The organism is Paenibacillus caseinilyticus (genome assembly GCF_027533645.1).
In the GTDB taxonomy this organism is placed as follows: Bacteria; Bacillota; Bacilli; order Paenibacillales; family NBRC-103111; genus Paenibacillus_G; species Paenibacillus_G caseinilyticus.
Genome location: NZ_JAQAGY010000002.1, coordinates 346029 through 403699, shown reverse-complemented (window position 1 = coordinate 403699; position 57671 = coordinate 346029). Strand labels below are relative to the sequence as shown.

Below are 57671 nucleotides of genomic sequence, written 5' to 3'. Positions count from 1 at the left end.
GCGTAGCCCAATCCAGCGTCTCGAGCTGGTGATGGAGCAGCCAGCCATAACAGAATGTAAGCGAAACCCAGCCGCAAAGTTGGAAGAGCACGAACCGTGCCAGCATTCCGGTACCGATCCAGAGCAGACTGCAGAGAAACACGTACCCTACGATAGGCACCGGCGCCCCCAGCCCATGGGCATTCAGCAAATAAACCCCTATGCAGAGCGCGAACAAAGACGCCATACCAAGAAGGATTTGCGAGGACATAGGCTCCTTTCCTCGCTTGTAGCCGCCAAATCCGTATAAGATGGCCAAAAACAGGAGGGAGATTCCAATTTGCATTGGTAATTCAAAAGCGTTAAAATTAAGAGCAGTTAAGGCAATGACGGCTATGGAGACTAATCCCAATGCCCATATTTTCCAATTGCTGTTCTTTATTCCGGAAGGAGACAGACCCAGCGGGCCGCGCCGCTCCGGCTTGGGTTCGTTCTGGTCGAGATACAGGTTGAGCAGGAAATCGCAGTAATGTTCAGGGAGCAGCCGGCTGCGCCGCCAATGCTCGATTTCACGGATCATGATTTTCTTTTTGTCATCCATTCGCTGTGACCCCCAAGGCCTTTGCCACGTAGTCTTATCCTCTTTATCGGCTCAGGCCCTCCAAAACATAAGGCCTCCCTCCGATAACGGAGGAAGGCCTTATGGTAAGAGATCAATCTATTCTAAGAAATCTTTAAGCCGCTTGCTGCGGCTCGGGTGGCGGAGCTTGCGAAGCGCTTTGGCTTCGATCTGGCGAATCCGCTCGCGCGTGACGCCAAACACTTTGCCCACTTCCTCCAAGGTACGTGTCCGTCCGTCGTCGAGTCCGAACCGCAAACGCAGTACGTTCTCTTCTCTTTCGGTCAGCGTATCGAGCACATCCTCCAGCTGTTCTTTGAGCAGCTCGTAAGCGGCGGCATCCGCCGGCGCCAATGCCTCCTGGTCCTCGATAAAATCCCCCAGATGGGAATCATCCTCTTCCCCGATCGGCGTTTCGAGCGAGACGGGCTCCTGTGCAATCTTCATAATCTCACGCACTTTATCCGTACTGAGATCCATTTCTTTAGCTATTTCTTCCGGCGTCGGTTCGCGTCCGAGTTCCTGCAGCAGTTGACGGGAAACCCGGATGAGCTTGTTGATGGTTTCCACCATATGTACCGGAATCCGGATCGTTCTAGCCTGGTCTGCAATGGCACGGGTAATCGCCTGGCGAATCCACCAGGTGGCATACGTACTGAATTTATAGCCTTTGGTATGATCGAATTTCTCGACCGCCTTGATCAGACCCATATTGCCTTCCTGAATCAGATCGAGGAACAGCATGCCACGACCCACATAGCGCTTCGCGATACTTACGACGAGCCGCAAGTTCGCTTCCGCCAGCCGGCGTTTCGCCTCTTCGTCTCCAAGCTCGATCCGCTTCGCAAGATCGACCTCATCCTCTGCCGACAAGAGCGGCACACGGCCGATTTCCTTCAAATACATCCGAACGGGATCGTTAATCTTGATCCCTGGAGGAAGCGACAAATCGTCGTCGAAGTGAAATTCGTCATGCTCGCCATCGCGGTCCCGATCCCTATCCCTATCAAGCGGACTCATCTCTTGATCTTCGTCCGTTTCGTTCCCTACATCGATGCCCATCTCTTGGAGCTGTTCGAAGAACTCGTCGATCTGGTCCGGGTCCTGGTCAAACGGGGCCAGTTTCTCCATGATTTCTTTGTAAGTAATGGCGGAGCGTTTCTTGCCCTGCTCAATCAGCTGATCCTTCACCTGGTCAAGCGTAAGCTCTGTCTCTAGTTCCGTCCGTTGATCGTTTGCCATAATCTTAGCTCCCTCCTCCCTAGAATTCACCCGTAAAACGTATGGCCGAATCAGGATGATTTCAACTGCTTTTCTAGGGAAATAATCTCACTGCCTAATTGCAGGGCCTTGGTGATATCCCCTGAACGTTCTGCTACTTTCACTTCTTCCTTCTTCCGCTCAAGAGCCTGCAGCAGCGGAAACCTTCGAATCTGCCGGATATAGTCGTCTATGACGGTATCATTGATTCCGCTGCGGTTGTCGTTCAGCGTCAGGGAACTGGCCAAGCTCTCCAGCTTGTCATCCTGCAGCATGCCGATGAAGGTGCTTACGTTCGGCTCGAACCCTTCGGCATAGTAGGCGTACAAGTAGGCGGCGATCGCCGAGTGAGCTTCCATATTGAACCCATCCCCCAGCTCGCGTTCGACATAAGCTGCAATCTCACGGTCCAGCATCATGGCGGCAAGCAGCTGCCTTTCCGCATTTTGATAAGCAGGAACCATAGACCGGGCTTGTTCACGGGGCCTTCCTTCATTCATACCATTATTCCACGGAACGTCTTTATTATCCCCGGAATCTCTCTTTTTTTCCGCTTTCATCCGGTGTTCATTCACCGTCTGCATAGCAGTATCATAGGAATAATGGAACTCAGAAATGAGATCTTTGACATAGTGCTCCCGTTCGATCGGTGAAGAAAGCTCCGCAATCAGTCCGAGACCGTGCATAATGTAATTGAGCTTACCCGCATCCTCCTGCAGCTTGAAATTGCGACGGGAATAAAGAAGTTTATATTTAAACGACGGTACGGCGGTGCCCAGCACCTCACGCACGAATCGTTCAGAACCGTTGTCCCGGATATACTCGTCGGGATCAAGTCCTCCCGGCAGCATGGCTACCCGGACTTGGCAGCCCGCCTTCTCGAGCAGCGGGATACACTTCAGCGCCGCCGTCTGTCCGGCATGGTCGCCGTCGAAGGCGATCGTTACCCGTTCGGCCAATCGGCGGATGGCTTCAGCGTGCTCCGGCGTCAAAGCCGTACCCATGGTGGCTACCCCATTATGTACTCCGGCATCCCACGCGCGGATGACATCCATGTAGCCTTCGAAGAGCACCAGCTCTTGCGTCTTGCGTATCTGGGGCCTTGCCCCGTGGAGATTGTAGAGCGTGCGGCTCTTATGGAACAAGAGACTCTCCGGCGAATTCAGATACTTCGCATTCGATTCGCCCATCGCTCTTCCGCCGAAGGCGATCACCTGCCCCTTCCAATCCTGGATCGGGAAGATCACCCGGTCGCGGAACTTGTCATAGTATCCGCCGCCGTCTCTTTCCGTAAGCAGTCCGCCCCGTTCCATGAGATCCAGCGGGAATCCCTTGCGGTCGAGCAGCTTCGTCAGCGTATCCCAGGAGTTCGGGATGAACCCGATGCCGAACGTCTCCATGAGCTTGTCGCTGATTCCGCGGCCGTGCAGATATTCCTTGGCCGGCCGGCCCTGCTCGGTGTTATGCAGGATATACTGGTAAAGCTTCGCCGCCAGTTCATGCGCCTCGATCAGCTTCTTGCGCTCCGGGTTCTCCCGGGGCTCGGATCCGGCGCCTGTATGAGCATCCAGGCCAAGCTGCAGATGCGCTTCTTCCGCAAGCTTGCGTACCGCCTGCCCGAATGACAGGCCCTCCACCTCGGAGACGAACCGAATGGCGTTGCCTCCGGCACCGCAGCCGAAGCAGTGATAGATCTGTTTCTCAGGCGTGACAGTGAAAGAGGGTGTCTTCTCGGAATGAAAAGGACACAGCCCTTTGAGGTAATGCCCCTGTTTGGTCAAATGCACGTGGCGGCCGACCACTTCGACAATGTCGTGAGCCTTCAGCACCGTATCAATGACTTCCTGGGGTAAGCGTCCGTTACTCATCCTATCCACCTTCAATCGAATTAACACGTATACGTATTCGCTACTGCGGACGATTCTCCTGCAAGTTTCGCAAAACTTTTGTCAAAGTTTGTAGAAAGTGCTGACGATCCTCGTCTGTGAACGGCCGGGGCCCCTTCGAATGCTTGCCGCCGCGCCTTTGTTTAGCCTGTTCGTGCCTGCGCTCCAACAAAAAATCGATCGAACGGTCACTGTACATTTGCCCGCGGTTCGATAAAGCGATCGCTTTCTTGCCCAGCGCCAGAGCCGCAAGCCCAAAGTCCTGCGTGACGAGCACATCGCCTGCAGCGATTCGGTTCGCAATATAGAGATCTGCCGATTGATCGCTTCGGTCTACCTGTACGACAGCGACGCCTTCGGATTCCTGCAGCCGGTGGTCGAAGGAAGCGACCATAATGACCGGCGTGCCAAAAGCGCGGGCTGCCTTTGCAATTTCATCTTTCACCGGACATGCATCCGCATCCACAATAATTTTATACGTCATATAACTCCTGCCGGAAATGTCCTGCTCCGGAATACCGTAATATTATATACGCTGAAAGGATAAAAAATCCTGCTCCACCCCATCAAAAGTATTACCGCGATCGGTACATATCGATGATAACGGATGCCGTTTCTTCCACGGCCTTGTTCGAAACATCGATTACGGTACATCCGATTCGCTTCATAATGCTGTCTGCATATTCAAGCTCCATATGAATGCGCTGGACATTGGCATAGGTGGCGCTATCCGGCAGGCCGAGCGTCTTCAGCCGCTCTGTCCGAATCATGTTGAGCTTGACCGGATCAATCCGCAGTCCTACAATCTTATGCTTCGATACATTGAATAAATGCTCCGGAGGCGCAATTTCCGGGACGAGCGGTACGTTCGCGACTTTGAATTTCTTGTGCGCCAGATACATCGAGAGGGGTGTCTTCGAGGTCCTCGACACGCCGACGAGCACGATGTCCGCCTGCAGAATCCCGGTAAAATCCCGGCCGTCGTCATATTTGACGGCAAATTCGACCGCTTCCACTTTCTTGAAGTAATCCTCGTCCAGCTTATGGATCATGCCCGGCTGGTGGCGGGACTCCTGCTTCAGCGAGTTCTCGAGCGTCTGGAGCACCGGTCCCAGCAGGTCGATATAGGGAATACGGTACCGCTCCGCCTGCTCGATCAAATAATCGCGAAGCTCAGGAATAACCAGCGTGAAGACGATGAAACCGCTGCGTTCCAGAACCGAGCGGACCACACGGTCGATATCCGAGATATCCCCGATGAACGGCACCCGGCGGATCTCTACCTGCTGCGGATCGAACTGCACGGCGGCCGCCCGGACCACAGCTTCCCCCGTGTCTCCCGCCGAATCGGACACTACGAACACGACCGGTTTATGCATTGTTTCCATGCGCCCCCTCCTCTTTCTGCCCCAAGCCGGATTCGGGCGGCTGTGCGCCTTCCTCCCGCTCTTCCTTCTATACTTACTACGAACAAGCGGCAAAAAATGTTTCATCCGCCCACATGCTCGGCCCCAGAAGGGCTGCCCGAAGCTTGCTACGCGAACGCCGCACGGCTTCGATGCTTTATTGTCGCCCCCGTAACAACAAAAAATCCCGCTCCAAGCCTGAAATCAGACCTGCGAACGAGAAAATCTCTTCTTGGGTGTGTATCATATTATAATACTACGCCACCCAAAACATGTCAATTTCACAATTTCAAGGACGGACGGATTTTTTTATACGCCGTATTTATCCATCTGATCTAGAAAATCGCGCGACTTGAGCCGGACACCCACATGCTGGTCGAAATAGGCGCGAAGAATTTCTTTCAGCCGTTCTTTGGTCTGAGGCTTGACATCGATCTGTCCGAGACGCCGCACATCCATCTGGACGAACAGCCGAAGCAGCTTGTATACGCCCGGCGTCAGCCGGAACGCTTGGGGATCCCGCAGAATGCAGCGCTCGCACATCATCCCCCCCAGGCCGATGCTGAAAGCGGCGGCCTCCGAAGCTTGTCCGCACACTACGCATCGTTCGAGCTCAGGTTGATAGCCGGCATGCATCAGGAGCTTCATCTCATAGAGATGCCCGATAATCTGCAGATCCTTGTCTTCTTGAATCGCCTGCATGCTCGCCTTGAGCTGGTCGAACAAAAAAGGCTCCCCTTCCTGATCCCCCATCATCCGGTCCGTCAGTTCCGCAAGATAGGAGGCGTGGGCGGCCTTGTCCAAATCTTCCCTGATTTTATGGAATGCTTCGATAATTTCTGCATGATTCAGCGTACCGAGGCCTCCGGACTTGAAGAACGAATAATCGCCGAAGGTAAAGAGCTGGACCGTCGAACCGTACCGGCTCTTTACCTTCTTCACGCCGCGGGCGACAACACCCATCTTCCCATATTCCCTGGTGAACAGCGTGATAATTTTGTTGCCTTCCCCATAATCCGTACTGCGGATTACAATGCCTTGCACCCTGTACTGCATGGACAGCCTCTCCCTGCGCGGACCCTGCTTCCTTGCCTACTGCATCCATTCGAGAGACTCATGGGCAAGCTCTTCTTCCATCTCCTGCTCTTCCCCGTCTTCACCGTTCGATTGCTTGTATAGCAGGTAAGCATCCACATCTCCGGTCATTGAAAAATACTTCCACGAAAAATCTTTCATGGTTCATCCTCCCCAGTGGTGACATGTCGATTACAATACCTGTTTATATGTTTAGGATGGATCGATTGATCCTGTAGTATGCCCGCACAAAAACTGGCATGTATGCTTTCCATTACACGTTTTCCACCGGGGTGAAACAAGGCTCCCGCCCAAAAGCTAGTCGTTGCGGAAACCGAGATCCTTCAACACGCGCTCCTGGTTGCGCCAATCCTTCTTCACCTTGACCCACAGCTCCAGGAAGGTCTTGGATCCGAGCAGCCGTTCGATATCCCCACGGGCCTGACGTCCGACTTCCTTCAGCAGCGCGCCCTTCTTGCCGATAATGATCCCCTTCTGGGAATCGCGCTCGACGAAGATCACCGCGCTAATATGGACGAGCCCGTTCTCTTCCACCTTCATATCCTCGATCGATACCGCTATGGAGTGAGGGATTTCCTCGCGCGTCATATGCAGGATTTTCTCGCGGATCAGCTCGGCGCAGACAAACTGCTCCGGATGATCCGTCACTTGATCCGCCGGATAATAATGCGGCCCCTGCGGAAGGTACTTGATAACCTGCTCCAGCAGCGTATTCACATTATTGCCGCTCTTCGCCGACACCGGTACAATCTCAGCGAACGAATGCAAATCCTTGTACGTGGTAATCACCTGCAGCAGCGATTCGGGCTGCACCTGGTCGATTTTATTAAGCACGAGGATAACCGGGGTCGTGACCTTCTTGAGCTGCTCGATAATGAAACGGTCCCCGCCGCCCAGCCCCTCTACCACATCGATCAGGAACAGGATAGCGTCGACTTCGCCCAGGGTGCCCTGTGCGGTCTTCATCATATAATCGCCGAGCTTCGACTGCGGCTTGTGGATCCCCGGGGTATCGAGGAAAACAATCTGGGCCGCGTCCGTCGTGTATACCCCATGAATTTTGTTGCGCGTCGTTTGCGGTTTATCCGACATGATCGCGATTTTTTGGCCGATGACCTGGTTCATCAGTGTCGATTTGCCGACATTCGGCCGTCCGATAATCGATACGAAACCGGATTTAAACCCTTTGGTGCTGTTAGTAGAAGACTTCAATCTGTTGTTCCTCCGTCCAAATCTTGTGATGTAAAAGCCCCCGGAAGCAGCGCGGCCACCGTGGTTACCGCCACGTCCCCCTTGAGGTTCGAGAGGTAGACGGGCATATCCGGCGCGCACAGCTCCACGAGCACCTGGCGGCACACGCCGCAAGGCGAAATCGGACCTGCGGTATCGCCCGTTACGGCGATGGCGGTGAACGATCGGGGAGCGGCGCCGTCGGCGATGGCCCGGTGCAGTGCGGTCCGCTCCGCGCAGTTCGTCGGACCGTAGGCCGCATTCTCGACATTGCAGCCCATATGCACTTGTCCGGTGCTATCGAGCAGCGCGGCGCCAACCTTGAAGCCGGAATAAGGCGTATATGCCCGTTGTCTTGCTTCCTGTGCCAAGCGGATCAATTGTTGCGGGTCCATGGGAAACACGCTCCTTCAAGGGGATTGCCATGCTACTAGCTTATAGCGGATAGAGATAAAAAGCCAGCACGGTCAAAAAGATGCCGAGCAGGGCGCCGAGAATCAAGGATGCGAGGCTTCTGCCCTGCTTCTCATACAGGACGAAGACGAGCACGGCCGCCAGGAAAAATCCGAGCAGCGCCGCCAGCGTATCGGCGGATCTGCAGGCGATGAGCGTCGCGACGGCAAAAGCCACCGTGGTCAGGAGACTCGGCTTGACCCAATTGCCTTTCTCCGAGAAGCGGGTCTGCACCACGATCACGGTAAGCACGATCAGGGACAAGAGCACCCATACGGTGCCCGCCGTCAGCGTGCCGCTCTCACTGAGCCTGGCCGTCCGCAAGAGGCGGTCGATCGGATCGTAGAATACGATCATGCCCGTAACTGCAGCAAAAGCTGCAGTCACCAATACGGAGGCTGCAGCTACGTCTTTGGCAATCTTGGCAAGGGGATGCAGGTCCGGCATGGCGAGATCGACCGCTTTTTCGACAGCGGTATTGATGAGTTCGGTCACGATCATCAGCGTAACCGCCAGCAGAATGAATAGCACATCGGTCTTGGAGAGACCGAACCACAGGGCGAAGGCAAGCACGAAGAGCGCGGCACCGAAGTGAAACTGCATGTTCCGCTGAGTAGCCAGCGCATACTTCACGCCTTCGTAAGCATACCGGAAGCTCCGCTGCCATTTCACCGGCGGTTTCACCGGGTGAGTCCCGCCTGCTGCAGAATCTGCTCCTGCTTGCCGAACATGACTTTCTCCTCTTCCTCATCGCCGTGGTCGTATCCGATCAAATGAAGGAAGCCGTGCACGAACAGGAAGCCGAGCTCCCGATCGACGGAATGGCCGTACTCCTCCGCCTGGGCTATGGCACGGGGAACGGAAATAATGATATCGCCGAGGGGCTCTTCGAAGTCTTCCCCGCCGTCCTCCGCTCCATCGGACGCTTCGGCATCCTCGGGCTCATCGGCCGAATCGAGCTTGTGCGCATCGCGCAGATCGGTCTCGTCGATGAACTCTTCTTCGTCGCCATAGATGATCTCGATCTCGTCATCGCCCATCTCCAGCATCGCAAAGGACAGGACGTCGGTCGGCTTGTCGAGGCCGCGGTACTGGCGGTTCAGCTCTTGAATGGCCGCATCGTCCACGAAGGTCAAGGCGACCTCGCCGTCCGTCACTCCCTCCTGCTTGCCTGCAAGCCGCAGAAGTTCTTCCAATTTCCCGATGAGCTCGGGTGTAATCTCATATGATTCTTGCTCGTTGTTCCAGGAGAGCTGCAGCGTCATGGGTTCACCTCGTCAGTGGATTCAGGGACGGCCGCTATGGCCGCGGGCCTATTGGCCGGCAGCTCGGCCGTCGGATATTCGATACGGGAGTGGAAAATGCCGAGCAAAGCTTCGTTCAGCGTCTTCGCCACAAGATCCAGCTCCTTGATCGTCAGGTCGCATTCGTTGAACTGGCCGTCGTCGAGACGGTTCTTGATGATCTTGCGCACCATGGAGTCGATCTGCTCGACTGTCGGATTGCGCAGGGATCTCACGGCAGCTTCCACGCAGTCCGCTATGCCGACGATGGCCGCTTCCTTGGTCTGGGCCTTCGGCCCGGGATAGCGGTACTCGAGCTCTTCCGGCGGCTTCTCGCCGCGTTCCTCGGCCTGTTTCTTCGCCTTATAGTAAAAGAACGTCAGCAGGGTCGTACCGTGATGCTGCTCGGCGATATCCCGGATCGGCTTCGGTATGCCGGCATCCCGGAGCATCTCCACCCCGTCCCGGGCATGCGCCACAATAATCGACTTGCTCAGCGCCGGGTCGATCCGGTCATGCGGATTCTCGATGTTCGTCTGGTTCTCAATGAAATAGCTCGGTCGCTTCGTCTTGCCGATGTCGTGATAATAGGCCCCCACCCTGCAGAGCAGCCCGTCGGCACCGATCGCCTCCGCCGCCGCTTCGGACAAGTTGCCTACCATGACGCTGTGATGATACGTTCCCGGCGTCTCGGTGAGCAGCTTGCGCAGCAGCGGATGGTTCGGATTCGACAGCTCTACAAGCTTCAGCGGAGACAAGATGCCGAACGCCACTTCGAAGAACGGCAGCAGGCCGATCACGAATACGGCAGTGATGAGCCCCCCACCGAGCGCGAACGACAAGGCGAACATGGCGCTGCGCCGCGTCTCCTGATCGTCCAGCAGCACGAGCGAACCGACCAGCGCCATCGCGAGCAGCGAGATCATCATCCCCGCCTTCAGGATGGAGGAGCGCTGAGAGGCACGCTGGATCGAGAAAATCGCGGCGAACGAATTCGTCATCGCGAGCAGCCCGTATTTGAGCTCGAACGGCTGTACATGGTCACTGTTGAATACGACACTGGCCGCCACACCGATCAGCACAGTGACCACAACGGCCAGCTGGGCATTGAGCAGGATCGTCGTCAGCATCGCCCCCAGCGCCACCGGCGCAAGGTAAGCGATATAAGGATACTCCAAACTTTGGATCAACGAAAAAATTTTCATAACCGCCACCGTCACGGCGATAATGAGTATGAGCATCAGGAGCTGTACGTTATTGTGGTTCACAGGCAGCGTGCTTTGGCGCACGAACATATAGAGCAGCAGGCAGCAGAGGATGGAAAACAAAAAGAGTCCAAGGTTCGGCCAGTAGCTCGTATCGTCTTTGAGCAGCTTCAGGGCGGAGAGACGCTGGTACAATTCGTCCGTGATCTTCTCGCCTTTGGCGACAAGCACATCGTTCTTATTGACATACACTTGCTTGACGTTATCTCTGGCATGGCCCTTCGCTTCTTCAGTGCCCTTCTGGTCATAGAACTTGTTCGGAGTCAACGCCGCCCGGACGAGCTCCTGGACGAGCTCCCTGGCGATATTCTTCGTAAGGTTGGAAGCATTGACGAGCTCCGCCACCTTCACGCGGGCCGCCTGTGCATCGAGAATCGGTTCGTCCATGAGCCGGGACACGATTCCCGTCGCCACGGTCCCCATCTCCGTCAGATCCTCCTGGGTCAGGCGCGGAATCTTGTAATAAGCCTCCTCCGGGATGCGGTACTCCTGCTCCCGGAAGTTCTTGCGCATCTCCACCAGCAGTTCATCGCTGTACTGTCCGTTGCCTGTGTACGTTTTCATCTGTCGTTCCAAATGGTCCCCGATCAGGGTAGGAATAACCGTCTTATAGATGCTTACCTTGTCGGCGGGAGCCACCTCAGGGTCGGCATTAATCTGCTGAAGCTTCTGAAAAATGGCTTCTACCGCCTGTTCGTTCTTCAGCGGAACAATCTGGTATACCGGCTGCTCCCGCTGAGCCGCTTCGTCCTTCGCTTTATTCGTAGCGGCCTCGTTCGGAATGGCATAGGGAGCCAGAATGTCCTTCTCGGCGATCGAGCCCGGCTTGATATCATAGGTCTGCGGAACAATCCGGTGAAGCAGCGCCCCATAGATCACGAGTGCGAGTGCCAAAAAAAGAAGAAAGCGCACTACGGCGCTGTATCTCCAACCGGCGAGCCGGTACTGGAATTTGCCTTGAATGGAAACACGGTTGTTCATGACGAAAGGTCAGCCCTTCCTCAGCCTTCTTTGTCCTCATTGTAGGCCATGATGATTCTCTGCACCAAGGAGTGACGCACCACGTCCTGCTCTGCGAACGTAATGAAGCCGATCTCTTCCACACGGCTCAGGATCCGCCGGGCTTCCACAAGACCTGACGACTTGCCGCGGGGCAAATCGATCTGCGTGACGTCTCCTGTGATTACCATCTTCGAACCGAAACCGAGCCTCGTGAGGAACATCTTCATTTGCTCGGGCGTGGTGTTCTGTGCCTCGTCGAGAATGATGAACGAGTCGTCAAGCGTTCTTCCGCGCATATAGGCGAGCGGCGCGATCTCGATGAGTCCGCGTTCGAGTGCCTTCAGCACCTGCTCGGGCCCGAGCACATCGTTAAGTGCATCATACAATGGGCGCAGATAAGGGTCAACTTTTTCCTGCAGGTCTCCGGGCAGGAAACCAAGGCTCTCTCCCGCTTCCACGGCAGGCCTCGTGAGGACAATCCGCTTCACTTTGCCTTCCTTGAGCGCGGCGACGGCGAGCACGACGGCAATGTAGGTTTTGCCCGTCCCCGCAGGCCCGATCCCGAAGACGATGTCTTTCTTCTTGATCTCGCTGACATACTGCTTCTGGCCGATCGTCTTCACGCGGATCGGTTTGCCCTTATGCGTGACGGCGATTTCGCCTTTGAAGAGATCGAGCAGCTGGTCGGCCTTCATCTCCTTGGCGAGCTCTACGGCGTACTGCACATCGCGTTCGGTGAGGTTGTACTGGCCCCGGATGAGCTCGAGCAGTACGGTGAACAGCTGTTCGAGCCGCTCGGCCTCATGCTGGGAAGCCGCAATGATGATCTCCTCTTCGCGGGTATAGATCGTCGCCGGAAGTTCCGCTTCGATCAGGCGCAGGAACTTGTCCTGCGGGCCGAACAGGGCTTGTCCTTCGGCGGGGTTCTTCAGTGCCACTTTGACGGTCGTCGCTTGGTCCATGTACAGTTGTAATCTCTCCTCCGGGTTTATGGCGCGGTGAAAAGAGATTCGTGTCCAGAGGCCCCGTTACGCTGCGAACGGGGAATGTTTGCCTGCGGCCGCTCTTGAATTCGAATTCTTCTTATCCGGCTATATACCAGGGTAAGAATTCGAATTCAAAGGCGGCCCGTAACCTCTCCGGCAAACATACCCTATCTCCGCCTAACGGCAAGGACACGAAAAACTTTACACCCCGAAACCTCTTCGCTGTATTGGTTATGGAACGATCGGCTGTTCGGCCACGATAGGCTGTTCAGCCGCGATAAGCTCTTCCACTTCAAGATGTACTTCCATATAAACTTTACCATTCTCCGCCTTTTCATGCAAAATTTTTTCGCCTACGATCCGCGCTTCCGGGCCAGCTTCCGCCAAAATTTGACCCTTGGCCTGCTCGAGCCCGATCGCCGATGCTTCCTTCGGATCCACCGGCTGCTCGATATAATTCACCTCCATCAGCTTCTCCTTCAGCCAGCCGACAGGAAGGGCAAAATTGCGCCAGGAGAGCGTCTTCCGCTCGGGGAGGGTCTCATACTGCTCGAAGGGCAGCTTGCCGTATCCGTACACCTGCAGCCCCCGGGTGCCGAGGACCAGGTAGGAGCGGGTCTTCGTTTCTCCTGTATATACTTTATAGCGCTGGGTGAGCGGCACTTCCACCGTCGGCTTGTACCACACGAGCCCCTTCACCTTGCCGGCCGCCACGACGGTCTGCTGGTTCGTCTCGTCCCCGAGAATCCCCGAGATGAGAATATCGCCCTTGCGCACATAAGTATTCACCTTAACGGCCGGACGGCCCTTCTCCGCAAAAATGTGGGTCACCATCGCATTCTTCGATGCGACGAGATGCCGAGGATTCATCAGCGGCTTCGCCTCGGGCACCGTAGCCTCCACGACCTTGATGATAACGTGGGTACCCTTGATTTCCACCCCGATCCACGCCGCCCCCGGCAGCTGCCCCTGCAGGCTCCGGGAGAGCTCTACGGGCTCCCTGAGCCGGTACTTCCACTGCATGGTCCGGATTCCTTGAGCCTTGGCCGCCGCCAGGATTTGTTCAGTTGAGATCTTCTCATTCCCCTCCACGCTCACTCTCCACACCATAGAGGACAGCAGGTACACCCCGATTACAAACCCCAGCAGCCCAATGGCAAAAAACTTCCTCCGCTCCAGCTTGTCCAGCAGAAAGGGAACTCCGTGACGCTCCCGCACACGCACCCGGCAGCCTGTCTCTTTGAGCAGCCGGCGAAGGCGAAAAAAATCAGGCAGCGTCAGGCAGAGCGTCGCCTGGCCCTCAGCCGTAATCCGGATGTCCCACATGGACATCCGCCGCTCCGTCATACGGTTCAGCAGCCCCTCGAGCTGCCTCCCCCTGACTTCAACCACCACAAAACCGCGTATGCGCTGAATCATCGAAGATTTCACGGCTTTCCGCCCCTTTCCGCCTACGGAATATATTTGACATCCTGAATGAGCCCTTCAACGAAAACTTCCTCCGACAGAATCGCGCGGATCACCAGATCCGACCCATATACTTCGAGCCTCCCCTTGGAGAGAGCCAGCTTCAAAAGATCACTCGAAAAATGCAGCACCCCGCGGTGATTCTCGATGTACAGCTGCATATTGCCGATCATCGTCATGCGGGGGAGGTCCATGACCACGTCTTGAGGCAGGTCGAGCAGTTTGGCAGTAAATTGATTGAGCCGGCGGGTCAGAGAGCGCATGGGTAACCTCCTCCTGAAGGTTTTCTGGAAGAAAACCACTGCGTAAGCATAAGCTCTAAGTTTTTCCCGAGGGGAAAACGACTTCGAAAGCATAAGCTCGTTCAAGCCTTCATTAGCAGCCACTTTGACTAAAGCAACCCCCGCCGCAGTCGGTTCCGTTCCAAGGAAACAGATTCCAGCTTCCGCAGCATTCCATAGGCACATACCGGGGGCTATTTACACCATATGCCCGCGGCTGGGAATTATGCCCTGACCGCTTCCCGTCAGGCCCGCGCACAGCAAAAAAAGCCCTGCTCCCGACCCGGTAAGGGGTCGACAACAGAGCTTATGCTGCAAAAATCGGCTAGCGCCGGTAGGGGCGCTTCGCCCGCGGCGGACCGAGAATCTCGGCCCACAACAGCCCGCGGGCGGCGTCCTGCGGCTTCAGCCGTAAGAGCCCGCCGCCCGCGTCCGCAGCGGCTCCCGAAGGGCGCGCAGGCGCCCTGGGGGCCTCCACGGCCGTGGCTGGCGGCTCCTGCCGACGGAGCGTCCGGGCTTCGCTTGGCGCAGGCTCTGGCCGGTGGTCCGGCATCGCCTGCCGGACCGGGCGGGCTGCTGCCGCCGGACGGCCTGACGGGCCAGAGCTGCCCTGCTGCGCCTCCGGCGGAGCAGAAGGCCTCGCAGGCCAGCCACCCTCGCCTCCGCCTCCGAACGGCGGCATGGACCGCTTAGGCGCAGCCGAGCCGCCCTCTCCGCCTCCGCGCGCTTTGCGCAGGAAGGCGGTCACAACAATATAGCCGATCACGACAATAAACCAGTTGCTGAGCAAAAATTCAACTACCCTCACCCGGGATCACACCCTTTCCCTAGCCCAGCGAAAACTCAGGCATCCTCGCCGTCTTTGCCCGGCTCGTTCATGCGGCCGAGGCTCGAACGCATTTGGGTATCCGCATCGATATTTTTAAGATTCATGTAATCCATGACGCCCATCTTGCCTTCGCGCAGCGCTTCAGCCATCGCCAGAGGCACTTCGGACTCCGCCTCGACGACCTTCGCCTTCATCTCGACGACACGGGCCTTCATCTCCTGTTCCTGCGCAACCGCCATGGCGCGGCGTTCTTCCGCCTTGGCCTGTGCGATCCGCTTGTCGGCTTCGGCCTGCTCGGTCTGCAGGTGGGCGCCGATGTTCTTACCTACGTCCACATCCGCAATATCGATCGACAGGATTTCAAAAGCCGTCCCGGCGTCGAGCCCTTTACCAAGAACTGTCCGCGAGATGAGGTCCGGGTTCTCGAGCACCTCTTTATGCGAAGCGGCCGACCCGACCGTCGTCACAATCCCTTCGCCAACCCGGGCGATAATCGTCTCTTCCCCCGCACCGCCGACCAGTCGTTCGATATTCGCACGGACCGTAACCCGTGCGATGACTTTGACCTCGATCCCGTCTTTGGCCACGGCCGATACGGTAGGCGTCTCGATCACTTTGGGGTTGACGCTCATCTGTACAGCCTGCAGCACGTCCCGGCCTGCCAGGTCAATGGCGGCAGCCCGCTCGAATTCCAGGTGGATATTCGCCCGATGGGCCGCAATCAGCGCGTTCACGACACGATCCACGTTCCCGCCCGCCAGAAAGTGGCTCTCGAGCTGGTTGATCGTAAGCCCCAGGCCCGCCTTCGTCGCCTTGATCATCGGATTAACGATCCGGCTCGGAAGAACGCGGCGCAGCCGCATCGCCACAAGGGTAATCATGCCGACTCGAACGCCTGACGCCTGCGCCGAGATCCACAGCATCACTGGTACGAAAGTAAAGAACACCGACAGCACGATGACCGCCAGCGCAGCCAGAAGCAGAAGTGTAATGAGAGATCCGTCCATATAGTTTCCTCCTAAAAATAAGGTTAAAGCCTGTTGTTCTGTGCTTCTCTGTGCTCTTTCACCACGACCCGGGCCCCTTCCACCTGTGTGACGATCAACAGGCTGCCCGCAGGCATGAACTCGCCCTGCGTCACCACATCCACCCGTTCCTCCCCGAACTGTGCCGTACCGGACGGTCTCAGCGAAGTTAGGGATCTGCCTGTCGCGCCCAGCAGATCTTCACGGCGGTTCGCAGACACATAACCCTGCTCCGTGGTCAGGCGCTCGCTCAGAATAAACCGGTTCCACACGCCCCTTCGGCGGAAGATCCAGATGACAACCCCCGCCACCACCAGCGCGACGATGGAGGCGGCCCCGAGATTCCATACGGCCTGCCTCGTGTTGTAGGCGGCCATGACCACACCACTGACCAGGGCGGCGGCACCAAGCAGACCAAGGATGCCGAACGAGGAGACGAAAATTTCGGCCACCAAGAGCAGAATCCCCGCGGCGAATAAGGCCATTTCCTCAAACCCGGCAAAGCCCGCTATATAATGTCCGAAGAAATAAAGACCGAAGCCGAGCAGACCGAGCAATCCCGGAACCCCGAAGCCCGGCACAAACAGTTCAATCAGGATGCCGGCAATGCCCACCATGAGCAGGAGCGACGCGATCCAGGGTTCGGTTACGAAGCGGGCTACGCGCTCCGCAAGACTCGGCTCCAGATTCACCAGCGGATGACCGCTCCCCCCCATCAAAGCAGCGACCGAATCCAAGTCGGCAGCTACCGCCTCCGCATACCCCACCTTGACGGCCTCGTCGGCAGTGAGAGTCAGAATCTGCCCTTTGGGTACGGATCGCCCGATCTGCGGCAGGTCGACGCCGGCATTCTTATCGACCATGGCCTCCGCAATCGCCGGACTTCGGCCCCGTAGTTCCGCCGCCCCCTTCATCAGGCCGGACCAAGCGGAAATGATCTTGATATTCTCGATTTCGTTGCCCGCCCCGTCCACTACGGCAGCAGCTCCCATAGAGCTTCCCGGCTCCATAGCGATCTTACCCGCATTCAGCGCAATGTAGCTTCCAGCCGACAACGCCTTGCCTCTGACATACGCAATCGTGGGAACCGGGCTGTTTTTCACGAGCTCGCCGATCGCCTGCGCCGAATCGACCCTTCCTCCGAACGTATCGAGGTCGAGTATGATCGTATGCGCATTCATTTCCTCCGCTTCCCGGAACGCACGCTCCAAAAAGGCCTGCAACCCCGATTCCACGCTTTGATGTACGGGAATCACAACGACCGGCGAAGCCTGCGGGGTAGAGGAAGCCGCAGAAGCGTCAGCCTCCGCCGCGCCGACCGGCAGCCCCAGCAGGAACGGGAGCAGCAGCAGCATTACCGCAAGCCTGCAGAAGCCCTGGGCGCCCAACGAGCGGCCTTGCTTTCGATTCACCATGGGTATCCTCCTTTGCACGCGAATACGGCCGTATCCGTCTGTACCGAATAGTACGCAGTCCGGCGGAAATCGATTCACGCCCCCAAGAAAAAAAGAAAAACACCCCGCTACCGGAGTGTTTTTCACTGTGTTAGGACAATAATGCTTGAACGAAACCGTTGACCACTTTCCCGTCAGCCCGTCCTTTTACCTTTGGCATCAAAGCGCCCATGACCTTACCCATATCCGCCTTTGAAGAAGCTCCCACTTCTTGGATGGTCTGCTGTACAATGGCTTTAACTTCCTCATCAGATAGCTGTTGCGGCATGTAGTCCATGAGAATGGCGACTTCTGCTTTCAGGCTTTCGGCCAAATCTTCACGGCCGGCTTTCTCAAATTCTTGGAGGGAATCTTTGCGCTGTTTGATCTCGCGATTCAGAACGTCAAGCACTTCTTGGTCATCTAAGGTTTTGCGCGTATCTATCTCGATATTCTTGATAGCTGCCCGAACCATACGGATTACGGAGAGTTTAAACTTGTCTTGACTCTTCATCGCAAGCTTCATGTCGTCATTTAATCTGTCGCTTAAGCTCATCGATTAAAAGCCTCCTAGAACTTTCTCTTGCGAGCAGCCTCTGACTTCTTCTTGCGCTTCACGCTTGGCTTCTCGTAATGCTTGCGTTTCTTAACCTCCGCCAACACGCCATCTTTAGCGATGGAACGCTTAAAGCGGCGAAGTGCAGCATCTATAGTTTCGTTCTTGCGAACTCGAGTTTCTGACACCAGTTTTCCCTCCCTCCGAACAGACCGTCCAAGACAACAAAAGACATTCATCAAACTTCATTATAGGGGAAACAGAATCTAGGTGTCAACCCAATATCGGAAACTTACGGAAGTTTCTGCCCATCAGGCCAGTAAGCCCCCTAAATTTTGACCGCCCAGCAGGTGATAATGCAGGTGGAACACCAGCTGGCCCGCGTCTTTCCCGCAGTTGTTGACAAGACGATACCCCGATTCCGCAACCCCCTGCTCTCTGGCGATCGCCTGGGCCGCGCGCTGCACTTCCCCAAGCAAAGGCCAATCCCCTTCCCCGACATCGTTCATTGATGAAATATGCTTCTTGGGGATGATGAGGATATGTACGGGTGCCGCAGGCTGGATGTCATGAAATGCGACTACCTGCTCGTTCTCGAACACCTTCTTGGATGGAATGGTGCCTTCGACGATTTTACAAAAAATGCAATCCACTACGGGGGCCTCCTCATCTTCAGTATGCCTTATCTTCTCAACTATACCTGAAATTCCGAAAAAAGAAAATGGATGCGGAAAACAAAAAACAGACCGGCAGTATAAAATGTAATGAACAGAATCCAATCCATTCAAAGGACATCGGAGTCCGGATTGAAAATTCGGGTGCAGGGCCCATGTATCCCCCCTCCTTTCGCCTCTTATTCAGGAAACTGCGATCCCAATCTAGACTAACGGTCTAAGAATAGAATATACTACAAGGAGCACCGCTGAAAGGCCGGCTGCCGGCCTTCGAAGGAGGATCCGCCTTGAACCGTTTTATGCGTGCGGCGACGCGGAAGAAGCGTGACTATCTCATGGAAGTGGCCCTGGAGCTCTTTATCGAGAAAGGGTATGAACAGGTTTCCGTGGATGATATCATCGCGGCAACCCGCACCTCGAAGGGCACATTTTATCACTATTTTAAAGGCAAAGATGAAATATTAAGAGAAATTCCGCGGAAGCAAACCGAGATCATCGAAGCCTGGTCTGCCCGCAAACCATCCGAAGTGCAATCGCTCGAAAGCCATGTCAACCGCCTGATGCTCGATCTCGCGGAGGCGGCAAGCGCCTCGCCCCGGCTGATTCGCAGCTGGCTGGCCTTGTCCCTGCAGAATGACGGGCTGAAGACCGCCATGGAGGAATGGAGGCGCCACCTGCACGGAAGCCTTCAGCGCTGGCTTCCGGACCAAGGAAGAGCGCATATGCTCGTTACCGTCTATTTCGGTATCTTGATCGAATGGTGTGCCGCCGAAGACGGACCGCCGCTGCAGAGCCGGATGCAGGAAGGGCTGGCATGGACTTGGCACGGCATCCGCAGCCGAACCGGGGGCGCCCCCTTGTGGACAGAACCAGAACGAAAGGGAGAACAACTTATGAAAGTGGCTATAATCGGTGGAGGGCTGGCGGGTTTGACGGCCGCCGCATACTTGTCTGAGCATCCCGGGGTGGAAGGCGTCCTGTTTGAGCGCAGCCCGCAGCTCGGAGGAAGGGCCTTCACATACGAAAAAGCAGGCTTCACCCTGAACTACGGCGCCCACGCCATCTACGGCATCGACCGCCATTCCATCAGCGAGATGGAGCGCGAGCTCGGCATGTCGTTCAGCTCCAAGCAGGTCGACAAACGGAAGGTTATGTACGCTAAGCACGGGGATCTTACTCCGGCCCCGCTGGACTTCGTTAATCTGATGCGGACCGACCTGCTGAATCCGATGCAGAAGGTTCGTTTTGTCGGCGAGATCACGGCCATTATCGCCAACATCCATACGCTGCGCAATTACGATACGCTTGGTGATTATCTCGCCCAGTCCGACGCCGACGAGGACGTCAAGGAACTGTGGGAGCATCTCGTGTGCTCCAACTTCTTCATTGCGCCGGAGGAGGCACGCAAGGTGCGCGGCGCCGTAATCAGCGAATATTACCACAATCTCTTCCTGTCGATGAGACCCGTGAATTATATTCTCGGCAGCTGGGCGGTCATTACGAACCAGCTCAAGCAGAAGATCTCCCTCGGTGGACGCTGGAATCTTGCCCTGCAGGAAGGCGTAGACGGAATCCGCTATGCGGACCGTAAATTCCACCTGTCGACCAAGAACCGCGAAGAGGCATTCGACCGAGTGATCTTCGCGATGCCCGTGCAGCAGGTCGTCAAGCTGCTCAACGGAACCCCGTGGGAACCGTTCCTCGCTCCCTACGAGGACAACACGGCGACGGAAGTCATGGTCTATGACATCGGCCTAAAGCATGTCGTTGCCCGCCCGTTCAGCTATATCAGCGACATGGACAACAAGCTCTTCATCAGCGACGTATCAGCTACGGACCATACGTTGGTGCCGCCGGGCGGCCAGCTGCTGCAGGGAATCGCATATCTCAGCGACAAGTTCGAAGGCGATGCCGAGCGCAAAGCTTACCTGGACGATAAGACCAAGCAGATGGAGGCGCTGTTCGACCAGTATTATCCCGGCTGGCGCGAGGCGACAGAAGTCAAACGCGTCTCCAAGAAAGCCATGGTAGCCTCTGTCAAGAACATTGCCGACAACCGGCTGCTTCCGGGCCGAGTGGAGAATGTGCCGTTCTACTTCTGCGGAGACGGCTGCGAAGGCAAAGGCGAGCTGGCCGAACGCGCCTTCTCCAGTGCGCGGAATGCGGCCAAAGCGATCTTGGGCGAGCTTCCGGCCACCGCGGAACACAGGTAAGCCCTTGGCTTGAGACGAGAATGCGCAGAAACTTGCAGCGCATTCTCTATAACCCAAAAACTCCACGATTGTCCCGCCCAAGCGGAACATACGTGGAGTTTTTTGGGTTATGCAGCCGCCTCTGCCGTCAAGCTTGCTTCCGGCTCGCTGCGCGTGAAGCGGTCTGCCGCTATATCCAGCCGCCGATAAGATCAGCCAGGCGGGAGGCTTGGCGCTTCAGCCAAACGTACCATCCCGACGGCTTCGACTCTGAGGCCGCAGGCTGATCTGCCGGAGCATATTCCTCATAAGCGAGCACCTGCTGCTCAGCGGCTTCCGTCTTCGCAGACAGCGCGCCCGCGGAAGTCCGGATATCGACCGTTCTCGTGCCGCCATCCCATTTCACTTCCGCTCCGAAGGCTTCCGAGACAAAGCGTGCCGGCACCATCGTATACCCGCCGACCAGCTGTGCCGGAACTTCCAGAGAGAACATCTCGCTGTTCCGCCGGGCTGTGCTGCTGCCGATGGCAATGGATACCTTCGTGCCGCCCTTCACGGCAGTCGCCGTCTTCGTGGCCGCGTCCCAGCTCACTTCGGCGCCCATGGACTCGAAGATCGCCCGAAGCGGCGTCAGCGTACTGCCGTCCCGAATGACCGGGGGCTGTTCGAACGCGAGCTCCTTCCCGTCCACCTTGACGGCTACGCCGGAAGTAATGCCGAACGATTTCTCCGCCCGTTTCACCCCGTCCCGGTTATAGACCGCGATCTTCAGGACCGATCCTTCCGGTACGCTTCCAGCCGCCAATTCGATGGCAAAAGGTGGAGCCGTCTGGGTATCCAGGAGCTGTCCGTTTAGAGCATATTCCACTTTACCGATATACACTTCCGGAATTTTGACGAACGGCACGATCCGGGTCCCCTGGGTGAACGGAACGTCAGCGGAAAGCGGCACGTAGCCCGTCCGGTCCGCAGGGACCGCCGCATTCTCTACCTTGCTCAAGAAGCGCTGGGGAGCGATCAAGCGGGTGTAGAGCTTCATCATCGCGTCGTTGTCCCGCAGCAGGTAATTGTTTTTGGATTCGGTCAGCTCCAGATTCACGTTAAAGTAAGTGATCGACTTCAGCCGCGGGTATTTGGCCGGGAGAATGTCGTACACCCGCTGCAGATTCAGCAGACCGTAATCCGTGAACGACTCCTGCGGAATGTTCGCATAGTGGGACACGGCCGTCTCGCTGATCATTAGCGGCTTCCGGGCCGCATACGTCTTGTACAAATAATCCAGCCGCTCAATCGGGGAGGTCGCCTGCATGTTGCCCTGCTTCGGATCGCCGTTCTCATAGGGTTCGTTATAAGTGCTGACACCAACCCAATCCACGTAGGCATCGCCGGGATAATAGGTATCCATGGAATACATCGGCACTTCGCCGGGGCTCCAGACCATCGCCACGTTCGGCGCTTCCTGCGCCATGATGTCGTGGACCATACGGAACTTCTCAATGTACTTCTTCGGATCCCCATGCCAGGCGACCCAGGGTCCGTTCATCTCGCTGGCATACCGCAGGAAGATCGGAATTCCCGCTTCCTTGGCGCCCTTCGCCCACGAGCGGACGACGCTCTCCGTCACGGTATCGAGTCCGCCGCCCGGTTCCCAGCCGATCTGCAGCGCAGCGCCGGCCTGCTTTGCCCTCTCCGCATACTGCTCCGGGAACGCGGCGGTCACCGGGGCATAAGCCAGATACAGCGCATGCTTCTTGTTATAAAACTGCTCGGATCGGTCAAAATAATTGAGCATTTGCGGATCTCGCTCGGTATACATTCCGATATATGAGCCGTAAGCCGGTTCGAATTTCTCCAGCTTGCCGCTTGCCGGGGCCGCCTGCCGCTTCAGCGCCTCCGGATCCGAGATCCGGATATAAGCTTCCACCGTCGTGCGGATCTGTTCGGCGCGCTGCAGATCTACGGCTCCCCAATCCTTGCCGGCCTTCAGCCAATACTGGTTCTCCAGCTCGTAGTACCGGATTGCCTGCTCATAGTCGCCTGCCTTGTCGAAGTACTCGTCGAGGCGTCCGGCGAAGAGCGCCGCATTCTGCCAATCGCCAAGCGCGGCATAATGGTCGGTTAAGAAGGTCCAATGCGGAACGGCCTTGGCCGGCTGGCCCTGTGCTACCGCCTGGTCGGCGGCCTGCCAGCGGTTCCAGATCGCATCCGCCTTGACCGGCGCCCCCGCGCTGAATACCGCTGTCCCCGCTACGGCCGACACCAGCATCAGCCTCAGCGCCGCAGGGCGGATCCTTTGCACCGTTCCCGACAAATCAAAAACCGGACGACCGCCGCGCCCTGCAGGCGCAGCCGGCCGGTCCGGCAGCGAATGCTTCTGTGACATACCTTGTCCCCTCCCGTAAGTGCTTGTTGTCTCTCTAGTATACAACAGCTATGCGGGAGGAGATAGGCTTATGCCATTTCCTTTACATGGTTCCCAGCTTGCGTCTGCCCCTTGTACCCGGGCGCAGCGGGACGGCAAGCCCTATAATTCCACGATATGAGCCCCGTCGAACAGAAAAATATATTTGGCCGTCACCGGCCGCTTCCAGATCTTCTCCACGGCCCGTGCATACAGCTCGAGCTGCATCTTGTACCTGCCGGCAGCCGCCTGCGGCGAGCCGCCCTTGAGCCGGTCGGTCTTATAATCGAGCAGCACCAGCCCGTCGCCTTCATCGATCAGGCAGTCGATAACCCCCTGCAGCATCACCGTCTCGTCCTCCGGAAGATCTTCTACCGAAGGATTGACGTCGGCAGCCCGCATGGCGCAGCTGAACGGCACCTCGCGGTGAATGCGCACGGCCTGCTGGAGCCGAGCACCCAGCACGCTCCCGAAGAACGAGAGAATCACGGCCGGATCCACCATATCCATCTGTGCCGGCGTCAACAGCTCCCGGGCTACCATCGCGGCCAACGTTTCCCTGATCTGTTCCTCCGTGGGAGCCGGCTTCAGCGGGATCTGCTGCATCACCGAATGGAAGACGGTGCCGCGCTCCGCCGCATTGCTCTGCTCCTGCTCCAGAAAGCGGGGCCTGCGTACAATAACCGGGCGGTAATATCCCGGGCCCGTACCGGACTCCGCAAGCTCGCCGGCCGCGATCGTCCCCTGCCTGCCGTCCGCCTCCCCCCATAGCGTGGGCGAAGGCTCCTCCGACAGCGTTTCGAGCAGCTTGTGGTGCTCGGAGAGCCGCTTGAGTTCCGTTACCGACGTCTTCGACAATACTTGGGACGCACCGGCGCCCGGATACGTCCAATCCAGCCGGCGCCATACCTCGGCTTCGTAACGCTCCGTACCTTCGACCGGTTCGTAGCGCTGCACCTGTTCCCATCGCTCCTCGCTGAAGTCCGCTTCCCCCGCCGCCGCTTGGGCCATGCCCGCGAACAAGTCTCCGCGGATCAGCCGCACATTCCATCTGGACGATTCGCCATCCAGGAACGGGCGGTGTTCAAAGTCGGTATCCGCCGCCGCACGAAGCATCTCCGCATCGGGATGCCGGATAACGGCCGGGCCGACCCAGTCGAGGTAGTTCCGCGCTTTGGCCAATGCGTCGTCGGGCAGCCGAGCGTCCTTGTGCCTCACGAACCGGGTCCACGACTTCGCCAGCTTCTCCGCCGAACGGACCGAGGCCACCAGGATCAGCTTCTCCCGGGCCCGGGTCAGGGCTACGTAGAGGACGCGCATCTCTTCGGCGAGCATCTCCATCCCGATCTTGCGCTTGATGGCAAGCCAAGGCAAGGTCGGATAGCTCACCCGGTGCTCCGTATCCGTCAGCTTCGGCCCGAAGCCCAGCTCCTTATGGAGGAGGAACGGGTCGGTAAGGTCGCGGCGGTTGAAGCCTTTGTTCAGACCGGCCACGAAGACGACAGGGAACTCCAGCCCTTTGCTCTTGTGGATCGTCATGATCCGCACGACGTCTTCCTGCTCGCCGAGCGCACGCGCCGCTCCTAGGTCTCCCCCGCTGCGCTGCATCCGCTCGATGAACCGCAGAAAACGGAACAGCCCGCGGAACGAGGTGTTCTCGTACTGTCTGGCGCGGTCATAGAGCGCTCGCAGGTTCGCCTGGCGCTGCCCGCCTCCGGGAAGGCCCCCGACAAAATCGAGAACCTTCGTCTCCCGGTAGATCCGCCAGATGAGATCCGCTACGGAGCCCTGCTGCGCAAAGGCTCTCCAGGTACGCAGCCGGCCCAGGAAGTGCAACAGCTTCGCCTGCAGTTCCTCCCTGCGGGCAAATCCGCCGTCCTGCTCGCAGGGAGGCTCTTCATTGAAATCCAAACGAGTAGGAAGGGGAGTCTCCGAATCCGAACGGGTCAGATCCGAGCGGGCCGAGTCCAAACGCTTCGAATCCGAAGCGGAAGCCGGATACGGTGCGTCCTCCCCGCTTTCCGATGCTGCAGCAGACAGGAGGCTGCCGGAAGCGCCGACGACAGATTCGCCTGCCGGCGGTATGCCAGTTGTCCCCGCTGCCTCTTCATCAGCAGCAGGCTTCGCCGCCCCCTCTGCATCCAGAGTCTCCTGCCTCGCATAAGCCCGCACCGCATCGTAGAAGGATCCGTGAGGACGGCAGATCCGGATATGGGCCAGTTCTTCGTCCTCAAGCCCTGCGATCGGCGAACGGAGCACCGACGCGAGTGGAATGTCCTGATACGGGTTGTCGATGATCTGCAGGAGGGAGAGGAGCATCTGCACTTCGACCGCCGTAAAGTAGCCTGTATTCAGTTCGGCATAAGCGGGAATACCGAGTCCCCTGAGCTCCTCGATAAGCACCGGCCCCCACTGCTGCGTGGCACGCAGCAGGATAACGATATCGCGGAAAGCGACGTCGCGGGTGCCTTGGCTGCCCTTATCATACACCTGCAGTTTCTTACCGCCGTCCATAGCCATCATGTGACGGATCCGCTGCGCGATGTACCGGGCTTCGAGCTGGACCGCTTCCAGCTCTGCCGCCTCAGCCGCGAGATCATCGGCGGCGGCGCCTTCTTCTTTGCCCGGTCGTTCCGCTTCGTCTCCCCCGGCATCACCAGCACTCTCGCCCGCGGACCGGTCGATGAGCACCAGATCCGCTGAGAAATCTTCGCTGCCCGGCGCGGGATCCGGATATCCTGCCCCATAGGCCAGCTCCGCCCGCTCGTCGTAATCGATCTCTCCGACCCCTTCGCTCATCAGCTGGCGGAAAATGTAATTCGTTCCGTCCACCACCTGACGGCGGCTGCGGAAGTTGCGGGCGAGGTCAATCCGCTGTCCGGGCTGCGTGCCGTCCAGCAGGTAGCTCTTGTACTTCTCCTGGAACAAGCCGGGCTCCGCCAGACGGAAGCGGTAGATGCTCTGCTTCACGTCTCCGACCATGAACCGGTTGCCCGGGGTCTCGCGTGCAATCAGTTCGACGATCGCCTCCTGCACCCGGTTCGTGTCCTGGTACTCGTCGAGGAGCACTTCCACGAACTGCTCCCTGTATTCCAGAGCGGCAGCCGAAGGCGTCAATCCGCCGGGACCAGCTCCTTCGCCGCACAGGATGCGCAGACAATAGTGCTCGAGATCGGCAAAATCGACAAGCCCTTTGGCCAGCTTCGCCTTGCGGAACCGCCCGCCGAACTCCAGCACCACGTCCACCAGCAGCTTCATCAGCGGAGCCACGGTCCGCAGCTCGGCGGCGTACTGTTCCGGCGTACGGGAGAACAACTCTTCCTTCAGATCGGCGATTCGGTCCTTCGCTTCCCCGCGAAGCTCCTTCACGCGCTCCTGGAGTTCCTTGTCGTAGCCGTCGCCTTTGCAGGCCTTGAGCTTGCCAAAAGACGCCATCTGAAACGCCTCATACAGCTCTGCCCAAGACGAGGCCTCCGCCTTCCCGCGAAGACCCCGGACTACGGCCAGGTCGTCCTGCAGATTGGCAAGATACGGATCCGGTCCCGACGGCAGCATCGCCGTCTCTTCGGCCTCCTCCAGCAGCGCCTGCGCCCCCTGCAGCTCCACGCGCAGGTAAGCCTTCAGACTGGACACCCATGGGTTCTCTTCCGTAAGCTCTGCGCTTGTGAACATTGCAGCGCAGTCCTGCAGCCAATCCTCAGGCCATGGATGACTCCGCGAATCGTCGTAGAGCCGCTGGATGAGCTTGAACAATGCATCGTCGCTCTTGTCTCCGCTGAAGGAATCCGCCAGGAGCCAGAACGGATCGTCCTCCGGCGAAGCTCCGTATTTCTCCTCGAGCAGGTCTTCGAGCAGATCTTGACGCATCAGCGCCGTCTCCGTCTCGTTCGCGATCCGGAAGCCCGGATCAAGCCCCACACGCTGATAGTGCCGCTGTATGACTTCCATACAGAAGGAATGCAGCGTCGTGATCGACGCCCTCGGAATCAGCGCGAGCTGCTTGCGCAGATGCTCCGATTCGGGGTTCGCGTTCAGCGCCTTCTCCAGCGCCTCGGCAATCCGGTGCCGCATCTCGGCGGCCGCCGCCTTCGTGAACGTCGCCACGAGCAGCCGGTCGACGTCGACCGGGTCCGACTCATCAGCGATCCGGCGGATAATCCGCTCGACGAGCACCGCTGTCTTGCCGGATCCCGCTGCTGCCGCGACCAGCATCGAATGCCCGCGGACCGCGATCGCGTTCCACTGGTCGTCGGTCCATGTGCTGCCTTCCGGCTTAGGTATATAGTGAATACTCACGCTTCAGCGCCTCCATCCCCCGTACTGCCGTCTCCGATCTCCGGCAGCCCTTCTTCCGCATCCTCAGCAGCTTCTTCCAGTGGGAAGGAGAGCTGCCGGCCCTTCGCTTCCTGCGGGTCATACCCGCCTGCCGCCGGTTTGCTCCGGCCGGCTGCCGCTCCCCGGAACGAGCCCTTGCGCCTGGCTTCGTCCGCACGCCGGTTCTTCTTCGCCATGAGCTCCCAGGCCATCTCCTTGCCCATCGGGGACAGGATCCGGTATTCGTTGTCTTCGAGCTGAGGGTCGAACTGGCACACCGGCCGGAAGGAGCAGCCGCTGCAAGCCACATGGTTGCCCATCCGGTACGGATGAACGCCGATCTCGCCGTCCGTCATCGAAGTACCGATCTCCCGGATGGTGTTGCGTACGTGCTCCCGCACCGTGTCCCACTCGGCATCCGAGGCGACGGACGAGTTCTTATAGAACGACCCGTCTGCCTTGAGCGCCGCCGGCAGCAGTTCCGAATGCCCGCTTGAGCCGGCCAGGTGGTTATCCATCAGCGTGATGACTTCCGGATCCGCTTTGAGGAGGCCCCGCATTTTGAACCGCTTCTTGAGCTCCTTGTCGATCTGCTCCACCGTCAGGCCGTTCTTCACATTCAGCAGCGGGTTATGCACATGGAAGTAGAGCACGCCTGCCGGCTCCGCTTCCTTCCCGAGCCAGATTGGAGCATGGGTCAGGATGACATCCAGGTATGTCAGCATCTGCAGGGACAGCCCATAGTACACTTCCGCCATGTTCAGTGTCTTCGCGCTCGATTTGTAGTCGATGACCCGCAGCAGCGTCCCTTTGTCGGTATCCGCCCGGTCGATCCGGTCGATCCGTCCGCGCAGTTCCATCTGCACGCCGTTCGGCAGCGTATACTCGAGCGGCGGAATCTGCTGCCCGCTGCCGAAGCCGACCTCGAGGCCGATCGGCCGGAACTGGCCCCGCTTGGCATGTTCGCCGAGCATCAGGGCGGCCCGTCCGACCACCTGCTTCAGCTTACGCGCAATATACAAGTACCGCTCCGAGCTCAGAAGGATCTCCCCCTGGAGTCTCGGGGCCAGCGCATCGATCACCGCTGCCGCCCGCCGGGCGGATTCCTGCGCCGTCAGCTCATGCCAATCCATCTGCTCCCGCTCTGCCTGCTCTACAAACTGGCTGAGGGCGGCGTGGAAGAGCTGCCCCACATCCGGCGCCTCCAGGCGGAAGATCCGCCTCTCCTTGAGTCTCAGCCCGTGGGAGGAGAACTGGGAGAACGGGCAGGCCACGAAGCGTTCCATACGCGACACGCTCGTCTGGATAAGGTCCCCGTACAGCAGCCGGCTCGTCTCCGGCGACAGGGGCTGCGCGCCTCCCGTATACCGGAGCGCACCCACCATCCGCGACAGCTCCTTGGCCTTGTCGTGCTCAGGCAGCCGCGTGAACCAGTTGTACACCGACCACCATATGACGTTCATCGGAGCCCCGCGCAGCCACTGCCTAAGCTGCACCGACAGGAGTGAGAACGCTTGGCCCGGCCGTGACACATATTCCAGGTGCTCGCCCGGATGGCCTTCCGCTTCCGGGTCGTGGAGCAGCAGCCGCTCTTTGACATAGGGGAACAGCCGTTTGAGCTGGCGGATGACATCGGAAGGCAGCAGGGTTTTGCCTTCTTCGTCCGCGAGAGGATAGGAAATCCACAGCCCCTCGCTCGGCGTACAGAAGGCATAGTACATGAGGAACGATTCGTCGAGCAGCCTTCTGCGGCCGCTGTCGGCGGTTTCGAGCCCGCTTTGGGCCAAGAGCTCCCGCTCCGCTTCCGTCAGCAGTCCTTTGTCCGGCAGCTTGGCGGGCATGACACCCTCCGAAGCCCCGATCACGAACGTATGTTTGATCTTCCCGGAACGTGTGCGATCCATGCTGCCGACCAGCACCTGATCGAGCGTGGGCGGCACGAGGCCGAGCCGGATGCTCTCCAGGCCCGTCTCGAGCAGATCCGTGAACAGCTCCAACGTGACCGTCTCGTGTCCCATAAGCTCTACAAGCTGATCGAGCACGTCCATAACCCGCTCCCACACTTGTCCGTGCAGGCGCGCGGTTTCCGGTTCCCCGTCCTTCAGCGCCTTCTGGCTCCAATACTCGAGACGCTCCGGTACACCCAGCCTCACGAGAAAACCGTATAAGGTCTCCACGCGCTCCCGGACCGTTTCCCTCCTGCCCTTCTGTTTCTTGTATAATTCGCCCAGCGGAGCCGCCACCAGTCTGCGGCAGGCATTGATCCGATTCAGGAACGCTTCGTCCGCCGCCCGCGCTTCGCCTTCGTCTTCGAGAGTGGTCCGGTACGAGTAAGTCCAGTCCTTGTCCTCGGTCCACCGGCTGCCTTGAATACCGAAGGCAAGCACATAATTCTCCAGGTGATCCATCGCATGGCGGTCGATCCTGATCCCGGTCTCCGGATCCGTATCCGCGCCCGGCAGCGGCAGGAAGAAGCCTGTCTTGATGCTCCGGAACACCGCATCATACTTCCAGTGGTTGCCGCAGGCTTCCAGCGAGGAGCGGATAAGCTCGACCAATGGGTGATGCAGGATGGATCTTTTGCTGTCGAAGAAATGCGGGATGCCGTAATCCTCGAACGTCGCCTTGATGAGGTCGCAATACGACTCTACGTCGCGAAGAGAAACTGAGATGTCCCTCCATCTCAACCCCTTATCCCGGACGAGAGCGATAATATCCCGTGCGGCTCCTTCCACTTCGGCTCTCCGGCCGGCTGCCTGGGTGATGCGGACCGGCGAGCCGGCGCGCTCCAGCGGAACGACGGGGCAAGGCTGCTTGACGCGGTCTCCCCAGTGCGACTCCAGGTAAGCCAATATGGGCTGCTGCGCAAAACGAATGGGAGGAGCTGCCGGCAGCACAACAGGGTCCAGTACAGGAACCTGAGCCTCCCTCAGCCCCTCCTGCAGCTTCTGCATAGTGCGTGCCGGCAGGTGGAAGAGCTCCAGCTCGTTCAGCGGCTCGCCGGGCATGTACGGACGGTGGAGACAGAGCGTGATCTTCACCGAGCCGGCCCGCTCCCCCAGCTTCACCAGAACCGCAAGCTCCTGCGGCGTGAAGCCGTGAAAACCGTCGACCCATACTTCTGCGCCGTTCACATAAGCGGACTCAGGCAGCTGCCGGGCAAGCAGCGTCAAGTAATCTTCGCCATCCAGATAGAGCTTGGACAGTTCCGTCTCGAATTCGTGATAGACCACCTGCAGGTCGTGCAGCTTGTCCTCCAGCGACCCGCCGCCAAGCCCGCCACCGAACCGCTGTGTATAGTAGTTCTGAAGATCCTCCGGAGCCACGCAGTACCGCTTGAACTCACTGAGAATCTCGCTGAGGTTATCGATGAATCCCATCTGGTCCGCCGAAGCGTGAAACCTCCGCAGACGGTCCTTCCCTCTATGTAATATACGGTGCAGCAGCAGCTTCTTCCCGATCTCGTCGATCGGCAGGCGTGCCGTGCCCCCCACTTCCTGCATGACCCGCCAAGCCAAACGGCGGAAGCTCAGCACCTGCGCCCTCATCGTGCCGCCGAGCCCCGGTCCGTTCACCAGCGCATACTCCGTTTGAAACGTCGCTTGCTCCGGCACGAGCCAAATCACCGGAGGTCCGTCCGGCTTTTCCTCCAGCCTCTGCCTGATTTCTTCCAAGCAATACGTCGTCTTGCCGCTTCCGGCTCTCCCGATCACGAACCGATATGCCATTCCTGCACCTCGCTGCCGCTTTTTGCCCGCAGGCTAAGCTGTATTGGAATGCCCGTCCTGCCAAAAGGAGGGCTTGTTGGTATGAATATGGGCTGGCTCCGTCACGGTCTTGCGCCGTACGGTTGCCGCCCTGCTTATCATCGCTCGGCTCGGCTCGGTTCTGTATGCCAGGCTGCCGCTCCGAACGTTTATCCTTCTATTCTATCAAATCTACACCCTATCGGCATAAGGGGAGTATTGGAACCACTATGATTATATCACAAAAAAAATAATAGAGAACACTTGTTCTGTTCCGTGATTTGTTGTAAAATGCTGTTATAAGATCCTATTTGAAGGAGTGCTGAACATGTTAGCCGAACATCCCGCATTGGAAACGTTACTGACGGGTCTTACTGCCGACGGCTCTTTCTCTCCGCTGCTCTCTTATTTGGATACTACGGCCTCCCAGTTATCCGGCGTCGAACTGCGGGCCTTCAAACATAAATCGCTCCAGGCGGTCGAAACCGCACTGTGGCACCAACCGGACAAGCTTCTGAAGCTGGCCCTCCGTCTGACGGAAGAAGATAGCGAGGCCGGCCAGGAGATGGCCGTATTCCTGCTCCAGGGACAGTACGGCTGTCACCCCGAAGCCGTCTCCGCACTGCTGAAGCACCTGGCCGGCAGCCCGTATGCTCCCGTGCGCAAGTGGGCGGCCGAAGCCTGCGGCACGTTGCTCGTGAAGCACTTCGACAGCTTCTCACTCCATCTCGTCGACTGGGTTACCGACCGTGTTCCCACGGTACGCCTCTGCGCGCTGCATGCGATTCGTGCGGCCGCGAAGACCCGCCACCACAGCTGGGCCGGTACCCTCTTCGACCTTCTCGAACCTCTGCTGCGCGACACCCACCCCGACGTCAAGAAGACAATCAGCGCCCACACCCTGGGCCCCCTCCTGCTTCCCGCTTATCCGGAAGAAATTACCCACCGTCTCGCCAAATGGATCGGCAGCGCCGATTCCAATGTACGCGTGCATGCCGTATGCCTCTTCGCTTCCAGCGAAGTCTCCGCCCACTGGGACCGGTTGTCCCGTTCGTGGAAACGGCTTCTCAAGGACCCTACGCCGGCCGTACAGAAAGCCGTCCTCGCCACCTTGAAGCATGTGGAGAAACGGACGCCGGAGCGGATGCCGTCCCTGCGGATCGGCAGCGGCCTGCGGAGCACGGGTCAAAGCTGGAAGCAGGCGCTGTAGCCGTTTCTTCCGTTTCTTCCTGTTCTTGCCGGTCTGGCGTACAGGCAGGTTTGGAGTAGGCAGGTTATAGAGCATGGGCTGTATGGAAGCTGGTCAAGGCCGGCTTCCATAAGCGGAGAGCATAGCTGAGGTATAGATGGCTGCGCAACGGTCTCTAATCCTACTTGCCGCCTGCTTGTCCGTAGGAGGGGCACATGGAATCCAAAGGAGCCCCCGTCCCCCCTCCTCTCACAAGACAGTTACCAACGGTACGCCCCCCTCACTGTCTTCCTGCCGCCCTCCGGTCTGGAGTTCTCAAGCAGGTTCCACAGAGCTATGGCTCCCTCCACAATCGAAAGAAGCTTACAGCCTGCTTGAACCAAGCGCTGTAAGCTTCTTTTCATTAAGCTGCTTTTCTAAGCTTCTACTCAGAGCTTCTACTCAGAGCTTCTGCTCTAATCCCCTACTCTAGTGGAGCCATTAATCCGTGAACCATACGGTCTTTTCTTCGACGGGACGGCGCTTGCCATCCGGCGGCTGCTTCTCGGGGAAGCCGATGTACAAGAGACCGACGAGCTCTTCCCGTTCCGTCAAGGCGAAGGCTTCCTTCATCCGCGGATGATACATTGGCTCGCCGGAACGCCAGATGCCCCCCAATCCCAAGGCATGGGTCATCAGCAGCATGTTCTGCACGGCCGAATGGGTGGCTGCGAACTCTTCGATGCGGCTGACGCCCTTCGCCTCCGAGGGCGACACGGCGACCGCAATGATCACGGGAGCCCGGTAGGCCTTGGTCCCGTTCTTGCGGCGCAGTTCGTCCAGCGCCGCCGGTTCATCCGCTTTGGCCCCCTCGGCCGCAATGTCCGCATACGCATCCGCCAGGCGCTGCCGGCCGCTGCCTCTCATGACGAAGAACCGCCACGGCTCCGTACCGTGGTGGCTTGGCGCCCAATTGCCCGCTTCCAGGACCGCTTCGATCAACTCCTGCGCCACTTCTTCGCCGGTCACCCGGCCGACAGTCCGCCGTCCGCGTATCGCTTCCTCTATGCTCATGCCTGTATTCATGGTCCGCACCTCCATTGTGGTCTGCATGGTCTGCAGCAACCCTCCACGTCATTATATCGCCTGTGGCATCGAAAAGAAAAGATATGGCGGAATCCGCAACGCCGCCTAACTCCCCCCGGCCCACACCACACAACATTCCACAGCAAAAACCCGCCTTTCCCCGGAAGGAAGCGGCGGGTCTCTAAGAATCCCAGCGTCTCTTACCGGCGGCTGCGGACTTCAAAAATAGCGAACTTCAAATAGTTGCCTTCGTCCACGCCGAGAATACGCGGGTGGTCCTTGGCGGCGCTGCGGAATTCCACCAGACGAAGCGTCTTGCCGGCATCCTGCGCGGCAGCCTGGACGGTCTCCAGGAACAATTCCGGCTTCATGTGATAGGAGCAGCTCGCGGTCACGAGATATCCGCCTTCATTGACCAGCTTCATCCCATGCAGGTTGATATCCTTATACCCCCTGCACGCACCTTCCACGCTGCTGCGGGACTTCGCGAACGCCGGCGGGTCCAGGATGACCACATCCCACGTCCGTCCCTTGGCTTCGAGGCGCACGGATGTATCAACCTTCTTCTGCGCGGCCTGCCCGCGTTCGGCACGCTGATCCAGGCCCTTCGCCTGCTGGCGAAGGTAATCGAAGGCATCGGCTACGACGAATTCGACCCGGTCCCCGAAGCCGTTCAGCTCCACATTGCCCCGGGCGGTCTCGACCGCATGCTCCGAGATGTCGAGGCATGTGACCTTCTTCGCCCCGTACTGGCAGGCGTGCAGCGTGAAGCTTCCGGTATGCGAGAAGCACTCCAGCACGGTGGCTCCGTCCCAATATGGGAACGTTACTTCGCTGCCGCTCTTGTTGAGCGGGACGAGCTTCGAGGTCCCGTCGTCGAGCACGAGCGGCTTCACTTCGATGCCGCTGCGGCGGCCCCAGCCCTTCATCAGCGGCTCAATGGCCGCACGGTTCTCGCGCTGGTCGAAGAAATAACCGGTCTTCTGGCCTTCTTCGATATCGACCTGCATCAGCAGACCGTTCTCCCGGATCGTGATATGCCTCGGGCACTCCCCGTAGAGCAGTCCTTTGCGCTGATCGAGCCCTTCAAGTCCACGGACGGACACATCGCTGCGTTCATAGATGCCTGCGGGCGCCATCACTTCGACCAGTGCCTCCACCAGGGCCTCACGCGCCCGCTCCATCCCGAGCGTCAGTACCTGAACCACAAGTACATCCTCGAACTTGTCGACGATAAGCCCCGGCAGGAAATCCGCCTCACCGTAGACGAGCCGGTAGGAACGCGTATCCGGCAGGAAGCGTTCCCGGTGTTCCCTGCACTCCCGGAAGCGGCGGACGAACCACTCGCGCGTCAGTTCTTCCATAGGCTCCAAGGACACAATCCGAACAGCCAGCTGGGAAGCGGCGTTGTAATACCCCGTAGCCAAATACTGTCCATTGGCGGCATGTACGGCGATCAGTCCGCCGGGAACCGCTTCGCCGTCCACCCGGTCGATCTCGGACTGGTACACCCACGGATGGCCTTCTTCGATTCTTTTCTTGCGTTTCTTCTGCAATACCACTACTGCCATGAGAGGCCTCCGATTTTCATTGAATAGAACGGCTAGCCCAAAGGCCGCCATCCGCTCAGACAGGATATAACGATATGTACAAGGGTAGACACCCGGCTGGCCGTTCTATCCGTTCACCTGGAATCCGAGAGCGGTAAGCGCTTTGTGCAGCACTGTGTCATTGTTGCCGTACCCCGCATTCTTCTGTTGATGCCACGCATCCATCGGCCGGAGCCATTCCACCCCGCGGATTTCTTCCACTTGGGCCTGCAGGGTGCCCCCGGTCGCTTCCACCAGGTAATAGTGAACCTCTTTGTCCACAACCCCTACGCCGTTCAGCGTGAACTGATAGGTGATGGTCTCCAAGGGCTCGCGGATCGTTCCCGTGATTCCCGTCTCCTCCAGAATCTCCCGGATGGCGGTTTCTTCCACGGTTTCCCCCGGTTCCATTTTTCCTTTGGGCAGGGTGATCTTGCCGTAACGGTCCTGGATCATCTGCACCTGCACTTCCCCGTCGACCTTGCGGTACACCACGCCTCCCGCTGAAATTTCTTTCATCGAACCACCCTTCCTTCTCCAAATGGAAAGGACTTCACCCGCCGGACCCAGAACCCAGGCGTATCCGCCTGCATCTCAGCCCGCCTGATGAAATCCCTCTGTCCTATTCATACCCCAAATATGCCCATCCGGCACCTCCGCCCGCTCCTGCGATCCGCCCGTCATCAGACAGCAGCTAGAATCGTCCGGAGGCAGCCAGCTATACGATCGCCTTGGCCGCCTGTCCCGGAATGGACTCCGCCGAGCTTTGCGCTGCCAGACGCTTCGGCAGCGTCACGACGCCCGCCTCGCCCGGTAATTCCACGAGCGTTCCCCGGCATTCGTTCACGCCGGCTTCCGTGACGCGGACGCGGCATACGCGGCCGATCCACTCTTCACTGCCCTCGAATACGAGCTGCAAGTAGTTGTCTGAATAGCCCATGACGAGGCCGCTGCCCGGCTGGCCTTTGTAATCGCGCTCAGGGATCACTTCCAGCACTTCGCCGACAAACCGCTCGGCATAAGCCAGCTGCATCTTCTCCGACAGGTCAATGAGCTCATGAACGCGCGCATTCTTGATCTCCTCGTCCACTTGATCCTCCATCCGGGCAGCCGGCGTACCGGTCCGCTTTGAATAAGGGAACACGTGCATCTCGGAGAAGCCCATCCGTTCCATGAACGCATAGCCTTCGCGGAACATCTCTTCCGTCTCGCCCGGGAAGCCGACAATGACATCCGTCGTGATGGCCACGCCCGGCATAATGCGGTGGATGTGCTCGATCTTCGCCGCGAATTCGGCCGTTGTATATTTGCGGCGCATCCGCTTCAGCACGTCATCGCTGCCGGCCTGAAGCGGTATATGCAGATGGCGGGCGATCTTGTCCGAATGCTGGAGCACCTCGAGCACCTCATCCGTGATCTGGCTCGCCTCGATCGACGAGATCCGGACGCGCTTCAGCCCCTCAACCTTGTCGAGATCCCACAGCAGCTTCGCGAGGCTGTAATCTTCCATATCCTCGCCGTACCCGCCGGTATGAATGCCCGTCAGGACGATCTCCTGGAAGCCCGAATCGACCAGCATCCGTGCCTGAGCCAGCACGCTCTGCGGCTCCCGGCTGCGCATGAGGCCGCGTGACCACGGAATGATGCAGAAGGTGCAGAAGTTATTGCAGCCTTCCTGAATTTTGAGGAACGCCCGGGTACGGTCGGCAAAATCAGGAACGTCAAGCTCCTCGAACGCCCGTGTCTTCATGATGTTGCGCACGGCGTTGATCGGCTGGCGCTCGGTTTCGAGCTGCTTGACGAGGCCCATAATTTTGTCACGGTCCTGCGTGCCGATAACCAGGTCGACGCCCGGGATCGCCAGGATCTCTGCGGGAGACGTCTGGGCGTAGCAGCCCGTTACCGCCACGATGGCCTCCGGATTGCGTCGCACCGCCCGGCGGATCATCTGGCGGCTCTTCTTGTCTCCGGTATTCGTTACCGTGCACGTGTTAATGACATACACATCGGCCGTAGCCTCAAAGTCCACCTGCTCATAGCCTTCCTGCTTAAACAGCTGCCAGATCGCTTCCGTATCATAGAAGTTTACCTTACAGCCCAGTGTGTGAAAAGCGACTGTTGCCATTTATTCTTCTCCTCCCATCTCTCCGGCTTCATATAAAATACAGGTCAGGCCCACCATCGCAGCCGTCTCCGTACGCAGTATCCGTCTCCCCAAGGCGACGGGCCGGCAGCCTGCAAGCTCCGCTTCCGCGGCTTCGCGTTCGCTGAATCCGCCTTCCGGTCCGACGATCAGGAGCAGCTTTGCCCGTCCTTCATCCGCCTTCCGGCCGCTGAGCACACCGCGGATCACGGACCGCAGCGCCTGCTCGCCCTGCTTCTCATAGCAGAACAGAGCCGCATCCGCCTCCCGGGCCAGCTCCATCACGCTCTTCCACGTGCGTACGCCCTCGACCGAGGGGATCCGGTTACGGTGCGCCTGCTCCGCCGCCTCTTTGGCGATCTTCTGCCACCTCTCGGTGCGCTTGCCTTCCTTCTTACCGTCGAGCTGCACGACGGTCCGCTCCGAAGTGAACGGAATGAAGCGGGAAGCGCCGATCTCCGTTCCCTTCTGGATCACAAGCTCCATCTTGTCTCCCTTGGGCAGACTCTGTGCTACCCAGACTTCGACCCGGGGCTCGCTTTCCATGGGAAGCTCTTCTGCGACTTCCGCCGTTACCAGGCCGCCTTCGAGTGTATGAAGACGCACCAGCGCCTCCCGGCTCACACCGTCGCTGACGATGCACTCGTCGCCCGGCCGTGCGCGCATCACTTTGATCAGGTGGTGCGCGTCATCGCCCGTAATGGTTACCGTCGTACCGGCCCACTGCGCCGGCTCGATGAAATATCTCTGCATGCGGATTACCCTTCATTTCCAAGTAGAAATAGTCAGACCGCTTGTACATAGCGAACATGTAAAAACGGTCATCCTCCATCATACACGTTTTGCGGCGGAAATACCAGTATTCCCATCATTCCCCTGTCCCGCTCTCCGCTCCGCCGTTATCTCATCCCAAGCAGTCCTGCCGCCAGCCCCTTCATCCCCAGAATGATCGGATGCTGCATGGCGAAGATCGGCCCGAGCGTTACAGCCCGCAGCGGCGGGATGAAGAACATGAGCAGAATCGCATAGAAGAGCCACTGCTCATAAGGCTTCACCCGCAGCATTACTTGCCGGGGCAGCAGATCTTCGAGTATCCGGTAGCCGTCGAGCGGCGGGAATGGAATCAGGTTCAGAATGAAGAGCAGTACGTTCATGCCGATCATATATTCGAAGAAATACGCCAAGGCCTTCTTGCTCCCCAGGGAGAACGAATCCACAGCTCCGAACCGCATCAGCGCGTAATAGATGATGACCGAAATCAGGGCTAGAATCAGGTTGCTGAGCGGCCCGGCTATCGAGACCAGAATCCCCATCAGCCGGGGCGAAGCGAAGCGGCTGCGGTTGACGAGAACCGGCTTCGCCCATCCGATGCCGATGACCAGGAAGAAAATCGTCCCGAGCACATCGAGATGCACCCGGGGATTCAAGGTCACCCGGCCCATGGAGCGGGGCGTCGGGTCGCCGAACTTGTCTGCGAGAATCGCGTGTGAGAATTCATGAACGGTGAACCCGATTAGCAGCGCCAAGAACACGAAGGGCAGTTCATCAACGGGATAGGCCAAAAAGTTCCAATCCACGCTCCACCTACGGCTTTCTCGCGATGATCACGACCCAGTCTCCCTCGACGTTGCGGCCGGTCACCTCGAAGCCCTCGGCCTGCAGCGCCTCTTCGACGACCGCCTGCTTCGGCAGGATAATACCCGATACGATGTAAGTCCCCCCGGACTCCAGCGCATCATAGACATCCTTGACGAACATCAGGATAATCTCCGCCAGAATGTTCGCCACCACAATCTTCACAGGCAGCTTGACTCCAATGGACGCCCCGCTCTCTGCCTGCGTTCCGTTCTCCTTCAGCACGCCGAGCAGGTCGCTGAGCTTCACGGTAATCTGCTCCTCGAGGCCGTTCAGGTGCGTATTCTCCGTGGCGGAAGAAACGGATACCGGATCAAGATCCAGCGCAAGCACATGCTTCGCACCCAGCTTGGCCGCGGCGATCGCCAGAATCCCCGAGCCTGTCCCGACGTCGATGACCTCTTCACCTCCTTGAATCACGCTCTCCAGCGTCCTCAGGCACAGTGCCGTCGTGGCATGGGTTCCCGTGCCGAATGCCATCCCCGGATCGAGCTCCAGAATGATCTCCTCCGGACCCGCTGTGTACTCTTCCCAAGTCGGCTTGATCGTCAGGCGCTCGGAGACACGCAGCGGCTTGAAATACTGCTTCCAGGCGTTCGCCCAATCTTCGTCATCCACATCCTGAAGCTCATACGTAGGGTGGCCCGTATCGATATCGAACTCGGCGAGCTGCTCTACGCGTTCTTTCAGTTCATTGATGATCGGCCCCATCTCGGTGCCTTCGTTGAAGTAGCCTTTGATCACGGCGCGCCCTTCCGGAATATCGTTCAGCGGCGTCTCGTACCACTGGCCGAGCGAGGTATCCCGCTTCTTGTTCAGCGTGCCCGATTCTTCGATCGAGACACCGCCTGCACCGAGTTCATGTATAAAGTTAGAGATCATCTCGATGGCTTCTTCCGTCGTATGTACGGTAATTTCATGGTAACGCACAGGGTAGTCCCTCCTACAATTTCGCTATCTTCCTAGCGTGCATAAGCTCTAGTATACAACAAGAAGAGGCCCGGGTAAAAATATGGCGCCTGCGCCAACGCAAAAACGGCCCCCCGCATGAAATCTTCACGCGAAGAACCGTTGTCAACGGCTGCTTCTGATACCACGCGCCGGCGTGCCAGCTACGCCGTGCCTCCGGCTTCCCGGATAATCTGCGACGCGAGCTCCGCCACCGACTCGTCAATAATGACCGTCATCAGCGTATCCCGGCGGGATACATCTTCCTCGGAGAAAGATTCCATGACATCGGCCATGGTACCGCCGAACCCGCTCGCATCGGTCTCAGTGGCCGCCAGAATACCCGAATTCCGGTCCAGCCCGGAGGCGCCCAAAGTCAAATAGCCCAGCGAGGGAATATCCCCTGAGATCGGATTCATCGTCTCCTGGACACCCGGCCCCGGATATTCGCCGAACTTGTCTACGCGCACTTCCGAAGCGCGCAGCGCTTTGAGCTTGCCGATACAGCTCTCGGCCTGCGCCGGAGAATGAAAATAGGCCATAATGCTTTTATCTGCCATGACGTATCCCTTCCTATTCCTGCTCTTGTCTGGCATCGGCCAGATCCGCACGTTCCTGTGCTTGCAGATCGTTCGCATCCGCCAGCTCGCTGGAGAATTCCACGTCCTCATTTTTGGCGATAGGCAGCTGACCTTCCGCTCTGGACCGCTCCTGCTTTCCGCGACTCATGGTCCACACTCCCTTCCATACAATCTGGCGGACATACGCCGCTTTGGTATTGTCCGCAAATTCCAGGGGAATATGCGCAGGACGGAAGCGCAAACCCTAGAGCACAACACCTTTGCTGTGTGCTGAGCGGTACTCTTGCACATGGGAGGGAATGCGTATGGGATTCCAGCCGCTGTTGACCTCGTGTCCCATTGAATTGATTTAGAGGTGAGGACACGAGGTCAAAGGCGGCACGTAAACTTGCCCCCCTACGCACCCCGGTTTGCGCTGCTCCCTGATTTGAAAAAATAAAAAAACACGGCAGCTATGTATCTCGCTGCCGTGCCTACACTGCTATAAAGGACCATTAATCGCCCAGGAACGCCTTCTTCATCCGCTCGAAGATCGACTGATTCTGCTCGTGCGTATGCTCGCCGCTGGTGCGGGAGAATTCGCGGAGGAGCTCCTTCTGATCGTCGTTGAGGCTTGTCGGCGTCACGACGACCACTTTGACATGCTGGTCGCCTTGACCGTACCCGCGCAGACGCGGCACGCCCTTGCCCTTCAGCCGGAAATACGTATCGGTCTGGGTGCCCGCCGGGATCTTCAGCTTCACCTTCTCTGTCAGCGTCGGGATCTCGATCTCATCACCCAGCGCCGCTTGGACGAACGTCAGCGGCACTTCACAATAGATATCGTCGCCTTCGCGCTCGAAGAAGTCATGCGACTTCACCCGCAGCACCACGTAGAGGTCGCCCGGGGGGCCTCCGCGGGTTCCGGATTCGCCTTCGCCCGACACCCGCAGTTGTGCGCCGTCGTCCACACCAGCCGGGATGTTCAGGTTGATCTTGCGCTGCTTCTTGACCTTGCCCGCCCCGTGACAAGTAGAGCACTTGTCCTTGATGATCTGTCCCTGCCCTTGGCAGGCGGAACAGACGCGGCGGTTCACGATCCGGCCGAACGCGGTATTCTGGACGACTTCCTGCTGCCCGCTGCCATGGCAGACGCCGCAGGTCTCCGGCTTCGTACCGGGCTTGGCACCGCTGCCGTGACACGTGTCGCAGTTCTCGGTCCGGGGAATCTGGATCTCCGTCTTTTTGCCGAAGATGGCTTCCTTGAATTCGATGTTCATCGTATACTGCAGATCGTTGCCCCGCTGCGGTGCGTTCGGGTTCCGGCGTCCGCCGCCGCCCGCTCCGCCGAAGAACATATCGAAGAGGTCGCCGAAGCCGCCGAAGTCCTGCGCACCGCCGCCGCCCATGCCCTGATTCGGATCCACATGGCCGAACCGGTCATACTGGGCTTTGCGCTGGTCGTCGCTCAGCACATCGTAAGCTTCCTTGGCTTCCTTGAATTTTGATTCGGCATCGGCCGCTTTATTGACGTCCGGGTGGTACTGGCGGGCCAGTTTGCGGTACGCCTTCTTGATATCTTCCTGCGAAGCGTCCTTGCCGACCCCCAGCACCTCATAGAAATCACGTTTGCTCATCGTTCCACTCCTACTCCCGGGCCTTCGGGCGGCCGGCCGCTTCGTCTTTCTGCCGGCACGCTGTTCGACCCATCTTCTACAGACGGAAAGTCAAAGCCGGCCTGCGGCTTTGACTCCCTGACACTTCTCTTACTTCTTGTCGTCTACCACTTCGTAGTCGGCATCCACTACGTTGTCTTTTCCTTTGGAAGAAGCGCCTTGAGCCTCGCCGCCCTCAGGAGCGCCGCCCTGCTGTGCCGCCTGCTCATAGAGCTTCACGGACAGCTGCTGCACGATTTCGGTCAGCTGCTCGGTTGCTGCTTTGATCTCGTCGAGGTTGTCGCCTTCGAGCGCCTTCTTGACCTTCTCCTTGGCTTCGTTCGCCTTCTCGATCTCGGATGCGTCGACTTTATCGCCGAGGTCCTTGATCGTCTTGTCGACGGAGTATACGAGCTGGTCGGCGTTGTTGCGCACTTCGACGAGTTCTTTGCGCTTACGGTCTTCCTCAGCGTGTGCTTCGGCTTCCTTCATCATGCGGTCGATCTCTTCATCGGAGAGGCCGCTCGAAGAAGTGATTGTGATCTTCTGGCTCTTGCCTGTGCCTTTATCGGTCGAAGTCACGTTCACGATCCCGTTCGCATCGATATCGAAGGTAACTTCAATTTGCGGCACGCCTCGAGGAGCCAAAGGAATGTCGCCGAGAATGAAGCGGCCGAGGGTTTTGTTGTCGGCTGCCATCGCACGCTCGCCCTGCAGGACGTGAATTTCCACGCTCGGCTGGTTGTCGGCGTACGTTGTGTAGACCTGCGACTTCGTTGTAGGGATCGTCGTGTTGCGGTCGATCATCTTCGTGAAGACGCCGCCTGCCGTTTCGATACCAAGGGACAGCGGAGTCACGTCGAGCAGTACGACGTCTTTGACGTCGCCCGTCAGGACGCCCGCTTGCACTGCAGCGCCGAGGGCTACGACTTCATCCGGGTTCACACCTTTGTGCGGATCCTTGCCAATCAGACGTTTCACGGCTTCCTGCACAGCAGGAATACGGGTGGAACCGCCCACGAGCACGACTTTGTCGATCTTGTCGGCCGACAAGCCGGCATCGCTCAGCGCTTGGCGCGTAGGGCCCATCGTTCTCTCTACGAGCGTCGCGGACAGTTCTTCGAACTTCGCACGCGTGAGGGACAGCTCCAAATGCTGAGGCACGCCGTCTACTACCGTGATGAACGGCAGGGAGATTTGCGTCGTAAGCACGCCGGAGAGCTCTTTCTTCGCTTTCTCGGCCGCATCCTTCAGACGCTGAACCGCAGCTTTATCCTTGCCGAGGTCGATGCCGTGCTCTTTTTTGAACTCGGCTACGAGGTGGTCGATGATCACTTGGTCGAAGTCGTCACCGCCGAGACGGTTGTCGCCGGAAGTCGCCTTTACTTCGAAGAAGCCGTCGCCGAGCTCGAGGATCGATACGTCGAACGTCCCGCCGCCGAGGTCATAGACAAGGATCGTCTGGTCTTCGGACTTCTCCAGGCCGTAAGCCAGAGCAGCTGCCGTAGGCTCGTTGACGATACGCAGCACTTCGAGGCCTGCGATCTTGCCCGCATCCTTCGTCGCTTGACGCTGGCTGTCGTTGAAGTAAGCCGGAACTGTAATAACGGCTTGGGTTACAGACTGACCGAGATAGGCTTCCGCATCGGCTTTCAGCTTCTGAAGGATCATCGCCGAAATTTCTTGCGCGGAGTAGTCCGTATCATCGATCTTTTCTTTGTGGTTCGTACCCATGTGGCGCTTGATCGACATGATCGTGCGGTCCGGGTTCGTGATCGCCTGGCGCTTCGCCGTCTCGCCGACTACGCGCTCGCCGTCCTTCTTGAAGCCTACGACCGATGGAGTCGTACGGTTTCCTTCCGGATTGGGAATAACTACAGCCTCGCCGCCCTCCATGACGGCTACGCAGGAGTTCGTGGTTCCAAGGTCAATACCGATTACTTTACTCATGAGGAAAAGGCCTCCTTAGAATTTCATGTGAACACGTGGTGATGATCTATAGGTTATGAGCTCACTTTAACCATGGCCGGACGAAGCACTTTATCTTTGAGGAGATAGCCCTTTTGGACTTCTTCCACAACGGTGCCTTCTTCGTGTTCTTCCGACTCCACCTGCATGATCGCTTGGTGGAATTCAGGGTTGAAAGGCGTGCCCACCGTTTCCATCGGCTTCAGGCCCTCGTTGGCAAGGACACCGTCCAGCTGGCGGAATATCATGTCGACTCCCTTGATCAGGGCGTCGTAGTCTTTATTGTCACGGCTGGCTGCCATAGCCCGCTCGAAGTTATCCACAACGGGAAGAAGCTGTTCGATCAGTTTCAGCGAAGCGTACTTGGCGAAGTCTTCTTTCTCCTTCTGCGTACGCCGGCGGAAGTTGTCGAAGTCGGCTTGTGCACGAAGCGCGCGTCCCTGCTGTTCTTCGAGCTGCTTCTTCAGCCCTTCGATCTCCAGGTTGACCGCATCCTGCCCGGCTTCGGCAGCTTCCGTTTCGCCGCTTTCATATGTAGCGTTCGCTTCCTGTTCGGCCGCGTCGCCGGCTGCTTCCGGGTTGATCCCTGCGCCGTCTTTTTGTTCCGTATTCAATATTGTCACCTCCTTAACCGAATCGGCCGGAGGCTGTCTATGCAGCCGCCCAGGCCTTGTCCCTGTATTGTATTGTAACCATACTTGGAAGGAACGCAAACCCCATCGGGTCAAAACGCTAGTCATCGGCCCTCGGCTGCCGCATCTTGATGACCGTGTGGATCCGCAAGATCGCCGCGGCCACCTCGCCTGCGGCCTGCAAAGCGTGGAGCTTGACGTCGGCCGGGTCCATGACGCCGATCGACGCCATATCCGTGACCACGCCCGTGTCGCAGTCGATGGCCAAGGCGTCGTTGCCCGCGGCAATCTGCGCCGCTTTGACTTCTTCGACCTTCTCCAGCGGGTTGTATCCCGCATTGACGACGATCTGGGCGAGCGGCCGCCGCAGCGCTTCGGCGACGGCTGTAATGCCGAAGCCCTCCATGCCCTGCACCGTCTCCCGGTACCGTTCAAGCTCATGGGCGACGGCCGCTTCGGCGGACCCGCCGCCGGGAAGGATGCCGCCGCGGAGTGCAGCCTGCACGCTCGAGGCGGCATCCTTCGCGATGCGCAGGCGCTCGCCGATCACCTCGCTCGTCGATGCGCCGACCACGATCGTGACCTGCGCGCGGCCTTTGCCCTCGCCCATCCGGACGCTCTCCAGCCGCTCGTCGTACGAGACATGGCCGGCATAGCCGAGATAGCCGGAGAGCTCCTCCGCCGGCTTGCCGAGTCCCGTGCGGCGCAGCGGCCGCGCTCCGGTATAATCGGCAATGCGCCGGAGTTCGCCGCGCGGCAGCCGCTGCAGCACCATGATGCCGTGGTCCGTGCAGAACTGCTCCGCTTCGGGGTCGACGCCCCGCTCCGAGGCGACGAAGCCTACCTGCAGCTCCACGAGTTTGTGTAGCACGGCTCGGAACCGCTCCCTGAGCTCCATCTGCTTCTGGAAGCCGGAGTCGGTCATCAGCGCCTCTTCATGCACCGCTTCCGGTTCGAAGGCGTCCTGGAACAGGAGCACCCGGGCCGCGTCGGGCGGAAAATCCGGCTGGGCATTGGCCGGGCGCTTCTGGATGAGCAGCCCGGGCCATACTTCGTTGCGCGCCCGGCTGCTCGAGACGATCATATCGGAGAAGCGGAACTGAGGGTCCCGCATCTTCGGCAGCCCGAGCCGCTTCGCCCCTTCGATCACCAGCCGGGCCAGGTCATCCTGTTCCCGACCGGCCACATAGGCGATCGCGTACAGCCGCGGATCGTCCAGTCCGTCCAGCGGACGGGCCCGCCCGGCCAGCATCCGCAGACCGGCGGCCACGCCCTCTTGGACGCCCCGCACGACTTTGGCGACGGGAACGCCGCGGGTGACCTGGGCGGTGCCTTCGGCGACGATCGCCCCGGCGAGCACGGTGGCTGTCGTAGTCCCGTCGCCGATCTGCTCCTGTTGGGAGCGGGCGACCTGGATCAGCAGCCGGGCGGCGGGGTGGGTCACATCCATTTGCTCAAGGATCGTGACCCCGTCATTCGTGATAATGACTTCCCCGCGCGGCCCGACCAGCATCGTATCGAGGCCCTTGGGTCCGAGCGTCCCTTCGACGGCGGACGTGATCGCCCGGATCGCCCCCGCATTGTTGCGGAGCGTCGCGTAGGCTTCCTCGCCCTCTTGGCCGGCCGGCTTCACCCCGCCGCTCATGAATACCAGCGTCCCATCAGCTTGGTCATATCCTTCGATAAGTAGTCAAGCAGTTGAGTCACCCGGGCGTAATCCATTCGGGTCGGACCAAGGATGCCGATCGTGCCGAGCAGCTGCCCGTCAATCGAATACGATGCTGTAATCAGCGAGCAGTCGTTCACTGCTTCCATCTTGTTCTCGCTGCCGATCCGCACCTGAATGCCGCTGGCGCCCGAGGCCCCTTCGAACAGCTGGATAATGCGCGGCGCCTCGCCGAGAAGGTCGAGAATGCTCTTGACCTTCTCGACATCCTTGAACTCCGGCTGGGTCAGCATATTCGTCGTGCCGCCGAGGAAGATGCGCTCTTCTTCGCCGGGATTCGTCACGTGATCGAGCATGCCGAGCAGCTCTTCATAACCGGATACGTACGAGCTCATCTCCGCCGCGATCTCGCTGTAGAGCTTCGACTTGAAGTGCAGCAGCGGGACGTTCTTCAGCCGTGCGTTCAGCAGGTTGACGAACTTCTCAATCTCGGACATCGGGATGCCCTCGGGAATGGTCACCGTCTTGTTCTCGACCTGGCCGGTGTTCGTCACCACGATTGCCACGGCCGTCCGCTCGTTCAGCGGCACGATCTGCAGATGCTTCATCGTCGTGCTGAGCGTCTCCGGCCCCATCACGATGGAGGTGTAGCTCGTCATGTTCGAGAGAATCATCGCCACCTGCTGGATGATCCGCTCCATCTCCTGCATCTTATCGGCGAAGAAACGCTTGATGAGATCGACCTCATGAAACTCCTGCGCCGTCGACGCCAAGGCCATGAGATGGTCCACGTAATACCGGTATCCTTTCTGCGAAGGAATCCGGCCCGCTGATGTATGCGGCTGCTCCAAAAAACCCATTTCTTCGAGATCGGACATTTCGTTGCGGATGGTAGCGGGAGAGAACCCTACATTACCGCGTTTCGAAATGCTGCGGGAGCCTACCGGCTCTGCTGAACGAATGTAATCATCTACGATGGCGCTGAGAATCTGTCGTTGGCGTTCGGTCAACATGGGTTTTACCACCTCCGAAGGGGCTGCCTCTTCTTAACTTTACTTTATATAGACTCACAAAAAGCTCAATTGAAAAATAACATTGCAAAGGGCCGCGCAGAGGAAGGACCCTCTGACGGGCTTGTCGTTAGCACTCCTTCGAAGTGAGTGCTAACCTAATACAAAAATAACAGACCGCGAGGGTCTGTGTCAAGTCAATCCAGTCGTTTAAGCACCGCGATTTCGTCGCAGCAGTGCTGTTTTTTGCAGTGAATGCAGTCCCGCCAAACCTTCTCCGGAAAAATCTCCTTCGGCACCACGCTGAAGCCGCTGCGTTCAAAGAAGGTGACCTCATAGGTCAAGGCCATGAGCTTCGGAATCCCTTGTTCTCTCGCTTCTCTTTCGAGCAGGGACACGATGGCTTTGCCGATGCCCTGTCCCTTATAGCCCTCCGTCACGCCGAGCGACCGGATCTCCACGAGATCCTGGCCGAGCCGGGTGAGCGAACCGCAGCCTACGAGCTCATCGTCGATCTCTGCAACGACGAACGTGTCCAGCTGTGCCTTCAGCGTCTCCCGGGTGCGCGGAAGCATAATCCCTTTTTCCGCATACCCTTGAATAATGTGATACAGGTTATCAATATCCTGCTCTACCGCTTTGCGGCAGGTTAACGTCGTCGTCACAACAGATCCCACCATTCCACTAAGTCTGCCTTCAAGAGAAACGCCTCTTGCACCCGGAATGAACCCGGCGCAGCCCGCTTTCCTCAAGGCCGATGGAGCAGGCTGCCGCAGCTGTGGCCTTCTCTATCAACCAAACGAAATCTTCTTCCGCCGTCCTGCTTGTATAAGGACAAGCTTCATTGGTCTGAAGCTATTGAAGCGGAAGGAGCCGTCCGGTGATCGCCCCTCTCATCGACTGAAGAAAAATCATATGAATAAATATACAACATAACGTATAAAACCTCAACCCATTTTTTGCTCCGCCAGCCCTAAAAATTCTCCGAACACTTCGTTCCCGAGCAGAATGCCGCGGGAGCTGAGCCGGTATCCTTCCTCCGTACGTTCGAGAAGCCCCTTGCCCTGCAGCTTCTCCAGCACGCTGCCGAAAACCGACTCGAGGGTGCGGCCGAACTGCATCCCGAAGTCGGCCTGTCTCACGCCGCGCAGCATCCGCAGTCCCACCATCATGAAATCTTCCATCGCCTCTTCCACGCTGATCTCCTCGCCGCTTAGAAGCGGCAGGCCTTTGCGGGTAGCGTCGATATACGGCTGCACTCCCTTGATGTTGACATGGCGGCGTCCGTGCACATAGCCATGCGCCCCAGCGCCAAGACCGTAATAGCTCTGGTTGCGCCAATACATCGCATTATGCCTGCTCTCGTAGCCGGGCCGAGCGAAGTTGCTGATCTCGTACTGGCCGTATCCTTCGCTCTTCAACCGCTCCATCAGGCCCAAGAACATCTCGAGCTCCGCCTCTTCTTCGGGCAGCTTCAGCTCGCCGCGCTGGTACAGCGTATGGAACAGCGTATTCTCCTCGACCTTCAGGCTGTAGATGGAATAGTGGGGCAAGTCCAGCTGGAGCGCCTTCGTCAGCGTGTCCTGCATGATCTCCGGCGTCTGCCCGGGCAGCCCGAACATGAGGTCGATGGACAGATTCGTGAAGCCCGCCTTCCTCGCATTCTCCAGGCTCCGGTAGACGTCATCCGTATTGTGGATGCGTCCGATGCCTTCCAGCAGCCCATTATCAAAAGACTGTACGCCGAACGAGATCCGGTTGACCCCGCCCGCCCGCATGGCCTGCAGCTTCTCGAGATCTGTCGTGCCCGGGTTCGCTTCCATGCTGAATTCGATATTCCCGGACCACTGCGGGAAGTACCGGCGCACGCTGCCGAGGAACACTTCCATCTGCTCCGGCGTCAATACGGTCGGGGTGCCTCCGCCCACGAAGATCGTCTCTATCTCGCCCGGGGGCACCAGACGGACCGTCTCGGCCATCTCCCGCTCGAGCGCTTCCAGATAGTCCATCACCGGCTGCCCTTTGAGCACATAGGAGTTAAAGTCGCAGTAATGGCATTTGTTCGTACAAAATGGAATGTGAATGTATACCGCCGCCGGCGTTTGTTCACGGTGCATCATATGCATCGGCGTTTCCTCCTGCGCCCGTCCGGGGCGCTCTTCTTAGTCAATTATCCAAAATCAAAAGCAGGTGCCCGTCTCCCGGCATGCGGGGAGTCTGAAAGCACCTGCCAGCTTGTATCTTAGTTATCGTCGAGCTTCAGGACCGCCATGAACGCTTCCTGCGGCACCTCTACGCTGCCGACCTGCTTCATGCGCTTCTTGCCCTCTTTTTGCTTCTCGAGGAGCTTCCGCTTCCGGGAAATATCGCCCCCGTAACACTTGGCAAGCACGTTCTTGCGCATCGCCTTCACCGTCTCGCGAGCGATGATCTTCTGGCCGATAGCGGCTTGGATCGGCACCTCGAACATCTGGCGCGGGATAAGCTCCCGCAGCTTCTCGCAGATGATGCGGCCGCGGTTGTAGGCGCGGTCGCGGTGCACGATGAACGACAGGGCGTCGACCTGCTCGCCGTTGAGCATGATATCCATCTTGACGAGGTTCGACTGCTTGTAGCCCGACACCTCGTAATCGAACGAGGCGTAGCCGCGCGTACTGGACTTCAGCTGGTCGAAGAAGTCGTAGACGATCTCGGACAGCGGAATGTCGTACTTCAGCGTCACCCGCGTCGCATCGAGATATTCCATCGTGTTGTATTCGCCGCGCTTGTGCTGGCACAGTTCCATAATCGTGCCCACATAATCCTTCGGTACGATGATGGACGCTTTGACATAAGGCTCTTCGACGAAATCGATCTTGCCCGGTTCCGGGAACAGGGACGGATTCTCGATGTTGAGCACATTGCCGTTCGTCTCATGCACTTTGAACACAACGCTCGGGGCGGTGGTGATCAGCGGAATGTCGAATTCGCGTTCGATACGCTCCTGGATGACGTCCATATGCAGCAGACCGAGGAAACCGCAGCGGAAGCCGAAGCCCAGCGCCGTGGACGTCTCGGGCTCGAAGCTCAGCGAGGCATCGTTGAGCTGCAGCTTCTCGAGCGCTTCGCGCAGGTCGTTATAATCGTTGGTCTCGATCGGATACAGTCCGCAGAAGACCATCGGATTGATCTTCCGGTAGCCCGGCAGCGGCTCCGGCGTCGGGTTCTTCGCATCGGTGACCGTATCCCCCACCCGCGTATCGCCGACATGCTTGATCCCGGCTACGATGAAGCCTACGTCGCCCACTTCCAGGGACTCGACGGTGCTCATCCGCGGCTTGAACGCGCCTACTTCGATGACGTCGAAGACCGCATCGGTGGCCATGAACTTGATCTTGGAGCCGGAGCGGATCGACCCGTCCACTACCCGGACATAGACGATAACGCCCTTGTACGGATCATAGTGCGAGTCGAAGATGAGCGCCTTGAGCGGGTTGGCCGATTGCCCGGTCGGGGCAGGCACCTTCTGCACGACCTGCTCTAGAATTTCCTTGATGCCGATGCCGGCCTTGGCGGAAGCCAGTACGGCTTCGCTCGCGTCGAGACCGATGACATCCTCGACCTCGGTCTTCACCCGCTCGGGATCCGCGCTCGGCAGGTCGATCTTGTTGATGACCGGCAGAATCTCGAGGTTGTTGTCGAGCGCAAGGTACACGTTCGCCAGCGTCTGGGCTTCGATGCCCTGCGCCGCATCGACGACGAGCAGCGCGCCTTCACAGGCGGCAAGGCTTCGGGAGACTTCATAGGTAAAGTCGACGTGTCCCGGGGTGTCGATCAGGTTCAATATATAGTCTTCGCCGTCATCGGCGCGGTAGTTCAGCCGTACAGCCTGCAGCTTGATCGTAATGCCGCGTTCGCGCTCGAGATCCATCTGGTCGAGCACCTGTTCCTGCATCTCGCGCGAGGTAAGAGCTCCGGTAAATTCGAGAATACGGTCCGCCAGCGTCGATTTTCCGTGGTCGATATGGGCGATAATGCTAAAGTTTCTGATCTTCTTCTGTCTGGCTTGAATATCCATCGGCAGCTAAACCTCACTAACCTGCAATTTTGAACAATACTTCTTATTATAGCAGTTGTAACGTCCCGCATCAATGCACCCCTGCCGAATGCCTCCTGCCCTCCCCAAAAAGAAAATCAGATCCGCCGCGCGGACCTGATGACCTGATGAACCGGATAAGCCCCTGTCTTCCGCCTATTCCAGCACGGCCTCCACCATGGATACGAACCACCGGATCCCGTGCCGCGTCGCAATCTGAAGAAGCTCGCCCGTCTTGTTGCCGAGCCGGTTGATGCCCGTATCCGCCGCCCCTTCTTCGGCCGGACGCGGCAGCGGCCGGTCCGCCCCCTTGGCCTTGGCCACCGCGGCCGCCGCCGGGACAGGCGGCAGCGGGGACGTCTTGCCCGCCGGCGCCGCCGTGTAGGTCCGCGGCGTGGGAACCGCCGCCTGCGTACGGACAAGCGGCCCGTTAATCCGCTCGGTTCCCTGCGTGGCCAGGGAGACGCCGAAGAAAATGCAGAATCCCATGGCCAGCGCCACCCCGCCGATCGTCACCATCGCATTGCCCTTCACTCCGTCGTCCCCCTGTCCCTGGATTTTGAAGTCACTTCCATATTCATGCTATTCTAGCCCTGCTTCTTACCATCCTGTCCGTTCTGGGGCTTCGCGTCGACCTTCTGCGCATTAAGAATGACCTCCGAGATGGCTCCTGCCAGCGCATCTACGGTCCGGTAGCACTCCTCGAGCGAATTGTCCACCCCGCCGACTTCGATCAGGACGCTGTTCGCAGAGAAGTTCTGGTTATAGACGCCGTTGCCTTCCCCGCTCTTGGCATGAATCCCCTTGGAGAGGCCGGGGTACTTCTCTTCAAGCACTTTGTCAATCCGCTCCGCGAAAGCGTAATTCTCCTTCCACTTCGGGTTCTTCCCGCCGATAATGAAATAAATCTGGGCATAGTCCTTGCCGCCGATCCGTGCCGTAGTCTTGTCGCGGCGCTGGGAGTCGCGGTGGATATCAAAGTAGAACTGGAGGTCCGGGTGTCCCGCCATCGCCTCCTGAAGCGTCTTGAAAGAGTATTTATAAGAATAGTAGTAATTGAAGGTCTTCTCGATCGCCGGATAATTCTTATCCGAGTGGACCGCCCCAATTCCTTCCTTCTCCAGCTTCTGCGCGAGCCGCAGCCCCACCAGCGTCACATTCTTCTTAGGATCGTACGCCTTATCCGGATCCTTGGTGCCCGGCAGTTCCGGCAGATAGGACTCTTGATTGTGGGACTGGTAAATGAACGCCACATTCCGGCCGGCCGAGCGCGGCGGCTTGGCTTCTGCCGGCAGCGCCGGGCCAAGGACCTGCCCTTCTTCGCCGCCGGGGTTGGCCGTAATCGAACCCGCTTCCCCCTGGCCGTTGAATACGTCCGGGGAAGTCGGCCCGTAATCCTCCGGCGAGTCGACGACGAGCCCTCCCGGGGGGGTGCTGAGCACGACCGGCCTATCCATCCCGGGCATCTCCCTGGCGATCATCGTCTTCGGATCCTTCGGATTGAAGTCCGTGATCAGCGAGAACAGAAAGCCTGAGATGTTCGATTGGGAGAAGGTGAACGACTGCCTGTCCGCCTGCAGGTGAGGCACTTCCATCCCCATCATATCCATGAAAAACCGGCTCGATACGGACGCCGCCAGCCCTCTCATCGAAGAGGACGGCGCCGTCCCCGTCAGCTTCGACTGCATGTACCCCAGAAGCCCCAGTCCCATGAAGAACAAGACGCTCCCCGTCATTAGAATGGTAAGCGTGCGCGTATACACGCCGATGGCTTGTCCCGTTTTTTTATACCTGCTCCAGTTTGCCGTGACGGCTGACCATTTCATCCTAGCCATTCCTCCTTCTGCCTTCTCTACTTATCTAACTCTATGAGCAAAAGATAGGAGGTAGAACCAAAAAAGAGGGATGGATTTCGAGAGACTCCGCTCCGATATAGTAGATAACGAATTCCCGGCCGGCCTGCGCCTGCAGGCGGCCAGCAAAAAAAGGAGCTGCGCTTACCCATGGTCAAACATTGGTCTCTACGATATAAGTTATGGTGCAGCTTCGGCATCCTGATTCTATTCCTTATGGGAAGCGGGGCAGGCAACTATTATGCCTTCCTGAAGTTCCAGGCGCTCTCACAGACGCAGACCGAACGCGCGGAGGACCAGCATACCGCCGCCGAGTTCAAGAATCTGATCGGAGTGCTCTACAGCTATCAGGCCGATCTGATTATCAATGAAGATCCGCAGACGATAGAGGGGTATAAAGAGCAGAAGGCGTCATTCGAGAAGCACATCGCCCTGCTGGAGGAGAGCATGGATACCGGGGAAGAAAAGGCTTGGGTTCAGGAGCTGAAGGTTAATGCCGATGCCTATACCGCCAATTTCAACAGCCTGGTGGACCTGTTCAACAAACGGGCTTCGCTGCCGGACAACGAGCTCAAATCCGCTTACAAAGCTCTAGACGATAATACCGATGAGCACAAAGCGAAACTATACAAGCTGATCGACCTTATCTCCGCCTCGTACGGCGAAGAATACGACGAAGCTAGCGTTGCACTGAAGTTGACTCTGTCTTCCATTATGAGCCTAACGATCATCGGGGTGCCGCTGATGGTTCTGGCCGCTGCCCTCCTTTCCATCCTGCTGACCCGGGCCCTCGTACGCCCGATCCGCAGACTGGCGGAAGTCACCGAACGCATTGCGCAGGGCGACTTGACTGTCGTCGTGAAACCGGAGTCCCGGGACGAAGTCGGCGCGCTCGCGGCAAGCTTCGAAGCGATGGTGTACTCTCTGAAGCGGCTGATCCGTGAAGTCGGCGAGAATTCCTCGCAGGTGGCCGCGGCCAGCGAGCAGCTGACCGCCAGCGCCGAGCAGACCTCGAGCGCCACGGAGCATATTGCGGAGATTATGCAGGAGCTCGCCGGCCAGACCGAACGTCAGGCCGCATCGGCCGGAGCATCCAAGCTGGGTGTCGACGAGATGAGCCAACAGGTGCGCCGGATGGCCGAAGACACAAGCGGCGTCGTAGCCGAGGCGAACTCGGCAGAAGCGCGCACGGCGGCGGGACTCGGAGCGATCCACTCGGCCGTACAAGGCATGGACGCCGTGAGCGATCAGATCTCCCGCACGAACGGCATTATCGACAGCCTCGCGGCGCGCTCCGAAGAAATCACGGAGATGAACCGCGTGATCCGGGCGGTCGCCACCCAGACCAACATGCTCGCGCTGAATGCGGGCATCGAAGCGGCCCGGGCCGGCGAACACGGACAAGGGTTCGCGGTCGTCGCTACCGAGATCCGCAAGCTTGCGGAGCAGTGCTCCGTCTCGTCGGACGGCGTTGACCGCCTGATCGCCGCAGTCAAGGACGAGACCGGCCGCGCCGTAGCCGCCATGAGCGAGGTTCGCGAGGTGCTGGGGGGCGGGATGAGCGCCGTACGGGCCGCCGGCGAGTCCTTCAGCGGGATCGAAGGGTCGATCCGCGAGGTGGGCTCGCGCATCCGCAGCGTGGACGGGGCGATACAGGATATCGCGAAGCACGCATCGGGCATGGTAACGGCCATCGACGAGATGAGGCTTGCCACCGAAACCTCGGCTTCCGCTGCGCACGGCGTATCCGCCGCCTCGGAGGAGCAGCTCGCCTCCATGCAGGAGATTGCTTCGTCGAGCGCGCATCTCTCTTCCATGGCCGACGAACTCGGCCGCATGCTGCGCCAATTCAAGACCGAATAGCAGGCGTAACCGTAGAAGTAACATGATAGAAGCCACGCAGAAGAAGCGGCAAACCCCTGCCATCCAGGGATTTGCCGCTTCTTCTGCGTGGCTTCTATTTGACTTGTATGTCTTTCCGCCCGGCCTGCTCACCTTGGTTAGTGCGTATAGGCCGACACGTTCTCCTTGTCCACAGCCTCGTGCAGCGCCGCATTCAGCCCGCTCGCGATGATGTTCGCGATGTCTTCAATAAACTGGTCGATCTCCTTGGGGGTAACCAGGAGATCATGACCGAGCGGGCTCAGCACTTCCTTCACCAGCTGCAGACGCTCGCCTTCCTGCATTCCGTCTAGCAGCCCCAGGATGTGGCCCGTATTCGAGGTTTGCTGCTGGAAGTGGTTGTGCATCATATCGAAGGCATTGTTGACGATGGTCGAAGCATAGACAACCGTAGGCACGCCGATGGCGATACAAGGCACACCCAGCGTGTCGAGCGTCAGCCCTTTGCGCTTGTTGCCGATCCCCGACCCCGGATGAATGCCTGTATCGGCGATCTGGATTGTGGTATTCACCCGTTCGAGGGAACGGGAGGCCAGCGCGTCGATCGCGATCACAAGATCCGGCTTCGAGCGGTCCACGATGCCTTGGGCGATCTCGCCGGTCTCAATCCCGGTCGTACCGAGCACCCCCGGCGCAACGGCGCTGACCGGACGGTAGCCCGGAGAGACCTGCCCCGGCATGAGCTCGAAGAAATGGCGCGTCACCATGACATTCTCGACGACCATCGGTCCGAGGGCATCCGGCGTCACATTCCAGTTGCCGAGACCGACGATCAGCACGCTGGCGTTCGGTCCGATGTTCAGCTTCTGGAGGAACCGCTCGAACTCTTTGGCGAATAAGGTGGCCACCCGGTCCTGCAGGTCCGTGTCTTTCTTGCGGAGCTCGGGCACATCGATCGTAATATAATGACCCGGCAGCTTCCCTATCATCTGTGAGGCTTCTGGTGTGGTGATATCGATGAGAGAGACCCGAATCCCTTCCTCTTCGTAATTCGTTTTATGTAGTCCGGGAATTAACGTTCCTCCTGCGGAAGCCAGATCGTGAGCCTCCAAGGCCAGATCGGTGCGGATCGAATACTGGCTCAAGTCGAGATCCATGACCCCATCTCCTTTCGTGGCTGGTACTTCGGTTTCTCGGTATATTGTGCCAAGAAGAAAGTAGGCTTATGCAAAAGTTTTGAAGGGCTCTCCCCCACTCTATTGCAATTTGTATGGGCTCATGTTAGAATATCAAGAGTTGTCAATAGACCGCATTTTTGTGTCTTTTGCAAGTTGTAGTAGGAGGTGAATCGTCAATGCCAAACATTAAATCCGCAATCAAACGCGTGAAAGTGAGCGAGAAGCGCCGTATGCGCAACGCATCTCATAAATCCGCTCTCCGCACGGCTGTGAAGTCTTTCGAGACCGCTGCAGCAAGCACTAACGTGGAAACGGCTAAAGCCGCTCTGATCGCTGCCAGCAAAAAGCTGGACAAAGCCGCGACTAAAGGCTTGATCCATAAAAACGCCGCAGCCCGCAAGAAGTCCCGCCTGGCGAAGAAGCTTAACGCTCTTTCCGCTCAAGCGTAATGCTTGCAACGCGACAAAAAGAATCCTTTCCTTCCGGAAAGGATTCTTTTTGTTTATACCGTTACCTTCATATCAAAGATGATGCTTCCTGCTCCCGGCCGGCTCCTTGTGCATACACAAGATAAAGCAGAAACGGCCGCAGAAAAAGAGCCGGCTCCCTCAGGAAGCCAGCTTGAGCAGGAACATCTCGAGCCCCAGCACCTTGTCGATCCGGCCGCTCTTCATCTGGTAATCCAGATCCGCCAGCTGCTGCAGGATGGCCCCGAGCCGCTTCAGCTCGAAGCGGTTCGCCTGGCCCGCAGCAATCTTCACCCCATACGGATGAAGCCCGATTTGGGTGGCGATCTGCTGCTGGGAGTACCCCTGTCCCATCAGATCCTTGACCTGGAACATAATGCGGAACTGCCGGGCCACCAGCATCACAATCTTGATCGGCTCCTCTTTGCGCCGCAGCAGTTCGTTCAGCATGGTGAAAGCGGGATCCATCTGCATCTGGACGATATGCTCGATGAGCTGGAAGATGTTCTGCTCGATCGTGCGGCTGACGAGCTGCTCCAGATCCTCTGCTGCAAGTGTCCCGCCGCTTCCGGCGAAGAGCGCACATTTCTCCACTTCTTTCGTGAGCGCCTGCAGGCTTGTTCCCGTATAGAGGATAAGCCGCTCCGCCACGCCGGGCGCGAACGCAAAGCCCCGCTTGCCTGCTTCCTGGGTGACCCACTGGGTCAGCTCGTCGGCCGAGAGCATCGTACAGGGAATGAGCACATCCGATTCCTTTAACGACTTCACGATTTTTTTGCGCTCGTCGAGCTTCTCCGCATCGACGGTGAAGACC

Annotated in this window: 49 protein-coding genes (2 of these 49 cut by a window edge); 4 read left to right on the top strand and 45 right to left on the bottom strand. The window is 58.5% G+C overall.

The genetic code is table 11. The features are described from left to right. The 21 genes from O9H32_RS04500 to O9H32_RS04400 all read right to left on the bottom strand — a co-directional run. Positions 1-580 carry the 5' portion of a hypothetical protein gene (locus O9H32_RS04500; protein ID WP_269864670.1) on the bottom strand. Its footprint begins 254 nt before the window's first position, so 580 of the gene's 834 nt are visible here — the first part of the coding sequence; it begins with the start codon at positions 578-580; its stop codon lies off the left edge, out of view. Positions 581-697: 117 nt separating this feature from the next. Beyond that, the gene (gene rpoD / locus O9H32_RS04495; RefSeq protein ID WP_269864669.1) at positions 698-1840 is read right to left on the bottom strand and encodes an RNA polymerase sigma factor RpoD; all 1143 of its coding nucleotides are present in this window, start codon (positions 1838-1840) and stop codon (positions 698-700) included. A gap of 50 nt (positions 1841-1890) precedes the next feature. Next, positions 1891-3726, bottom strand: a complete 1836-nt coding sequence (dnaG, locus tag O9H32_RS04490; RefSeq protein ID WP_269864668.1) for a DNA primase — start codon at positions 3724-3726, stop codon at positions 1891-1893. A 40-nt stretch (positions 3727-3766) separates the two neighbouring features. Then, positions 3767-4228, bottom strand: coding sequence for a YaiI/YqxD family protein (locus O9H32_RS04485; protein ID WP_269864667.1), 462 nt, complete (start codon positions 4226-4228; stop codon positions 3767-3769). Between the two features lie 91 nt (positions 4229-4319). After that, positions 4320-5132 (bottom strand): pyruvate, water dikinase regulatory protein, encoded by an 813-nt coding sequence (locus O9H32_RS04480; protein ID WP_269864666.1) that lies wholly within the window; start codon positions 5130-5132, stop codon positions 4320-4322. A 327-nt stretch (positions 5133-5459) separates the two neighbouring features. Then, on the bottom strand, positions 5460-6206 hold the full coding sequence (gene recO, locus O9H32_RS04475) for a DNA repair protein RecO (protein WP_269864665.1): 747 nt from the start codon (positions 6204-6206) through the stop codon (positions 5460-5462). Between the two features lie 36 nt (positions 6207-6242). Further along, positions 6243-6386, bottom strand: a complete 144-nt coding sequence (locus tag O9H32_RS04470; protein ID WP_269864663.1) for a YqzL family protein — start codon at positions 6384-6386, stop codon at positions 6243-6245. A 156-nt stretch (positions 6387-6542) separates the two neighbouring features. Then, the gene (era, locus tag O9H32_RS04465) at positions 6543-7457 is read right to left on the bottom strand and encodes a GTPase Era (protein ID WP_269864662.1); all 915 of its coding nucleotides are present in this window, start codon (positions 7455-7457) and stop codon (positions 6543-6545) included. After that, positions 7454-7870 carry a cytidine deaminase gene (gene cdd, locus O9H32_RS04460; protein ID WP_269864661.1) on the bottom strand — a complete coding sequence of 139 codons (417 nt, stop codon included), beginning with the start codon at positions 7868-7870 and terminating at the stop codon, positions 7454-7456. Before cdd ends, era begins: the two co-directional genes overlap by 4 nt. 40 nt (positions 7871-7910) lie before the next feature. Next, positions 7911-8612 (bottom strand): diacylglycerol kinase, encoded by a 702-nt coding sequence (locus O9H32_RS04455; RefSeq protein ID WP_269864660.1) that lies wholly within the window; start codon positions 8610-8612, stop codon positions 7911-7913. Further along, positions 8609-9193: an rRNA maturation RNase YbeY gene (gene ybeY, locus O9H32_RS04450; protein WP_269864659.1), complete on the bottom strand. Its 585-nt coding sequence runs from the start codon at positions 9191-9193 to the stop codon at positions 8609-8611. Before ybeY ends, O9H32_RS04455 begins: the two co-directional genes overlap by 4 nt. Further along, positions 9190-11457: an HD family phosphohydrolase gene (locus O9H32_RS04445; RefSeq protein WP_269864658.1), complete on the bottom strand. Its 2268-nt coding sequence runs from the start codon at positions 11455-11457 to the stop codon at positions 9190-9192. Before O9H32_RS04445 ends, ybeY begins: the two co-directional genes overlap by 4 nt. 20 nt (positions 11458-11477) lie before the next feature. Next, the gene (locus O9H32_RS04440; RefSeq protein WP_269864656.1) at positions 11478-12440 is read right to left on the bottom strand and encodes a PhoH family protein; all 963 of its coding nucleotides are present in this window, start codon (positions 12438-12440) and stop codon (positions 11478-11480) included. Positions 12441-12695: 255 nt separating this feature from the next. Next, positions 12696-13895 (bottom strand): sporulation protein YqfD, encoded by a 1200-nt coding sequence (gene yqfD / locus O9H32_RS04435; protein ID WP_269864655.1) that lies wholly within the window; start codon positions 13893-13895, stop codon positions 12696-12698. Positions 13896-13915: 20 nt separating this feature from the next. Then, a complete protein-coding gene (yqfC, locus tag O9H32_RS04430) occupies positions 13916-14194 on the bottom strand; it encodes a sporulation protein YqfC (RefSeq protein ID WP_269864654.1) in 279 nt (92 codons plus the stop codon). Between the two features lie 343 nt (positions 14195-14537). After that, positions 14538-15020, bottom strand: coding sequence for a hypothetical protein (locus tag O9H32_RS04425; protein WP_269864653.1), 483 nt, complete (start codon positions 15018-15020; stop codon positions 14538-14540). Positions 15021-15055: 35 nt separating this feature from the next. After that, positions 15056-16048 (bottom strand): flotillin-like protein FloA, encoded by a 993-nt coding sequence (floA, locus tag O9H32_RS04420; RefSeq protein WP_269864652.1) that lies wholly within the window; start codon positions 16046-16048, stop codon positions 15056-15058. Between the two features lie 23 nt (positions 16049-16071). Beyond that, positions 16072-17481 (bottom strand): NfeD family protein, encoded by a 1410-nt coding sequence (locus tag O9H32_RS04415; RefSeq protein WP_269864651.1) that lies wholly within the window; start codon positions 17479-17481, stop codon positions 16072-16074. 130 nt (positions 17482-17611) lie between these two features. Beyond that, a complete protein-coding gene (locus O9H32_RS04410; protein ID WP_269864650.1) occupies positions 17612-18055 on the bottom strand; it encodes a GatB/YqeY domain-containing protein in 444 nt (147 codons plus the stop codon). Between the two features lie 14 nt (positions 18056-18069). Further along, positions 18070-18243: a 30S ribosomal protein S21 gene (gene rpsU, locus O9H32_RS04405; RefSeq protein ID WP_010491812.1), complete on the bottom strand. Its 174-nt coding sequence runs from the start codon at positions 18241-18243 to the stop codon at positions 18070-18072. A 123-nt stretch (positions 18244-18366) separates the two neighbouring features. Then, the gene (locus O9H32_RS04400; RefSeq protein ID WP_269864648.1) at positions 18367-18708 is read right to left on the bottom strand and encodes a histidine triad nucleotide-binding protein; all 342 of its coding nucleotides are present in this window, start codon (positions 18706-18708) and stop codon (positions 18367-18369) included. A gap of 308 nt (positions 18709-19016) precedes the next feature. On the opposite strand from O9H32_RS04400, the gene O9H32_RS04395 reads away from it, so the two are divergent. Next, positions 19017-20942 carry an FAD-dependent oxidoreductase gene (locus tag O9H32_RS04395; protein ID WP_269864647.1) on the top strand — a complete coding sequence of 642 codons (1926 nt, stop codon included), beginning with the start codon at positions 19017-19019 and terminating at the stop codon, positions 20940-20942. A 169-nt stretch (positions 20943-21111) separates the two neighbouring features. Here the strand turns inward: O9H32_RS04395 and O9H32_RS04390 are convergent, their stop codons facing one another. From O9H32_RS04390 to addB, 3 genes are all read right to left on the bottom strand, one after another. Further along, a complete protein-coding gene (locus O9H32_RS04390) occupies positions 21112-23304 on the bottom strand; it encodes a stalk domain-containing protein (protein WP_269864646.1) in 2193 nt (730 codons plus the stop codon). Between the two features lie 141 nt (positions 23305-23445). Then, positions 23446-27618, bottom strand: coding sequence for a helicase-exonuclease AddAB subunit AddA (gene addA, locus O9H32_RS04385; RefSeq protein ID WP_269864645.1), 4173 nt, complete (start codon positions 27616-27618; stop codon positions 23446-23448). Next, the gene (gene addB / locus O9H32_RS04380; protein ID WP_269864644.1) at positions 27615-31364 is read right to left on the bottom strand and encodes a helicase-exonuclease AddAB subunit AddB; all 3750 of its coding nucleotides are present in this window, start codon (positions 31362-31364) and stop codon (positions 27615-27617) included. The genes addA and addB overlap by 4 nt, the downstream gene beginning before the upstream one ends. Before the next feature lie 346 nt (positions 31365-31710). Between addB and O9H32_RS04375 the strand changes: the two genes are divergently transcribed. Beyond that, entirely contained in the window at positions 31711-32592 is an 882-nt protein-coding gene (locus O9H32_RS04375) for a HEAT repeat domain-containing protein (RefSeq protein ID WP_269864643.1), read from the top strand. Positions 32593-33051: 459 nt separating this feature from the next. Here O9H32_RS04375 and O9H32_RS04370 read toward each other — a convergent pair whose 3' ends face one another. The 19 genes from O9H32_RS04370 to O9H32_RS04280 all read right to left on the bottom strand — a co-directional run bounded on the left by O9H32_RS04370 (position 33052) and on the right by O9H32_RS04280 (position 53343). Further along, positions 33052-33636: a nitroreductase family protein gene (locus tag O9H32_RS04370; RefSeq protein ID WP_269864642.1), complete on the bottom strand. Its 585-nt coding sequence runs from the start codon at positions 33634-33636 to the stop codon at positions 33052-33054. Positions 33637-33836: 200 nt separating this feature from the next. Beyond that, positions 33837-35207: a class I SAM-dependent rRNA methyltransferase gene (locus tag O9H32_RS04365; protein WP_269864641.1), complete on the bottom strand. Its 1371-nt coding sequence runs from the start codon at positions 35205-35207 to the stop codon at positions 33837-33839. A 105-nt stretch (positions 35208-35312) separates the two neighbouring features. Continuing rightward, positions 35313-35744 carry an NUDIX hydrolase gene (locus tag O9H32_RS04360; RefSeq protein WP_269864640.1) on the bottom strand — a complete coding sequence of 144 codons (432 nt, stop codon included), beginning with the start codon at positions 35742-35744 and terminating at the stop codon, positions 35313-35315. 199 nt (positions 35745-35943) lie between these two features. Further along, positions 35944-37350 carry a tRNA (N(6)-L-threonylcarbamoyladenosine(37)-C(2))-methylthiotransferase MtaB gene (mtaB, locus tag O9H32_RS04355; protein WP_269864639.1) on the bottom strand — a complete coding sequence of 469 codons (1407 nt, stop codon included), beginning with the start codon at positions 37348-37350 and terminating at the stop codon, positions 35944-35946. Further along, positions 37351-38121 carry a 16S rRNA (uracil(1498)-N(3))-methyltransferase gene (locus O9H32_RS04350; protein ID WP_269864638.1) on the bottom strand — a complete coding sequence of 257 codons (771 nt, stop codon included), beginning with the start codon at positions 38119-38121 and terminating at the stop codon, positions 37351-37353. 146 nt (positions 38122-38267) lie between these two features. Continuing rightward, positions 38268-38945: a site-2 protease family protein gene (locus O9H32_RS04345; RefSeq protein WP_269864637.1), complete on the bottom strand. Its 678-nt coding sequence runs from the start codon at positions 38943-38945 to the stop codon at positions 38268-38270. Positions 38946-38952: 7 nt separating this feature from the next. Continuing rightward, positions 38953-39933, bottom strand: coding sequence for a 50S ribosomal protein L11 methyltransferase (prmA, locus tag O9H32_RS04340; protein WP_269864636.1), 981 nt, complete (start codon positions 39931-39933; stop codon positions 38953-38955). Between the two features lie 182 nt (positions 39934-40115). Continuing rightward, on the bottom strand, positions 40116-40511 hold the full coding sequence (locus O9H32_RS04335; protein WP_269864635.1) for a hypothetical protein: 396 nt from the start codon (positions 40509-40511) through the stop codon (positions 40116-40118). Positions 40512-40524: 13 nt separating this feature from the next. Further along, positions 40525-40680, bottom strand: a complete 156-nt coding sequence (locus O9H32_RS04330) for a YfhD family protein (protein ID WP_269864634.1) — start codon at positions 40678-40680, stop codon at positions 40525-40527. Positions 40681-41026: 346 nt separating this feature from the next. Next, entirely contained in the window at positions 41027-42148 is a 1122-nt protein-coding gene (gene dnaJ, locus O9H32_RS04325) for a molecular chaperone DnaJ (RefSeq protein WP_269864633.1), read from the bottom strand. 129 nt (positions 42149-42277) lie between these two features. Next, positions 42278-44116, bottom strand: coding sequence for a molecular chaperone DnaK (gene dnaK / locus O9H32_RS04320; protein ID WP_269864632.1), 1839 nt, complete (start codon positions 44114-44116; stop codon positions 42278-42280). A gap of 53 nt (positions 44117-44169) precedes the next feature. After that, a complete protein-coding gene (gene grpE / locus O9H32_RS04315; protein ID WP_269864631.1) occupies positions 44170-44748 on the bottom strand; it encodes a nucleotide exchange factor GrpE in 579 nt (192 codons plus the stop codon). A 118-nt stretch (positions 44749-44866) separates the two neighbouring features. Then, on the bottom strand, positions 44867-46411 hold the full coding sequence (locus O9H32_RS04310) for a TCP-1/cpn60 chaperonin family protein (RefSeq protein WP_269864630.1): 1545 nt from the start codon (positions 46409-46411) through the stop codon (positions 44867-44869). Then, positions 46408-47445 carry a heat-inducible transcriptional repressor HrcA gene (gene hrcA / locus O9H32_RS04305; protein WP_269864629.1) on the bottom strand — a complete coding sequence of 346 codons (1038 nt, stop codon included), beginning with the start codon at positions 47443-47445 and terminating at the stop codon, positions 46408-46410. Before hrcA ends, O9H32_RS04310 begins: the two co-directional genes overlap by 4 nt. Positions 47446-47639: 194 nt before the next feature. After that, positions 47640-48107 carry an N-acetyltransferase gene (locus O9H32_RS04300; protein WP_269864628.1) on the bottom strand — a complete coding sequence of 156 codons (468 nt, stop codon included), beginning with the start codon at positions 48105-48107 and terminating at the stop codon, positions 47640-47642. Between the two features lie 282 nt (positions 48108-48389). Further along, positions 48390-49562, bottom strand: coding sequence for a radical SAM family heme chaperone HemW (gene hemW, locus O9H32_RS04295; RefSeq protein ID WP_455072781.1), 1173 nt, complete (start codon positions 49560-49562; stop codon positions 48390-48392). Between the two features lie 122 nt (positions 49563-49684). Continuing rightward, entirely contained in the window at positions 49685-51499 is a 1815-nt protein-coding gene (gene lepA, locus O9H32_RS04290; RefSeq protein WP_269864626.1) for a translation elongation factor 4, read from the bottom strand. Positions 51500-51673: 174 nt separating this feature from the next. Then, entirely contained in the window at positions 51674-52051 is a 378-nt protein-coding gene (locus tag O9H32_RS04285; protein ID WP_269864625.1) for a hypothetical protein, read from the bottom strand. Positions 52052-52104: 53 nt separating this feature from the next. After that, on the bottom strand, positions 52105-53343 hold the full coding sequence (locus tag O9H32_RS04280) for a stage II sporulation protein P (RefSeq protein ID WP_269864624.1): 1239 nt from the start codon (positions 53341-53343) through the stop codon (positions 52105-52107). A 177-nt stretch (positions 53344-53520) separates the two neighbouring features. Here O9H32_RS04280 and O9H32_RS04275 point away from each other — a divergent pair, with 177 nt between their 5' ends. Continuing rightward, complete coding sequence (locus O9H32_RS04275) at positions 53521-55233, top strand: methyl-accepting chemotaxis protein (RefSeq protein ID WP_269864623.1); 1713 nt, start codon at positions 53521-53523, stop codon at positions 55231-55233. Positions 55234-55370: 137 nt separating this feature from the next. Here the strand turns inward: O9H32_RS04275 and gpr are convergent, their stop codons facing one another. Continuing rightward, a complete protein-coding gene (gene gpr, locus O9H32_RS04270) occupies positions 55371-56369 on the bottom strand; it encodes a GPR endopeptidase (protein WP_269864622.1) in 999 nt (332 codons plus the stop codon). 197 nt (positions 56370-56566) lie between these two features. Here gpr and rpsT point away from each other — a divergent pair, with 197 nt between their 5' ends. Continuing rightward, entirely contained in the window at positions 56567-56839 is a 273-nt protein-coding gene (gene rpsT / locus O9H32_RS04265; protein ID WP_269864621.1) for a 30S ribosomal protein S20, read from the top strand. Between the two features lie 159 nt (positions 56840-56998). Here rpsT and holA read toward each other — a convergent pair whose 3' ends face one another. Continuing rightward, positions 56999-57671: the 3' portion of a DNA polymerase III subunit delta gene (gene holA / locus O9H32_RS04260; RefSeq protein WP_269864620.1), read on the bottom strand. The gene runs 347 nt beyond the window's last position; 673 of the gene's 1020 nt are visible here — the last part of the coding sequence; its start codon lies beyond the right edge, outside the window; it ends in the stop codon at positions 56999-57001.

Bases quoted from the DNA above. Each gene is read 5' to 3' on its own strand.
- rpoD (WP_269864669.1), bottom strand. From the start codon at position 1,840: ATGGCAAACGATCAACGGACGGAACTAGAGACAGAGCTTACGCTTGAC.
- dnaG (WP_269864668.1), bottom strand. From the start codon at position 3,726: ATGAGTAACGGACGCTTACCCCAGGAAGTCATTGATACGGTGCTGAAG.
- O9H32_RS04485 (WP_269864667.1), bottom strand. From the start codon at position 4,228: ATGACGTATAAAATTATTGTGGATGCGGATGCATGTCCGGTGAAAGAT.
- O9H32_RS04480 (WP_269864666.1), bottom strand. From the start codon at position 5,132: ATGGAAACAATGCATAAACCGGTCGTGTTCGTAGTGTCCGATTCGGCG.
- recO (WP_269864665.1), bottom strand. From the start codon at position 6,206: ATGCAGTACAGGGTGCAAGGCATTGTAATCCGCAGTACGGATTATGGG.
- O9H32_RS04470 (WP_269864663.1), bottom strand. From the start codon at position 6,386: ATGAAAGATTTTTCGTGGAAGTATTTTTCAATGACCGGAGATGTGGAT.
- cdd (WP_269864661.1), bottom strand. From the start codon at position 7,870: ATGGACCCGCAACAATTGATCCGCTTGGCACAGGAAGCAAGACAACGG.
- ybeY (WP_269864659.1), bottom strand. From the start codon at position 9,193: ATGACGCTGCAGCTCTCCTGGAACAACGAGCAAGAATCATATGAGATT.
- O9H32_RS04445 (WP_269864658.1), bottom strand. From the start codon at position 11,457: ATGAACAACCGTGTTTCCATTCAAGGCAAATTCCAGTACCGGCTCGCC.
- O9H32_RS04440 (WP_269864656.1), bottom strand. From the start codon at position 12,440: ATGGACCAAGCGACGACCGTCAAAGTGGCACTGAAGAACCCCGCCGAA.
- yqfC (WP_269864654.1), bottom strand. From the start codon at position 14,194: ATGCGCTCTCTGACCCGCCGGCTCAATCAATTTACTGCCAAACTGCTC.
- floA (WP_269864652.1), bottom strand. From the start codon at position 16,048: ATGGACGGATCTCTCATTACACTTCTGCTTCTGGCTGCGCTGGCGGTC.
- O9H32_RS04415 (WP_269864651.1), bottom strand. From the start codon at position 17,481: ATGGTGAATCGAAAGCAAGGCCGCTCGTTGGGCGCCCAGGGCTTCTGC.
- O9H32_RS04410 (WP_269864650.1), bottom strand. From the start codon at position 18,055: ATGAGCTTAAGCGACAGATTAAATGACGACATGAAGCTTGCGATGAAG.
- O9H32_RS04390 (WP_269864646.1), bottom strand. From the start codon at position 23,304: ATGTCACAGAAGCATTCGCTGCCGGACCGGCCGGCTGCGCCTGCAGGG.
- addB (WP_269864644.1), bottom strand. From the start codon at position 31,364: ATGGCATATCGGTTCGTGATCGGGAGAGCCGGAAGCGGCAAGACGACG.
- O9H32_RS04375 (WP_269864643.1), top strand. From the start codon at position 31,711: ATGTTAGCCGAACATCCCGCATTGGAAACGTTACTGACGGGTCTTACT.
- O9H32_RS04370 (WP_269864642.1), bottom strand. From the start codon at position 33,636: ATGAATACAGGCATGAGCATAGAGGAAGCGATACGCGGACGGCGGACT.
- O9H32_RS04365 (WP_269864641.1), bottom strand. From the start codon at position 35,207: ATGGCAGTAGTGGTATTGCAGAAGAAACGCAAGAAAAGAATCGAAGAA.
- O9H32_RS04360 (WP_269864640.1), bottom strand. From the start codon at position 35,744: ATGAAAGAAATTTCAGCGGGAGGCGTGGTGTACCGCAAGGTCGACGGG.
- mtaB (WP_269864639.1), bottom strand. From the start codon at position 37,350: ATGGCAACAGTCGCTTTTCACACACTGGGCTGTAAGGTAAACTTCTAT.
- O9H32_RS04350 (WP_269864638.1), bottom strand. From the start codon at position 38,121: ATGCAGAGATATTTCATCGAGCCGGCGCAGTGGGCCGGTACGACGGTA.
- O9H32_RS04335 (WP_269864635.1), bottom strand. From the start codon at position 40,511: ATGGCAGATAAAAGCATTATGGCCTATTTTCATTCTCCGGCGCAGGCC.
- O9H32_RS04330 (WP_269864634.1), bottom strand. From the start codon at position 40,680: ATGAGTCGCGGAAAGCAGGAGCGGTCCAGAGCGGAAGGTCAGCTGCCT.
- dnaJ (WP_269864633.1), bottom strand. From the start codon at position 42,148: ATGAGCAAACGTGATTTCTATGAGGTGCTGGGGGTCGGCAAGGACGCT.
- dnaK (WP_269864632.1), bottom strand. From the start codon at position 44,116: ATGAGTAAAGTAATCGGTATTGACCTTGGAACCACGAACTCCTGCGTA.
- O9H32_RS04310 (WP_269864630.1), bottom strand. From the start codon at position 46,411: ATGAGCGGCGGGGTGAAGCCGGCCGGCCAAGAGGGCGAGGAAGCCTAC.
- hrcA (WP_269864629.1), bottom strand. From the start codon at position 47,445: ATGTTGACCGAACGCCAACGACAGATTCTCAGCGCCATCGTAGATGAT.
- hemW (WP_455072781.1), bottom strand. From the start codon at position 49,562: ATGATGCACCGTGAACAAACGCCGGCGGCGGTATACATTCACATTCCA.
- lepA (WP_269864626.1), bottom strand. From the start codon at position 51,499: ATGGATATTCAAGCCAGACAGAAGAAGATCAGAAACTTTAGCATTATC.
- O9H32_RS04280 (WP_269864624.1), bottom strand. From the start codon at position 53,343: ATGAAATGGTCAGCCGTCACGGCAAACTGGAGCAGGTATAAAAAAACG.
- O9H32_RS04275 (WP_269864623.1), top strand. From the start codon at position 53,521: ATGGTCAAACATTGGTCTCTACGATATAAGTTATGGTGCAGCTTCGGC.
- gpr (WP_269864622.1), bottom strand. From the start codon at position 56,369: ATGGATCTCGACTTGAGCCAGTATTCGATCCGCACCGATCTGGCCTTG.
- rpsT (WP_269864621.1), top strand. From the start codon at position 56,567: ATGCCAAACATTAAATCCGCAATCAAACGCGTGAAAGTGAGCGAGAAG.